51 protein-coding genes and 3 pseudogenes (1 of these 54 running past the window's edge) are annotated in these 57,671 nt (G+C 44.8%); 30 read left to right on the top strand and 24 right to left on the bottom strand.

The annotated features are described in order from the left end of the window. From BWI96_RS13455 to BWI96_RS13440, 4 genes are all read left to right on the top strand, one after another. On the top strand, positions 1–1,447 hold the 3' portion of the coding sequence (locus BWI96_RS13455) for an OmpA family protein (protein ID WP_198555256.1). 554 nt of this gene lie to the left of the window's left edge; 1,447 of the gene's 2,001 nt are visible here — the last part of the coding sequence; its start codon lies off the left edge, out of view; it ends in the stop codon at positions 1,445–1,447. Positions 1,448–1,566: 119 nt separating this feature from the next. Further along, positions 1,567–2,766 carry a helix-hairpin-helix domain-containing protein gene (locus BWI96_RS13450; RefSeq protein ID WP_106637138.1) on the top strand — a complete coding sequence of 400 codons (1,200 nt, stop codon included), beginning with the start codon at positions 1,567–1,569 and terminating at the stop codon, positions 2,764–2,766. A gap of 8 nt (positions 2,767–2,774) precedes the next feature. Continuing rightward, the gene (locus tag BWI96_RS13445) at positions 2,775–3,572 is read left to right on the top strand and encodes a hypothetical protein (RefSeq protein ID WP_106637137.1); all 798 of its coding nucleotides are present in this window, start codon (positions 2,775–2,777) and stop codon (positions 3,570–3,572) included. Positions 3,573–3,646: 74 nt separating this feature from the next. Beyond that, positions 3,647–4,438, top strand: a complete 792-nt coding sequence (locus tag BWI96_RS13440) for a PhzF family phenazine biosynthesis protein (protein ID WP_106637136.1) — start codon at positions 3,647–3,649, stop codon at positions 4,436–4,438. Positions 4,439–4,480: 42 nt separating this feature from the next. Here the strand turns inward: BWI96_RS13440 and BWI96_RS13435 are convergent, their stop codons facing one another. Both BWI96_RS13435 and murB read right to left on the bottom strand, forming a co-directional pair. Continuing rightward, a complete protein-coding gene (locus BWI96_RS13435) occupies positions 4,481–4,687 on the bottom strand; it encodes a hypothetical protein (protein WP_106637135.1) in 207 nt (68 codons plus the stop codon). A 149-nt stretch (positions 4,688–4,836) separates the two neighbouring features. Then, the gene (murB, locus tag BWI96_RS13430; RefSeq protein ID WP_106637250.1) at positions 4,837–5,853 is read right to left on the bottom strand and encodes a UDP-N-acetylmuramate dehydrogenase; all 1,017 of its coding nucleotides are present in this window, start codon (positions 5,851–5,853) and stop codon (positions 4,837–4,839) included. 149 nt (positions 5,854–6,002) lie between these two features. Here murB and BWI96_RS13425 point away from each other — a divergent pair, with 149 nt between their 5' ends. From BWI96_RS13425 to BWI96_RS13415, 3 genes and pseudogenes are all read left to right on the top strand, one after another. Further along, positions 6,003–6,587, top strand: a complete 585-nt coding sequence (locus tag BWI96_RS13425) for an SPOR domain-containing protein (protein WP_106637134.1) — start codon at positions 6,003–6,005, stop codon at positions 6,585–6,587. A gap of 198 nt (positions 6,588–6,785) precedes the next feature. Further along, a pseudogene (gene gmd, locus BWI96_RS13420) lies at positions 6,786–7,837 on the top strand (GDP-mannose 4,6-dehydratase). A 120-nt stretch (positions 7,838–7,957) separates the two neighbouring features. Continuing rightward, positions 7,958–8,551, top strand: coding sequence for a thymidine kinase (locus tag BWI96_RS13415; protein WP_106637133.1), 594 nt, complete (start codon positions 7,958–7,960; stop codon positions 8,549–8,551). A 73-nt stretch (positions 8,552–8,624) separates the two neighbouring features. On the opposite strand, the gene BWI96_RS22440 is transcribed toward BWI96_RS13415, so the two are convergent. From BWI96_RS22440 to BWI96_RS13400, 4 genes are all read right to left on the bottom strand, one after another. After that, the gene (locus BWI96_RS22440) at positions 8,625–9,164 is read right to left on the bottom strand and encodes a plastocyanin/azurin family copper-binding protein (RefSeq protein ID WP_232793727.1); all 540 of its coding nucleotides are present in this window, start codon (positions 9,162–9,164) and stop codon (positions 8,625–8,627) included. After that, on the bottom strand, positions 9,161–12,370 hold the full coding sequence (locus BWI96_RS13410) for a PVC-type heme-binding CxxCH protein (RefSeq protein ID WP_232793726.1): 3,210 nt from the start codon (positions 12,368–12,370) through the stop codon (positions 9,161–9,163). The genes BWI96_RS22440 and BWI96_RS13410 overlap by 4 nt, the downstream gene beginning before the upstream one ends. A gap of 66 nt (positions 12,371–12,436) precedes the next feature. Then, positions 12,437–13,561: a Gfo/Idh/MocA family protein gene (locus BWI96_RS13405; protein WP_106637132.1), complete on the bottom strand. Its 1,125-nt coding sequence runs from the start codon at positions 13,559–13,561 to the stop codon at positions 12,437–12,439. Between the two features lie 57 nt (positions 13,562–13,618). Next, entirely contained in the window at positions 13,619–14,467 is an 849-nt protein-coding gene (locus BWI96_RS13400; RefSeq protein ID WP_232793725.1) for a sugar phosphate isomerase/epimerase, read from the bottom strand. Positions 14,468–14,629: 162 nt separating this feature from the next. Between BWI96_RS13400 and BWI96_RS23340 the strand changes: the two genes are divergently transcribed. Then, on the top strand, positions 14,630–15,019 hold the full coding sequence (locus tag BWI96_RS23340) for a cupin domain-containing protein (RefSeq protein ID WP_369804168.1): 390 nt from the start codon (positions 14,630–14,632) through the stop codon (positions 15,017–15,019). Continuing rightward, positions 15,016–15,492 carry a helix-turn-helix domain-containing protein gene (locus tag BWI96_RS23335; protein ID WP_369804167.1) on the top strand — a complete coding sequence of 159 codons (477 nt, stop codon included), beginning with the start codon at positions 15,016–15,018 and terminating at the stop codon, positions 15,490–15,492. Before BWI96_RS23340 ends, BWI96_RS23335 begins: the two co-directional genes overlap by 4 nt. 67 nt (positions 15,493–15,559) lie before the next feature. On the opposite strand, the gene hemA is transcribed toward BWI96_RS23335, so the two are convergent. Next, positions 15,560–16,828: a glutamyl-tRNA reductase gene (hemA, locus tag BWI96_RS13390; protein ID WP_106637130.1), complete on the bottom strand. Its 1,269-nt coding sequence runs from the start codon at positions 16,826–16,828 to the stop codon at positions 15,560–15,562. A 303-nt stretch (positions 16,829–17,131) separates the two neighbouring features. On the opposite strand from hemA, the gene BWI96_RS13385 reads away from it, so the two are divergent. Next, positions 17,132–18,373 (top strand): PAS domain-containing sensor histidine kinase, encoded by a 1,242-nt coding sequence (locus BWI96_RS13385; RefSeq protein WP_232793724.1) that lies wholly within the window; start codon positions 17,132–17,134, stop codon positions 18,371–18,373. Positions 18,374–18,432: 59 nt separating this feature from the next. On the opposite strand, the gene BWI96_RS13380 is transcribed toward BWI96_RS13385, so the two are convergent. Then, positions 18,433–18,960 carry a hypothetical protein gene (locus BWI96_RS13380; protein WP_157830364.1) on the bottom strand — a complete coding sequence of 176 codons (528 nt, stop codon included), beginning with the start codon at positions 18,958–18,960 and terminating at the stop codon, positions 18,433–18,435. 124 nt (positions 18,961–19,084) lie between these two features. Between BWI96_RS13380 and BWI96_RS13375 the strand changes: the two genes are divergently transcribed. From BWI96_RS13375 to BWI96_RS13365, 3 genes are read left to right on the top strand one after another with little or no spacing between them, the layout of a single operon-like run. After that, positions 19,085–20,104: an acyl transferase gene (locus BWI96_RS13375; RefSeq protein WP_106637128.1), complete on the top strand. Its 1,020-nt coding sequence runs from the start codon at positions 19,085–19,087 to the stop codon at positions 20,102–20,104. Between the two features lie 15 nt (positions 20,105–20,119). Further along, on the top strand, positions 20,120–20,728 hold the full coding sequence (locus BWI96_RS13370) for a DUF4230 domain-containing protein (RefSeq protein WP_106637127.1): 609 nt from the start codon (positions 20,120–20,122) through the stop codon (positions 20,726–20,728). 50 nt (positions 20,729–20,778) lie between these two features. Next, entirely contained in the window at positions 20,779–21,531 is a 753-nt protein-coding gene (locus tag BWI96_RS13365; protein WP_106637126.1) for a glucose 1-dehydrogenase, read from the top strand. Positions 21,532–21,584: 53 nt separating this feature from the next. On the opposite strand, the gene BWI96_RS13360 is transcribed toward BWI96_RS13365, so the two are convergent. Both BWI96_RS13360 and recA read right to left on the bottom strand, forming a co-directional pair. Further along, complete coding sequence (locus tag BWI96_RS13360) at positions 21,585–22,022, bottom strand: hypothetical protein (protein ID WP_106637125.1); 438 nt, start codon at positions 22,020–22,022, stop codon at positions 21,585–21,587. A gap of 206 nt (positions 22,023–22,228) precedes the next feature. Continuing rightward, on the bottom strand, positions 22,229–23,299 hold the full coding sequence (gene recA / locus BWI96_RS13355; RefSeq protein WP_106637124.1) for a recombinase RecA: 1,071 nt from the start codon (positions 23,297–23,299) through the stop codon (positions 22,229–22,231). A gap of 232 nt (positions 23,300–23,531) precedes the next feature. On the opposite strand from recA, the gene BWI96_RS13350 reads away from it, so the two are divergent. Beyond that, a complete protein-coding gene (locus tag BWI96_RS13350) occupies positions 23,532–24,563 on the top strand; it encodes an aminopeptidase (RefSeq protein WP_232793723.1) in 1,032 nt (343 codons plus the stop codon). Positions 24,564–24,609: 46 nt separating this feature from the next. Next, entirely contained in the window at positions 24,610–25,422 is an 813-nt protein-coding gene (locus tag BWI96_RS13345; protein WP_106637123.1) for a DUF3108 domain-containing protein, read from the top strand. Here the strand turns inward: BWI96_RS13345 and BWI96_RS13340 are convergent, their stop codons facing one another. Beyond that, positions 25,423–26,379, bottom strand: coding sequence for a GNAT family N-acetyltransferase (locus BWI96_RS13340; protein ID WP_106637122.1), 957 nt, complete (start codon positions 26,377–26,379; stop codon positions 25,423–25,425). Positions 26,380–26,450: 71 nt separating this feature from the next. Beyond that, positions 26,451–27,893 carry a chromosomal replication initiator protein DnaA gene (gene dnaA / locus BWI96_RS13335; RefSeq protein ID WP_232793722.1) on the bottom strand — a complete coding sequence of 481 codons (1,443 nt, stop codon included), beginning with the start codon at positions 27,891–27,893 and terminating at the stop codon, positions 26,451–26,453. 207 nt (positions 27,894–28,100) lie between these two features. Between dnaA and BWI96_RS13330 the strand changes: the two genes are divergently transcribed. From BWI96_RS13330 to cdaA, 3 genes are all read left to right on the top strand, one after another. Continuing rightward, positions 28,101–29,036: a hypothetical protein gene (locus BWI96_RS13330; RefSeq protein ID WP_106637121.1), complete on the top strand. Its 936-nt coding sequence runs from the start codon at positions 28,101–28,103 to the stop codon at positions 29,034–29,036. A gap of 276 nt (positions 29,037–29,312) precedes the next feature. Continuing rightward, entirely contained in the window at positions 29,313–29,828 is a 516-nt protein-coding gene (locus BWI96_RS13325) for a hypothetical protein (protein WP_106637120.1), read from the top strand. Between the two features lie 184 nt (positions 29,829–30,012). Continuing rightward, positions 30,013–30,807: a diadenylate cyclase CdaA gene (gene cdaA, locus BWI96_RS13320; RefSeq protein WP_106637119.1), complete on the top strand. Its 795-nt coding sequence runs from the start codon at positions 30,013–30,015 to the stop codon at positions 30,805–30,807. 3 nt (positions 30,808–30,810) lie between these two features. Here cdaA and BWI96_RS13315 read toward each other — a convergent pair whose 3' ends face one another. Then, the gene (locus tag BWI96_RS13315; protein WP_106637118.1) at positions 30,811–32,118 is read right to left on the bottom strand and encodes a deoxyribodipyrimidine photo-lyase; all 1,308 of its coding nucleotides are present in this window, start codon (positions 32,116–32,118) and stop codon (positions 30,811–30,813) included. 296 nt (positions 32,119–32,414) lie between these two features. Between BWI96_RS13315 and BWI96_RS13310 the strand changes: the two genes are divergently transcribed. The 3 genes from BWI96_RS13310 (at position 32,415) to BWI96_RS13300 (ending at position 35,165) form a co-directional block, all read left to right on the top strand. Then, entirely contained in the window at positions 32,415–32,720 is a 306-nt protein-coding gene (locus tag BWI96_RS13310; RefSeq protein ID WP_106637117.1) for a DUF4286 family protein, read from the top strand. Positions 32,721–32,889: 169 nt separating this feature from the next. Beyond that, on the top strand, positions 32,890–34,512 hold the full coding sequence (locus tag BWI96_RS13305) for an NADP-dependent glyceraldehyde-3-phosphate dehydrogenase (protein ID WP_106637116.1): 1,623 nt from the start codon (positions 32,890–32,892) through the stop codon (positions 34,510–34,512). 74 nt (positions 34,513–34,586) lie between these two features. Then, entirely contained in the window at positions 34,587–35,165 is a 579-nt protein-coding gene (locus BWI96_RS13300; protein ID WP_106637115.1) for a hypothetical protein, read from the top strand. A gap of 30 nt (positions 35,166–35,195) precedes the next feature. Here the strand turns inward: BWI96_RS13300 and fabF are convergent, their stop codons facing one another. From fabF to BWI96_RS13280, 4 genes are all read right to left on the bottom strand, one after another. Then, positions 35,196–36,443, bottom strand: coding sequence for a beta-ketoacyl-ACP synthase II (gene fabF / locus BWI96_RS13295; protein WP_106637114.1), 1,248 nt, complete (start codon positions 36,441–36,443; stop codon positions 35,196–35,198). Beyond that, positions 36,440–36,991, bottom strand: a complete 552-nt coding sequence (locus BWI96_RS13290) for a TetR/AcrR family transcriptional regulator (protein WP_106637113.1) — start codon at positions 36,989–36,991, stop codon at positions 36,440–36,442. The genes fabF and BWI96_RS13290 overlap by 4 nt, the downstream gene beginning before the upstream one ends. 150 nt (positions 36,992–37,141) lie before the next feature. Beyond that, positions 37,142–38,197, bottom strand: a complete 1,056-nt coding sequence (locus BWI96_RS13285) for an isoaspartyl peptidase/L-asparaginase family protein (protein ID WP_106637112.1) — start codon at positions 38,195–38,197, stop codon at positions 37,142–37,144. Positions 38,198–38,259: 62 nt separating this feature from the next. Further along, positions 38,260–39,405 carry an acyltransferase family protein gene (locus tag BWI96_RS13280; protein WP_106637111.1) on the bottom strand — a complete coding sequence of 382 codons (1,146 nt, stop codon included), beginning with the start codon at positions 39,403–39,405 and terminating at the stop codon, positions 38,260–38,262. Between the two features lie 391 nt (positions 39,406–39,796). Between BWI96_RS13280 and BWI96_RS13275 the strand changes: the two genes are divergently transcribed. The 5 genes from BWI96_RS13275 (at position 39,797) to BWI96_RS22920 (ending at position 45,330) form a co-directional block, all read left to right on the top strand. Continuing rightward, positions 39,797–42,064, top strand: coding sequence for a TonB-dependent receptor domain-containing protein (locus tag BWI96_RS13275; RefSeq protein ID WP_232793721.1), 2,268 nt, complete (start codon positions 39,797–39,799; stop codon positions 42,062–42,064). A 27-nt stretch (positions 42,065–42,091) separates the two neighbouring features. Further along, positions 42,092–42,643, top strand: coding sequence for a hypothetical protein (locus BWI96_RS13270; protein ID WP_106637246.1), 552 nt, complete (start codon positions 42,092–42,094; stop codon positions 42,641–42,643). A 32-nt stretch (positions 42,644–42,675) separates the two neighbouring features. Continuing rightward, positions 42,676–43,377 (top strand): outer membrane beta-barrel protein, encoded by a 702-nt coding sequence (locus BWI96_RS13265; protein WP_106637109.1) that lies wholly within the window; start codon positions 42,676–42,678, stop codon positions 43,375–43,377. A gap of 334 nt (positions 43,378–43,711) precedes the next feature. Further along, entirely contained in the window at positions 43,712–44,800 is a 1,089-nt protein-coding gene (locus tag BWI96_RS22925) for a M28 family metallopeptidase (RefSeq protein ID WP_198555255.1), read from the top strand. Next, positions 44,797–45,330, top strand: a complete 534-nt coding sequence (locus BWI96_RS22920) for a M28 family peptidase (protein ID WP_198555254.1) — start codon at positions 44,797–44,799, stop codon at positions 45,328–45,330. The genes BWI96_RS22925 and BWI96_RS22920 overlap by 4 nt, the downstream gene beginning before the upstream one ends. Positions 45,331–45,713: 383 nt before the next feature. On the opposite strand, the gene BWI96_RS23330 is transcribed toward BWI96_RS22920, so the two are convergent. From BWI96_RS23330 to BWI96_RS13250, 3 genes are all read right to left on the bottom strand, one after another. Next, positions 45,714–46,256 (bottom strand): PLP-dependent aminotransferase family protein, encoded by a 543-nt coding sequence (locus tag BWI96_RS23330; RefSeq protein ID WP_369804166.1) that lies wholly within the window; start codon positions 46,254–46,256, stop codon positions 45,714–45,716. A 14-nt stretch (positions 46,257–46,270) separates the two neighbouring features. Then, entirely contained in the window at positions 46,271–46,867 is a 597-nt protein-coding gene (locus BWI96_RS23325) for a GntR family transcriptional regulator (RefSeq protein ID WP_369804165.1), read from the bottom strand. Between the two features lie 95 nt (positions 46,868–46,962). Further along, a complete protein-coding gene (locus BWI96_RS13250) occupies positions 46,963–48,351 on the bottom strand; it encodes a serine hydrolase (protein ID WP_106637108.1) in 1,389 nt (462 codons plus the stop codon). A 205-nt stretch (positions 48,352–48,556) separates the two neighbouring features. Between BWI96_RS13250 and BWI96_RS13245 the strand changes: the two genes are divergently transcribed. Continuing rightward, positions 48,557–49,180 (top strand): pyridoxamine 5'-phosphate oxidase family protein, encoded by a 624-nt coding sequence (locus tag BWI96_RS13245; RefSeq protein WP_106637107.1) that lies wholly within the window; start codon positions 48,557–48,559, stop codon positions 49,178–49,180. A gap of 421 nt (positions 49,181–49,601) precedes the next feature. Here BWI96_RS13245 and BWI96_RS13235 read toward each other — a convergent pair whose 3' ends face one another. Beyond that, positions 49,602–50,138, bottom strand: coding sequence for a DUF2911 domain-containing protein (locus BWI96_RS13235; protein WP_106637245.1), 537 nt, complete (start codon positions 50,136–50,138; stop codon positions 49,602–49,604). A 271-nt stretch (positions 50,139–50,409) separates the two neighbouring features. On the opposite strand from BWI96_RS13235, the gene BWI96_RS13230 reads away from it, so the two are divergent. After that, a complete protein-coding gene (locus tag BWI96_RS13230; RefSeq protein ID WP_106637105.1) occupies positions 50,410–51,921 on the top strand; it encodes a M20/M25/M40 family metallo-hydrolase in 1,512 nt (503 codons plus the stop codon). A gap of 224 nt (positions 51,922–52,145) precedes the next feature. Further along, entirely contained in the window at positions 52,146–53,255 is a 1,110-nt protein-coding gene (locus BWI96_RS13225; protein ID WP_198555253.1) for an ATP-binding protein, read from the top strand. Positions 53,256–53,326: 71 nt separating this feature from the next. Here BWI96_RS13225 and BWI96_RS13220 read toward each other — a convergent pair whose 3' ends face one another. From BWI96_RS13220 to BWI96_RS23320, 3 genes and pseudogenes are all read right to left on the bottom strand, one after another. Continuing rightward, positions 53,327–54,064 (bottom strand): DUF1080 domain-containing protein, encoded by a 738-nt coding sequence (locus BWI96_RS13220; protein ID WP_232793720.1) that lies wholly within the window; start codon positions 54,062–54,064, stop codon positions 53,327–53,329. A 799-nt stretch (positions 54,065–54,863) separates the two neighbouring features. Further along, positions 54,864–55,292: pseudogene (locus BWI96_RS13210) on the bottom strand (IS1 family transposase); the annotation flags it as partial. Between the two features lie 25 nt (positions 55,293–55,317). Beyond that, entirely contained in the window at positions 55,318–55,581 is a 264-nt protein-coding gene (locus BWI96_RS23320) for an IS1-like element transposase (protein ID WP_106637100.1), read from the bottom strand. Between the two features lie 387 nt (positions 55,582–55,968). On the opposite strand from BWI96_RS23320, the pseudogene BWI96_RS13200 reads away from it, so the two are divergent. Then, a pseudogene (locus BWI96_RS13200) lies at positions 55,969–57,671 on the top strand (hypothetical protein); the annotation flags it as partial.

The following is a 57,671-nucleotide window of genomic DNA, read 5'->3' as shown; positions in this document are numbered from 1 at the left end:
TAAAGCCAACGGTCAACCCATGCTGGGTCTTTACAAGGCTAAGTTAACCTCTCCTACCGAAGTGAGTACGCCAGAACTATTCAGTCAGAGCATTTTTGGCGAGAACATGAACGAAGGCACTCCCGTGTTTTCAGCCGATGGCAAAATGATGGTATTCGCCCGAGGTAATACGGGCCGTAGCAAAGGCGAGGGGAACACATCTGCCGACGTGGATCTTTACATCAGTCGTAATGCTGGCACGGGCTGGGCTGAACCCGAGCGGCTGGCCTTTAGTGATTCGGCTTCCTGGGATGGCTCGCCCTCGTTTTCAGCCGATGGCAAAACGCTTTACTTTAGCTCCAATCGGGCTGGTGGTTCGGGCGGACTGGATTTATGGCGAGTGAACATTGATAAATCGGGCCGTTTTGGTCGTCCGGCTAACATGGGACGTGAGCTCAACACCCCCGGTAATGAGATTTTCCCCTACGTTTCGCCCGATGCCAAATTATATTTTGCCTCTGATGGGCACCCAGGTTTTGGCGGACTTGATTTATTTGAAGCCACCCGTAACGAAGGGGTGATTCAGGTGCAGAACCTGGGACAGCCTTTTAACTCCAAAGCCGATGACTTTGGTCTGGTTTGGGCCGACTCCACCCGGGGTTACTTTGCTTCGAACCGTGACGGTGGTAAGGGCGACGATGATATTTATTACTTCGAGTCCAGTAATGAGCCCGTTCAGATTGCTCAGCAACCGCCTTTAACACCTAAAAACCCGGATAATAAACCGGGTAAATCCGTTCGTTACTTTATTGCCGGAACCATTATTGATGCCAAAACCCAGCAACCGCTGGACGGAGCGAAAGTAGCAGTAGTTGATGAAAATGAAACAACTATTGGTGAAGCGGTAACCAACGCCGATGGTAAATTTGGCGTTTATCCCATCCGCATTGGTCGAGATTATAACATCGTAGTTGAACGCTCGGAATACATCAAAAAGCAGGAGTTATTCGAAACGGAAGGGAAAGCAATTCCTGCGGATCGACTTACGAAGGCCATTACCGACACCACACTATATGCAACGGTAGATATGCTCAAGAAAGAAGTGGGAACGGAACTTTCCAAAGCCTTTAAAATTGAAACGATCTATTACGATTTTGATAAATTTAACATCCGGGCCGATGCTTCGATTGAGCTGGATAAAGTGGTTCGGATTTTGCAGGATAACCCTGATATTAAACTGGAGCTAGGTTCGCACACGGATTCGCGGGGTACTAACGCCTATAACCAGAAGCTTTCTCAGCAACGGGCCGAGTCTGCTGTTAATTACATCCTTTCCCGAGGTATTTCTCCCGATCGAATCACGGCGAAAGGTTATGGTGAAAGTCAGTTACTCATTCCTAATGCACAAACGGAAGAAGAACATCAGCTAAACCGTCGTACCGAATTCAAAATTATCAGCCTGGATTAAAAATGGCTCAGGTAATCAAATGCCGACGGATCTCGTCGGCATTTTTTGTTTCCATTCAATAACTATTTATCAATTTATTAAGTTAAATAACTCAAATTGGTCGATTATTTTTTCGACCCATGAAATGGCTATTTGTTTTTCTGTTATTACCCTGCATTAGCCGGGCTCAGGAACCTGTTCGGCCAGAGGTAGATCCTGGCATCCTCTTACAACAACTATTACCGAATCAATCCGAAAATGTATCCGAAGAGGTGCTGGATAATCTCTATCAGCTTTATCAACAGCCGCTCAATCTAAATGACGTCACGCTCGAAGAACTCACGGGATTATATATTCTCTCCGAACATCAGCTTACCCACTTCTTTCAGTACCGTCAACAGGCCGGGCCGTTTGTGTCACTTTACGAACTTCAGTCCATTCCTTATTTTGATTTAGTTACCATCCAACGCCTACTCCCTTTTGTTTACGTCGATGTTCAACGGCTTTCTGGTAACCCTAATCATACGTTAATCCTGCGGTATGATCGTTCCCTCGAACTTCGCAAAGGCTTTACCTCCGATGCCAAGGGTAACCCCCGATACCTCGGAAGCCCTTACCGGCTATTCATGCGGTACAAAGGGTACGCTGCCCGAAATTTTAGCCTTGGCGTTACCACCAAGCAGGACGCCGGAGAACCCTTTCGTTGGAACCCGGCAACACGGAGTTACGGAACGGATTATCTTTCTTTTCAGGCCCATCTACAAAACCGGGGCCGACTCAAGAGTCTCTCTGTGGGTGATTACCAGTTACAAGTCGGTCAGGGGTTAGTGCTGGCGGGAGGGTTTTATCTGGGTAAAGGCTCAGAAGCTGTGCTTACCGTTCGTCGTAGCCAACTGGGCATTCGACCCTATACTTCTTCAACAGAATACGGTTTCTTTCGTGGGCTGGCGGCAACGGTTCAGCTAAGTGCCCGGTTGGAGTTTACAGGTTTTTATTCCCGAATTTGCCGGGATGCAAACTTGGTTGACGAATACACCGTCAGCAGTTTACAAACGTCAGGTTTGCACCGGACAGCCGCAGAAATCAGTGATAAGGCCAGTCTGCAAACGCAGGATTATGGCGGTCATCTTCGCTGGCAAAACAGCAGGGTGAGTTTGGGGTTTACGTATCTCCAAACGACTTATGACAAAGCCCTGCAAAAAGCGAATCGGGCCTATAATCAGTACGAGTTTTCGGGAAAAACGAATACGCTTCTTTCACTGAATTATAGTTACCTCTGGCGAAATTTAAACGGTTTCGGAGAAATAGCCGCTCAGCTTCCGGCGGAATTGGACTGGTAAGCGGTGTGTTGAGCAGCCTCAGTAAACGCTGGGACGCCAGCCTAATTTTTCGGCACTATGATCGAAATTTTCACACGTTTTACGGTAATTCCTTCAGTGAAAATTCACGCCCCATCAACGAAACGGGTCTATACGCAGGACTGAAATACACGCCAAATAAACGCTGGCAGGTGGGTGGTTACCTGGACTATTTCCGCTTTCCTTCCCTAAAATATTTGGTTGATCAACCTTCGCGGGGATATGGGTACCTGCTTCGTGGCACGTATCGTCCCAGTAAAACCAGAGCCTGGACGCTACAGGCTTTTTTTGAGCGTAAAGAAAAGAATATTCCCTCGCGACTTTCCAAAACCTCTTTTGTTACCCCTACTGAAAGAAGCGGGGTCTGGGCTGGCTACAGCCGGGATGTTACGGCCCGTTGGTCGCTTCATAGTCGAATCTATTATGCCCGATTCAGTTACCGAAACTATGCTCCTTCGCAGGGTTTCGCGTTGATTCAGGATGCTCGCCTGAAGATGAAAAAGGTAACCCTCACAGGCCGTTTGGCCTATTTCCACACCAACGATTACGACAGCCGTATCTACGTCTACGAAGACGATGTACTGGCGGCGTTTTCCATTCCTGCCTACGCCGACGTAGGGATTCGTACGTATGCTTTGTTTCGGTATTCGTTTTCCAAACACCTCGATGCCTGGTGCCGGATTTCCCGAACGCAGTTATTCAATCAGCCCACGGTAGGTTCAGGCTTAGACGAGATCCCGCATCCGCACCGTACGGATGTGAAAGTTCAATTGCGTTACCAATGGTAATTTTATGTAAAAGCATTTTATAAACTCGTCAGGAAAGCTCAAATTAGTGGTTTACCACCTTATTAATCGAAGCCATGACTCTTCCCATTTATCAGGTAGATGCCTTTACCGCTCAACTTTTCAAAGGCAACCCCGCCGCTGTCGTTCCGCTGGAAAGCTGGCTGAGTAAAGAAGAAATGTTACACATCGCCGCTGAAAATAATCTGGCCGAAACGGCCTTTTTCGTAAAGTCTAGCGTGGATTATGAATTAAAGTGGTTTACGCCACTGGTAGAGATTGATCTTTGCGGACACGCCACAGTCGCTACGGCAAAAGTCCTTTACGATCATCTGGGATACAGCGAAAGCGAGATCCGCTTTCAGACGAATTCGGGTTTATTGACCGTTCGTAAAGACGGGAAAAAATACACGCTCAACTTCCCCGCTAACGTCCCTTACGCCGAATCGACGCCAGAAGGATTATTGGAATACTTGGGAGTTGGGAAAGCCCTAGAGGTACTAAAAGGCCGCACGAATGATTACCTGGTAGTGCTGAAAAGCGAAGCCGAAGTAGCTGCGTTAACACCCGATTTTAGAGCTCTGAAATCAGTGAATGCCCGTGGCATCATTGTAACGGCCAAAGGCGATGAAGCTGATTTCGTTAGCCGATTTTTTGGTCCTGCCGTTGGCGTAGATGAAGATCCCGTAACGGGTTCGGCACATACGGTATTAGTGCCTTACTGGGCTGAAAAACTCGGCAAATCCGAACTATTCGCCCGGCAAATTTCCAAGCGGGGTGGTGAGTTATGGGTGAAACTCCTAGGCAATCGAGTGGAGATGTCAGGCGAAGCCGTGATGTATTTAAAAGGAGAGATTTTCTTACCTTAATACGAACCAACCCCATGCCTTAAAACCACCGAAAGTTACTGCTCAGGTGGTTTTAATGACGTATATTAATAACAAGACAATGGTCAGGAAAAGCAAGGCTGTTAACAGTTGATTCAGTAAAGAGGAATGGTAATACTCGCCCTGATCAAGCTGTTTTTTGGTGCTTTGGTAGCGGTAATAGCCCAGTAAAAGAGTGAATGAGCCTAAGCCTACGAGTAAAATTCCAATTAGGGGAAAGTAGCTTGCCATCCAGAGCCAAGCAAAGGAACTTGTTGGTTATGCGAACGGACTTCGTTTCGGGAAGCCACCGCAGTTACTCGGCTAGAGCCAAGCGACTGCGGTAGCCAAATACCATAAATTGCTAGTGCTTTCCTTAAAGAACTATTATCAATCAGAAGCTAAATGAAATTCACCTCAGCCGAGAGCTGAATGCCGTATTTTTCCAGCACCGAAGCCTGTACCTTTTCGGATAAAGCTTTGATTTCAGGACCCGTTCCCTGACCGTAATTGACTAGTACCAGAGCCTGTTTGGCGTGTACCCCCACAGAGCCTTCCCGATACCCTTTCCAGCCCGCCTGTTCAATGAGCCAGCCCGCCGGCACCTTGATTTGTCCGGGCGTAGTTAGATAACCGGGTATATTGGGAAAACGGCTTTTGAGGGCTTCGTACTGCCCCGCAGGAATTTCCGGGTTCTTAAAGAAACTCCCCGCATTACCCAACTCCGCCGGATCAGGCAGTTTCGAGCGACGGATTTCAATCACTGCTTCGCTAATGGCCTTGCTACTTAGTTCGGTAACACCCCTGGCCTCTAGCGTTTTCTGAATATCTCCGTAACTAATCTGATAATGTGGTGTTTTTGAAAGCTTGAAGGTAACCGCAACGATAACAAACTGATTTTTGAGTTCATGCTTAAAGACGCTTTCCCGATATCCGAACTGACATTCTTGGTGACTAAAAATGCGAAGCTCACCGGTTTGACGGTCAATGGCTTCCAGCGAATGAAACACATCCTTGATTTCGACGCCATACGCTCCAATGTTTTGCATGGGCGAAGCCCCTACCGAACCGGGAATGAGAGATAGATTTTCCAGTCCTGACAGGCCTTTTTCCAGACTTTCCAGAACTAACTCGTGCCAAACCACTCCAGCTCCGGCTCTTACATACGTGTACAGTTCGTCTTCCGCCGAAACGCTGATACCAGTAATAGCCATGCGAATGACTAACCCGTCAAAATCTTTCGTTAATAACACGTTACTTCCACCACCCAGAATCAGTTTTTCGGTAGCAGCGAAAGCGGGCTCTGCCAATACTTGTCGTAAACTTTCCAATGAATTGACTTCCACGAAGTAACGGGCCGTAGCTTCAATTCCAAACGTGGTATAAGGCTTTAGAGAGATATATTCCTGAATATGCATAAGCTGATTATTAACTAAAGAGAAAGCAAACTTTGGTAAAGATGACGCACAAATGCGTTTGAATTCTGGGATTTTACCTGAAAATTTGTAGCCCTGTTCAAAAATGCGATGTATTTTTTCTTCCAACCATCGCAAATCCATGATTGCGTATGAAATCAAGCGTAAAGTACCTGTGTTTTTTGTTGGTGATTACTCTGTCAGGCTGTGCTTCTAAAGTATTGCCCAGCAGCTCTTCCAAGGCCTACACTCTGGATTTGAATACGTATCGCCCCACTTATAACCTGAGCGATGTCAAGGAAATAGAAAAGACGGCGGCCCAGGAAAAAAATACGCCTGTTACGCCAGCGACTCCAGTCAGTACGCAGCCCCTGAATATTAATAAAAAGCTTGATACGATCCTCGATACGATGGCTCAGCGGAATAAAGCAGCCAAGTACATCGCAGGTTACCGAATTCAACTCTACACCGGAACCAAACGCAACGAGCTCGAAGCAGCCAAACTCTTTATCTATCAGCGATTCGCTGATCTCAATACGTATATTGCCTACAATCATCCAACGTATCGCCTCCGCGTGGGTGATTTTGCTACCCGACTGGATGTAGAACGCTACTTCAATAAAATCAAGGATGATTACCCAACTGCTACCATTATTACAGATCGGGTAACACTTCGGGATGCTTTAAAGATCATGGACAATCGGGCAGCGGATAAAGACGAGCTGTATGAGCCTTAATCCTTTCTTATCATTGATCATTTTTGATTTCATATTGTGGTATCTTTGTAATAATTATTAGCAAAAGGCAACTTTCTATTCCCCCTAAAGGTATAGAAAGAGCGGCCAGGCCAATCATTATTCTTATACAACCACATGAAAAAAGCCCTTATCACCGGCATTACCGGTCAGGATGGTGCCTATTTGGCAGAATTATTACTGGAAAAAGGATACGAAGTTCACGGCGTAAAAAGACGCAGCTCGCTGATTAATACTGAACGTATCGACCACCTGTATCAGGACCCACATGAGCAGGATGTTCGCTTTCACTTACATTACGGTGATTTAACGGATTCTACTAACGTCATTCGCCTGATTCAGGAAGTTCAACCCGACGAAATTTACAACCTGGGAGCTCAGTCCCACGTTCGGGTGAGTTTTGATGAACCTGAGTATACCGCACAAGTAGACGGTTTAGGTACCCTTCGCATTCTGGAAGCCGTACGTTTGTTAGGGTTGACGAAAAAACCAAGATTTATCAAGCTTCTACTTCAGAGTTATACGGCTTGGTTCAGGCCGTTCCCCAATCGGAAACGACGCCTTTCTACCCCCGCTCTCCTTATGCTGTGGCTAAGTTATATGGGTACTGGATTACGGTTAACTACCGTGAAGCTTACGATATGTTTGCCGTTAACGGTATTCTCTTTAATCACGAATCTCCTCTTCGTGGAGAAACCTTCGTAACTCGTAAAATTACCCGTGGCGTCTCGCGTATTGCCTTAGGTCTGCTCGATAAAATTCACATGGGTAATCTGGATTCCCTGCGGGATTGGGGTCATGCCAAGGATTATGTAGAGGCCATGTGGCTAATCCTTCAGCAGGATAAAGCCGAAGATTTTGTTATTGCTACGGGCGTAACTACCAAAGTGCGTGACTTTATCCGCATGTCCTTCAATGAGGTAGGCATTGAGCTGGAATTCAAAGGCGAAGGCGTGGATGAAAAAGGATATGTGAAGGCTTGTCACAATTCAGAGTATCAATTAGAAATAGGTAAAGAAGTGGTTGCCATTGATCCCCGTTATTTCCGTCCGACGGAAGTAGATTTACTGCACGGCGATCCTACTAAGGCAAAAACCGTTCTGGGCTGGAAGCCTAAGTACGACTTACCCGCTCTGGTAAACGATATGATGACTTCAGATTTAGCTCTCTTTAAAAAGGATCTTCACCTTAACCAGGGTGGTTTCCGGACACTCAATTATTTCGAGTCGTAAAAATTGGTACGAAAATCCGTACTCTTTTTTCAAAGCAGCGATGATCCCATCGCTGCTTTGTTATTTTGTAGGGTAATTGAGAAGAACGCCAAGGGTGATCCGAGGCAGAATCTAAGGCTTATGTTTATTGAACGTACGAGTGGTCTGCGGGCTGGTGATGAGAAACACGCGGGCTGGATGGAAGTGGTCTGCGGCTCTATGTTTTCAGGGAAAACGGAAGAACTTATCCGCCGAATCAACCGGGCTCTGATTGCCCGGCAAAAAGTGGAAATTTTCAAACCCGCGATTGATACCCGTTATCACATTGAAGACGTAGTTTCTCATAATTCGGCTTCCGTTCGCTCCCGCCCTGTTACCTATGCCCGCGATATTTTAGAGCTAGTGGGTAAGTGCGACATCGTAGCTATCGACGAAGCTCAGTTTTTTGATGTGGAAATTGTTGAAGTGTGCAATGAACTAGCCAACAGAGGCAAGCGGGTTATTATTGCGGGCCTGGATATGGACTCGGACGGTAACCCCTTTGGACCCATGCCCGCTTTAATGGCCGTAGCAGAATATGTAACCAAAGTGCAGGCCATTTGCGTGGTTTGTGGAGAACTGGCCAATTACTCATTTCGTAAAGTAGCTACTCCAGGACAAGTATTACTCGGGGAAACGGATAGCTACGAAGCCCGATGCCGGAAGCATTTTCTGGAGGGAAAAAAGTTACAGTAGAACTTTACGTTCTTTTACAAGAAAGCCTCGGTAAGCAGAAAACTTACCGAGGCTTTTTGCAAAAGAATTTACCTTATTTGGAAGTATTTGATGCGGACTCTTTCACTACCCGCATAACACCATTCATGATTCGCCAGTGGCCGGGAAAGGTACATACAAATGGATAATCACCAGCTTCTTTGGGAGCGACAAACTTCAGATGGACGTTTTCGTCGGGATTGATGAGCTTAGTCGCAATGATTACCTGCGGAATTTCAGGCACGTAACTCTTATACACGGCATCAGGGCGAGTAATCATGGCATCGGCGGCTTTGCCGATGATTTCCAATGACTTAGGTTTACCAATCACGAAGTTATGCTGCATCTGATCGGGGTTATCAATGATGATCTCTACGGGCTGACCAGCTTTCACGCTAAACTCTTTCAAATTGAATTGCAGTTTTTCAGTCACCGTTTTCAACTTGATTACCTGAAGATTCGGATCATCCGATACCTCATCTGATTTTTTCAAACCTGCCGCTTCTGCCCAAAGGATTAAGCTTTTCTTATTATCGGTCGAAAATTCCTTTTCAAGACTGGCCAGTAATTGCTGTGAAGAAGCCTCCGGACTCATTTTTCGCTTGGGATCCAGCCGCGTCTCAGACCTGCTAGTACTGCTCTCGTATCTGCGTCATCAACTTCTTTCAACTCGCTTACCAGAGATAGAATTTCCTCATCTGTCGCCGTGGCAGCATAGGCCCGGCTGGCATTTTCAACCACAAATCCAGTCAGATTACTCAGAGGCTGGTATTTGAGCACATGGCGATAAGCATTGTTATTTTCGTTATTCTCTGGAATTTTATTATCTGGATCCACGGTAACGGCAATGGTGAAATTGCCAGGAACGTCCGAGTTCATGCTCATATTCCCTACCCAGGGGCCGTTATTTACTTCTGAAATCAGGGCTTTTTCGCCAGCGGCAAGACCTTTCACGAACGTATAACTTACCCAGTCCCGGGTCATGTTAGGCCCGGCAACGTTAATTTTCAAGGTAATAGGTGTTCCTTCGGGAATGGCTTTAGAGCCACGGTTTTCAACTTCTACGGATAATGTCACCCCTTCCCGTATGGTAGGAATGGCCGTCGAAGACTTTACCTGGGTCACCACCAAATCCGCCTTAGGTCCAGTTGATTCCGTCTTTTTAGCTTCGCCGTGGTTCATTCCGTGATGATCATGATTCATCCCAGTTGAAGCATTCGCAGTAGAAGTCGTTGACGACTTACGGGGGGCTTTGGCCAGATACGTTTTCAGTAACTCTGAACCACGGGCATTAAATACGGTGGTAAAGGCGTCCGGCATCCAGCGATCCGAAACAAAATTAGGATTAGACAAAGCCGCTAATACCGCCTTTTCAACAGCCGGGCTGAGCGGAATCTGCGTAAACGCTAATAACGTGTGCAAAGCCACTAGTGGCTCGGAGTCGTTGAGTGAATTAGCAGCCAGTAGAGCTTCGGCTGTTTGAGCAGAAGCTGGTAATACCTGAACAGCCGTCTTACGAACACTTGCCGCCGGATGTTTCAGGGCAGCCTGTGCTACTTTTAAAGCTTCCGCATTCGACCCATCCAAAACACCCAGCCCGTGCAAAGTCCAGAGGGCATGAATCGCTCCAGGGTTTGATCCGATTTCATCCAGCGATGGATTCTGAATTAATCCTATTAGCTTACTTACGACGTCTTTATTACCCCGTTCAACTAGTAATCGCTGAGCGGTTTGTCGCCAGAACATATTGTTATTACTTAAGGCTGCTACTAGCTCATCAGGCCGATCTTTCGATAAAGCTAGGGGCTGATACGCAGGAGCCTTTTTGTAAGCGACGCGGTAGATTCTTCCGTGTGAGTTATCGCGAAGATCCGTTACGTAGGCATTACCTTCGCCAGTTTCGAAACCTCTGGGCGTTGGATTATGCTGAATAATGAAGCTATACCAGTCGGCAAACCAAACCGCTCCATCGGGACCCACTTCGGAAAAAACGGGCGAAAACCATTCATCTGCTCCAGCTACTAAATTAAAGTCATTAATATCATGGAAGTCAGTACCTTCTTTTTCTAGGGTATTCTGGTGGATGATGTGCCCCGTAGGTTCGTTTACAAAAGCAACGCGATTCCAGTATGATTTTGGAAAGCTGCGGGCCGTATAGAAGTTATGACCCGCCGCAGATGTATATCCGCCAAACACGTCTACCTGACGAATGCGGGTAAGTACTTTCATATCCTTGTGTGTATCCGTGCTACGACCGCCGCGAATGCGAAGTTTATCCCAGCCCAGTATATAGCGGTTAGGAATAGCCATGTACCAGCCGTGATCGTTATTAGCCGTCGATCCAAACAGGTTACCCGTTTCATCAAAAGCCAATCCCCAGGTGTTATTCGACGTATTGGTTAGGTATTCCATCTCGGAACCATCCGGCTTAAATCGGAAAAAGCCCTGACCAAATTGATGCTTCTTGCCACCCACGGTACCGTTAAAGCCCGCATAACCAATGGCACCGTAAATCCAGTTATCAAAGCCGTAGTGCAGGTTACTAGGCCCGGCATGGGTATCCGTCGTACCAAATCCTTTGATCAATACCTTACGAACATCCGCTTTTCCATCACCATCGGTATCTTTCAAAAAGAGCATATCCGGTGCCTGAGACACAATAAATCCGCCATCGTATGCCACTAAACTAGTGGGAATGCTCAGATCTTCAGCAAACTTGGTAAACTTGTCGGCCTTGCCATCTTTGTCGGTATCTTCCAGCATAAGGATGTAGTCCCGACCGCCGGTTTCCTTACGTTCGTTGGGATAATCCAGCGTTACGATCACAAACATGCGGCCTTTTTCATCCCAGCTCAGAGCAATGGGGTGCTGCACGTTGGGTTCGTGGGCGAATAATCCCAGCGTAAAATCAGGATTAACCTGTAAAAATTTCATCGACTCTTCCGGCGAAAGCGGATCAGGCTTCAACTGAGGCCCCGGACGTCCTTCGTAATTAGGCAACTTGGCTTCCTTATATACCAGCGTGGGAACATTAAGTTTTTTAAGCTCCTCAACGACTTTATCCCCCACAGCCCATTTGATGCCCTTTTCCATTAAAGTATGAAAATCGGGCTGTTTCCAGGTAATTTCATCATGACCATAAGCAGTATAGAATACACGGCCTTTACCGAAATTCCGCACCCACGTATAAGGTTCGGTTTTCTGTCCGGGCTTGTCTTGGGCCTGTTTTTCATCGATCAACCGCTCGGTTAAGACCACATTGTCAGCCGCCAGTCTTTTATGCAAGTAGGTTTCATCAACCGTCTTGAACTTTTTGGCACCAAAAATGGCCGGATGATCGGGCTTCGTCCATACGGGTTGAATGGTGTCCCAGCCATGTTTCCAGAACTGTCCACCCACCATTTCATTGACGAAAACATTCGAATTGCGAAAACACCAGGAAGCACAATGCACGGCGATGAGTCCCTTGCCATTCTTAACAAAGTCAATCATGGCTTTTTCGGGGGCAGCCGGAATGCTGTCCCAGTTGGCAAATACCAGTAACCCATCGTACTTGCTTAGGTTCTCTGGATTAAGGTCTTCCAGTTTATCGGTATAGCTCAGGTTAATTCCCTTATCTCCCAACCCAGCCATTAACAACGGAGCCATCTGAATCGGGCGGTGATGTCCCTTGTCGCCCAGGAAAAGAATTTCGATGCGTCGGCCTTTGGATTCAACTTTCTTGGTCTGGGGTTGCCGCGTACAGTAGGTAAGCGTCAACAGACTCAAAGCGACTAGTCCGGCCAGAATTTTTTTCATCATTTAAGTGGATTTAGCATGCTCAGGCTTAACTGGTAGCCGCAGAGTACGGCTACCAGCATTAAATCGTTATGCATTCTCAAAATCGGGTAAGTACATCAACTTCCCGCCCTGTAGAGCTGATTCATGGGCCAAAATGCCTACACTCGTCCATTCGGCTGACTGTACAGCATTTGGGAAAGGCTGGCGATTTTCCACGAGTGCCGAAAGAAATTCATGCACTAAATGTGGGTGAGATCCTCCGTGACCGCTGCCTTGTGTAAAGCTCAGGTGCGTGTTATCAGCTACGTCGTAAACGCCTTGGGTGGTGAACGCCTGAATTTCCTCGGGTAAGTAATGAGCAAAATCGGGAACAGTAACCCGCTCAGGAATTTCGTGTTCTTCTTTTTTAGCGGTATGGATGACGGCCTCTTCGCCTTCAATCAACGGCCACTCAAAAGATTTTTTCGAACCGTATACTTCAAAACTTTCCCGGTACTGACGGGCAGTATCAAAGAGTGAACGGTAGACATAAGCAGCTAAATCGCTGTCTTTGAATTTAATGTGTGCTGATTCAATGGCAAAAGGCGAATTGTGAATTTTCGCCAGATCTTCGCTGATCGTGCCCGAACCAAAGCAGGAAACGTACTCAGGACTAGACTTCAGTAAACCAGCCACCGGACCTACGCAGTGGGTTGCATAATGCATGGGGGGAAGTCCGGGCCAGTAATCTGGCCAGCCTTCCATGTCCTGCTGATGGCTAGCTTTTAAAAACTGTACTTTACCCAGTTCACCTTTTTCGTATAAGTCTTTGACAAAGAGGAATTCGCGGCTATAGACCACTGTTTCCATCATCATGTACTTCTTGCCCGTTTCTTTCGAAACCCTTACGATTTCCAGGCAATCTTCTACACTCGTAGCCATCGGAACAGTACAGGCTACATGCTTGCCCGCCCGAAGAGCCTTCAGGCTCTGCTCGGCATGATTGGGAATGGGTGAATTGATGTGAACGGCATCTACCTTAGGATCTTTAAGTAACTCGTCAAAATCCGTGTAACGAACCTCGATTCCGAAGGCATCTCCCACGGCGTTGAGTTTCTCAGGTGTACGCTGGCAAATGGCGTACATATTAGCTAAAGGGTGACGCTGATAAATGGGAATGAATTCGGCTCCGAATCCCAGGCCAACAATGGCAATATTGAGGGGTGAAGACATGTAATTAGAGGTTAAGCCTGATTGAAAATAGTAAGGTTAATAAATTAAGACAAATCGTTAAAACTGACCGTTACTGACTACTTGGGGAACCGACTCCCACTGACTTTTAATGAAAGACAGACCATCCCGCATGAGTTGTTCTTCTGAATCGAACATCTGCCGCCAGATATTCGCTACACTGAGTTTGGGACTGAAAGCTTCGATGCTCAACCAGCCCTGGTAATCAATGTCGCGAAGGCCAGCAAATACTCCTTTCCAATCCACATTACCCTTACCAGGAGTAGAACGATCGTTCTCTGAAAGCTGTATGAAGGTGATGCGGTCTCCTAACTGCCGAATGGTTTCGCCAATGTTCTTTTCTTCAATATTGGCATGAAATGTATCGAACATGATCTGACAATTGGGATGGTTCACCTCATCGACAAAGCGGGCTAGCTCGGATCCACAACTCGTCAGATACATTTCAAAACGATTGAGGTATTCCAATCCTAGAGTAATCCCCTGGCTTTGGGCATATTCGGCCAGAATTTGAATGCCCTCCACGCCCCATTTCCATTCATCTGCAGTAGCAGGTTGCCCCGTAAAAACGCCCAAAGCAGAATGATAAGGACCCATGAGTTTTTCAGCTCCCAGTTCTACAGCACAATCTACGCTGCGAAGCAAATGCTCCAGCGTAGCTTTACGCATCCCCGCATCCGCACTGATCAGGTTGGCTTCGGGTCCGCAGATTACGTCGGCCTGCCGCTGAAGGCCCAGCTCATCCAGTTTTCGAGCCCAGGGCTTCCAGTACTGACGATCGCTCGTAGACAAGGGCACTTCGACCCCACCGAAACCAATAGACTGGATTAATTCGAGCGTTGGAAAAAAAGATTCATCGAGATTACCACCCCACAGGAGCAGATTCATGCTGTAAATCATTATGCAATTTTATAATGGAAAAATGATAAATACTGTCTCCACATTGACTATGTCCTACTGTATTTTGACCTATATTGCAGAATCAACTTAATTAAGCATCAAAATACAGAATATTGTCGATTTTTAATATATCGTCGAATCTTTTCCACTATGAAATTAGCTCTGCGTAAATCCATTGAAAACCAAGTGGCTTCCTTTACCATGCAGGAACTCACGGCTCCTCATTTTGATCCCAACTGGCACTTTCATCCGCATTACCAACTTTTTACGGTTGAAGAAGGCACTGGAACTCGTTTCATTGGCGATAACATTCAGCCTTTTGAACCAGGAGACACCGTTTTTTTGGGGCCGAATATTCCACACCTCTGGCGAAGTGATCCGGCCTACTTTCAGACCCCCTCCGGGCTTTCCACCAAGGGAATTGTGGTGTACTTTACCGAAGATTTTCTGGGTAATGACTTTTTCAAACGGCCCGAAATGCACGGCTTACAAAGTTTTTTTACGGAGCTACGCGGGGCTATGAAATTACCGGAGTGTTGAAGAGTCAGATTCGGGAGCGAATGCACAAGCTTTTGCAGGCGAGTGGGTTTCAGGCCATTTTGCAATTACTAGCCATCTTAGACGAATTAGCTCACGCCGAAGAATGCCAGCCTATTGCCAGTCTGGGTTACGTCAATACGCACAAAGTATCAGAAACCGAACGGATGCAAAAAGTACACGATTACGTACTCGATCATTTTCGACAGGAAATCAGACTTGATGAAATGGCATCACTAGCAGGAATGAGCCCTTCGGCCTTTTGCCGGTATTTTAAAACAAGAACCAACCGGACTTTTTCTGAATTTGTCAGTGAAGTTCGCATCGGTTATGCCTGCAAATTATTAATAGAAGGGAAATTCACCATAACCCAGATTTGTTACGAAAGCGGCTTTAATACCATTTCTAACTTTAATCGGCAGTTCAAGGAAATTACTACATTAACGCCCGCCCAATACCAAAAGGCGTATCAATAGAAACAAAAAAGAGCAAGGCCTAAGCCTTGCTCTACATCGTTTCAATACACTCGTTGTTGTATAGTCTTTATTTGTGTTCGGGCTGACGCTCTAAATCAAAGAGCTCCACCAGAACATCCGCCAGTTGGTCGGCATCTCCGCGACGGCAGGCGTTTTTAAGATTCACAGCGGGTGAACGCAGAATGCGGTTCACAATATTTGCCGTGAGCTTATCAAATTTATCGGCTTCGGCAGGCGTCAGGTGTTTAAGCTGACGGGCCAGTTCTTCTTTACGAATCTGATCCAGAGCCTGCTTGAATTTCTGAATCGTAGGTGATACCACCATTTCTTTCGACCAGTCCTGGAATCCGGCCATGGCTTCATCCAGAATCCGGTGTACGGCTGGTACAGACTCCAGTCTTCGCTGCAATGCGGCGTTGGCTTTCGCCTGAATATCGTCGATGGAGTACACTAGAGCTCCCGGAACTTCTTCTACCTGAGCTTCAATGCTGCGAGGCACTGATAAATCAATGAAGTACTTAAAGGTCAGAATGTCCAGACTCTCTACAAAAGCTTTGGTAAACAGCGGCGTTGTTACCCGCAGAGAGGAAACAATTACATCCGCCTGACGCACTTCAGCTTCCAGGTTTTCCCAGTCAGCCACCCGGAAATTGGTTCCTTCCGCCAGGCTAACCGACTTAGCATACGTACGGTTAACGAGCGTAATCTGAGCAAATTCCTTATCGGCCAGGTTCTTTACCACATCCGTTCCAATTTCACCCAAACCCACTACCAGCACGCGAGGCTGAGCATGGTTTTGCGTTAAATCAGCGATTAGATCTACCGTTGCATACGAAACCGAAGCAGCTCCATCCCGGAAACTGGTTTCCTGGTTAACCCGCTTGCTGGAAAAGAAAATCGTATGCATCAATCGATGCAGAAAAGGACTTGCTGCATCTACATCCACTGACCACTGGTACGAATGCTTGACCTGGTTAGGAATCTGAAGATCACCTACTACCTGCGAATGAAGACCCGTAGCTACCTCAAACAAATGACGAATGGCTTGAAGCTGATCGTCCAGTACTACAAAGTAATTGGGCAGGTCTGAGGGCTTTTCCAGACCTTTTTCAATGGCTAATAACTTAATAATTGACTCGGCGTAGTTTGCTGACGCCGTATAATATATTTCCGTACGATTACACGTGGAAACCACCAGAATGTCCTGAAATCCAAAATGCTCTTTCAGTTTCAGGGAAAAGGTCTTGGCCTCGCTTTCATCCAGTGCCACCTGCTCTCTTATGGCCAAGGGAGCAGTTTTGTACGATAAACTGATTGCTCGAAACGTAGTAGTCATTTCCTTCACTAAAAACACAAAAATACGTCAGGATAACCTTCCGACGGATGTAATAAATCCCATTCTGTTCTATTTAGAATGAATCAAAACTACATCGGTCTTTTTCCTGACTCCTGAGCAAGATTAAGGCAACTTTTCAACTTAATCTATGACATTTGTCATTTCCTAATCCGCTCATCCAGAGCATTAGACTCAGGCTTGCCCCAATCGTCAAGCCATTGCTAAATGATGGGATCACTTAGGCTGGAATTATTTTATTGGCTGTATATAAATCCAAAAGCCTTTGGCGTTGGTTGAAAAGAAATGAAACAAAGCGTTGCTAATCCTCCATTGAAACCATCAGCCGACAACCGCCGGGGTAACTTAGCCGCCCGGATGCGGTCGGGTGATTTATACCAGCAGAAAAACCAGGTTAAAATCGGTATTCTCCTGACTTTGATGGCCTTTTCCATCGGATGGTTTTACTATACAAATTCCCTAATTTCCCGACTAGAAGCTCATGAGCTTGAAGAAGTACGCCTCTACGCCAAAAGTCTGGAATATGCCTATACCAGTTCTGCCGAGACCGATCTTAACTTCTTCTTTGATAACATTGTAAAGGTTAATACTGAAATTCCGGTTATCGTTGAGTATCAAAATACGTACACGCCCCGAAATATTATCTTACCCGAAAATCCAGATGAAGTTCATGATTTCTTAAAACAAAAAGCCGCTGAATTCCAAACAGATAATGCTCCAATAGAATACGACGGAGGTTTTGGCAAGGGATACATCTACTTCAGCCACTCCTTTCTTTTTACACAGCTTCAGTATTACCCCCTGGTGATGTTTCTAGGGCTTTTAGTGTTTGGTTACCTGGCATACCTGGCCTTTAGTTCTTCCCGCCGCTCCGAGCAAAACCGGGTCTGGGTGGGCTTGGCTAAGGAAACGGCTCACCAGTTAGGTACGCCCCTGTCAGGTTTGAAAGGCTGGGTGGAATACTTCAAGACTGATCCCGATCGCTACGAAACGGAATATGTATTAGAGCTGGAAAAAGACGTTGAGCGGCTGGAAACCATCACGGCCCGGTTCTCCAGCATTGGCTCCATGCCTACCCTTTCGCCAGAACCACTGGATACTCACATTGAAAAGTTTGTGGACTATCTTAAACGCCGGGTTTCGTCCAAAATCAAGTGGCAGATTACCAATCAAATTCCGGCGGGCAAGCTTATACCCATCAACCGCTATCTTTTTGAATGGGTGATTGAAAACCTCTGCAAGAATGCCGTGGATGCCATGGAAGGCGTAGGCGAGTTGCGAATTCAAATGACAGAAAAGCCCGGTCAGATTGTGATTGACATCAGTGATACGGGCAAAGGCATTCCTAAATCCAACTGGAAACAAGTGTTTAACCCCGGTTTTAGTACCAAAAAACGTGGCTGGGGTTTAGGCCTGACGCTGGCTAAACGCATCATCGAAAACTATCACAAAGGCAAGTTATTCGTCAAGAATTCCGAGCCGGGGAAAGGCACTACCTTCCGAATTACCTTACCCGTAAAGACCTAACAAAAAAGAGAATGACTGTGAAGCCATTCTCTTTTTTATGATTGAATAAATTGTATGGCTTACTGCTGCACCCGAAGAATAACGGAAGGCGTTTCTACTTCATTACTTACATTGAGGGCCCGATCCTTGATTCTGATTCTAAATTTCAGGGTGTCGTTTCGGGAAACGGCTAAATGCGGAATCATAATAGACCGCGAAAGCGTACCTTCAATGGGTCCCACTTTGTTATCCTGACGAAGTCGGGGGAAGTTACCTGAGTTGGAAACGCCAAAGCTTTGCGTTACGTCCTGAAACTGGCCCCGAATGCGACGGAGGGTTTTTACTTCATAATTATACCCTTCTTTTATTAACACTGAATCAGGATACATATTACTGGATAAGCCCAAATCCCCATCTCCATCCTGAAATTTGACGCCAATCACCAGCGAATCCTGAGCATTACCTAGGCGGTCGGTGTTGGTTGTTTTACTAATGGTAGTGCTTCCGTCGAGCAAGTTAGGCACATTCGAAAAGTCAGGCTCGGTCGTACAACTCGCTAGATATAGCCCCGCACCAAGGATTAAAAACGTAAATAATACCCGCATCATAGGAACCTAATTCTTATAGTCACTGTCATAAACGACCAATTCACTCTTAAAGTTACATTAGCCCCTGCTAAATTAAGTAAGTTTGTAAAAATTCACCCTATAGGGTTATTTAAGTCACAGACAAATGCCTATTACTGAAGAACTTAAAGATAAAATAGTATCGCTAAATCCCCACCATTTTGAGGATCTGAGCCTGGAAGTCTTCCGGCTTCAGGCCCGGCAGAATGCCATTTATCAGCAATACCTTTCTCATTTAGCTATCAAGCCTGAACAGGTTCATTCGCTTGAGCAGATTCCTTACTTACCCATTGAGTTTTTTAAATCGCACCGCATATTAAGCACTTCTGCAACGGTAAAAACAACCTTTGCCAGCAGTGGCACCACGGGCCAGATCACTAGTCAGCATCTGGTAACGGACCCTGATTTTTATGATGCGGTGAGTGAACGTATTTTCGAAGCCTTTTACGGCCCACTTCAGGATTTTCATATCCTGGCTCTGCTGCCCTCGTACCTGGAACGGTCGAATTCATCGCTGGTCCACATGGTTCGGCATTTCATTGCTAAAACTCAATCCGACTATTCGGGCTTTTACCTGCATAATACCGACGAATTGCTGGAACGACTCTCTGTTTTGAGGCAGAAACCCGAGAAAAAAGTCCTGCTCATCGGAGTTACTTTCGCCCTTTTAGATCTGGCCGAAACTGCTGATTTATCTTTTTTAGAGGGAATGAATCAGTTGATTGTCATGGAAACGGGCGGCATGAAAGGCCGCAGAGAAGAGTTACTTCGCGAGCAGTTACACGAAATTCTCACCCAGGCTTTTCATGTTCCTGTGATTCATTCAGAATACGGAATGACGGAGTTACTCTCCCAGGGCTATTCTTTCGGCGAAGGTTTGTTTCACTTACCCGCCAGTATGAAAATTACCCTTCGGGATGTGAATGATCCGTTTCATCTGTATCAGCCCGGTCAGCAAACCCGCAGCACGGGCGGCATTAATATTATTGATTTGGCCAACATTGATTCCTGTAGTTTTCTAGAAACGAAAGACTTAGGAAGTTACGGCAGGGAGCCTCAAACTTTTCGGGTGTTGGGACGTTTTGATAACTCAGACCTTCGGGGCTGTAATCTCATGGTTCTATAAATCCACCCCTGACTTATGCGTTTGCTTCTTCGTTTGCTCTTCCTAGTTTTACTCGTGGCCGGTATCATTTACGGCTGGGAACAAATCAAAGCCCGCAAGTTTTTTGATCCCTCGGGCCGCTCCGAAGTTGTTACCAATCACAACGTCGTTCTTCAGCAAATCACCTCGCTGGGAAAACTGGAGTTAGTCAAGTATAACTTTCGAGATGTCGTCGATCAAAAAATTACCCGTCAGTTTCTGCCCGACGGCAAAGCTCTGCTCATCATTCAGGGCGAAGCCATTGGCTGTCTGGATTTAACTAAAATGACCGTTGCCGATATTGGTGAAATGCGGGATACACTCATCGTGCGTTTGCCCGAACCCGAAATTTGCGTTGCCAAAATTGATCATTCCAAATCCAAGGTGTATAACACCGAATATGCCTTTACCGATGAAGCCCTGCTGATTGATGAGGCCTTTAAGAAAGCCGAAGAGCAGGTCAGCCAATCGGCTATTAATCAGGGGATCTTAGAACAAACCCGCGAGAATGCTAGTAAAATTTTACGCCCTATGCTTGAAAAAGTGTCCGGTAAAAAAGTATTACTTCGTTACCGCATGAAGGGCCAGATTGACGATCCCCGTTAGGACTTTGTATGCTTTTTTAAGCGATCTTTTCCAGATCATTTAAGAAAATCATGCAGGGAAAAGTAGCCATTATTACCGGCGGTGCTCAGGGAATTGGGCGGGTCATTAGCCAGCGATTACTCGAAAAAGGTTGCTCAGTAGCCATTTGGGAACAGGACGAAAAAGCCTTACGTGAAATCCAGAAGGAATTCGAGAAACTCGGTCACGTACTGGCTTTACCCTGTGATATTGCTCAACCCAAAGCCATTGAAAAAGCTCTGGAGCAAACCGTTGAAGCTTTCGGCCGCATTGACATACTCGTAAATAATGCAGCCATTTTTGAAAATAAGCCGCTGGAAGACTGGAGTTTTGAAGACTGGGCTCAGGGCATAAATGTCAACCTTTCGGGTCCGTTTTGGAGTAGCAGGGTTTGTGCTCCTTACCTGAAAGCAAGTAAAGGAGTCATTATTAACCTCTGCTCCACCCGGGCTTTTCAGTCGGACCCCGACACCTTTGCTTATTCAGCCTCGAAGGGAGGAATTTTTGCTCTGACGCATGCTCTGGCTATCAGTCTGGGTCCTGACATTCGGGTAAATTGCATTTCTCCCGGATGGATTGACGTTACGGCCTATCAAAAATCTTCGGATCAAAAACCCGCAAAACTCAGTAAAGCCGACCACGAACAGCACCCAGCGGGTCGTGTAGGTAACCCCGACGATATTGCCAATCTGGTTATCTTCTTAAGTGATCCCGCTAATTCGTTTATTACAGGTCAAAACTTTACCGTTGATGGGGGCATGAGCCGAAAGATGATTTATGTATAAAGGCAAAAGCAGCAGGGAGATCCATTCCTGCTGCTTTTGTGATAGCCTTATTTCTATCGATTAGCGATAATAACCAGAGCGGCAACATTAATACCGAAAGCCAAACCCCAGCTAGTCCAGATTTTCTTTTGTTTGATTTGTTTGGCTCTTTGCCTATAACCCGAAGCATAATCGGGCGACTTCATTAGATCAGCATTCGGAAAACCCAGATTTTCTAGTTTAGGGCCTTTGTCTGAACTTATCACGGCAGGAATAATTCCAATGAAAGGAACCAGCACACTGCTTAGAAAAGTAGCATTGCGAGCCGCTTTGTACTTTTTATAATGCAGCTGAGCATCTTGTCTTCCTTTGGCAAATAAATCCTTGGAGGTGTCTTTTGAGACCAGAGTAGAAGACTTGGCCGAAGCCAGTAAAAGACTATCGGGTTGCTGAGCCCGAAGAAGGGCTGGAAAGCCTGTCAGTAGTAACAGGGTAATCAGGATATTTTTCATGAGTTGGCGGGGATAATTCCATTGTCTTTGGAAAGATACTAAGATTTACTGGTAATAATTAAAGTCAGTCCGCTATTAATTTATTCTAATGACTGCTGAATCTGCCTTAAAACGTATACTGATTATTGAATGTTTATAAACTATAAAAGAAAACCCTACCGACTATAATAGTCAGTAGGGTTCTTCGAAAACGATAATACAAATACTTATTCTTCTTTACCGTCGTCAACAATGTTAGGCTCGAGTGTGTCCACTAAAGCTTCATCATCACCTTTTACTTTTTCCTTGATTTTAGCTTCCAGTTCGTCCAGCAGTTCGGGGTTATCCTTGAGGATCTCTTTTACTGCGTCGCGACCTTGGCCCAAACGGTTGGTACCGTAGCTAAACCAGGAACCTGATTTTTTCACGATTTCGAGTTCAACAGCTAAATCCAGCACTTCGCCCACTTTCGAGATTCCTTCGCCATACATGATGTCGAATTCAACCACTTTAAATGGAGGAGCTAATTTGTTTTTAACCACTTTCACCCGCGTACGGTTACCCGTAATGCTGTCCGCTCCTTCTTTGATCTGACCCGCCCGACGAATATCCAGACGAACCGATGCGTAGAATTTCAGAGCATTACCCCCCGTAGTGGTTTCGGGGTTACCGAACATCACACCAATTTTTTCCCGTAACTGGTTAATGAAAATACAGCAGCAGGAAGTTTTGTTAATGATACCAGTCATCTTACGTAAAGCCTGCGACATCAAACGAGCCTGCAAACCTACTTTCGAATCCCCCATATCGCCTTCAATCTCAGCTTTAGGAACCAAAGCGGCGACGGAGTCAATCACAATAATATCAATAGCACCGGAGGAAATCAGATGCTCGGCAATTTCAAGAGCCTGCTCACCGTTATCAGGCTGAGCAATGAGAAGATTACCTGTATCGATGCCTAATTTTTCTGCGTAACTACGATCAAAGGCGTGCTCTGCATCAATAAATGCAGCTAAGCCTCCTTTTTTCTGAGCCTCAGCGATGCAATGCATGGCAATAGTCGTCTTACCTGAAGATTCAGGTCCGTAAATCTCTACCACCCGTCCACGCGGAACCCCGCCAATGCCCAAGGCCAGATCCAGTCCTAAAGAACCCGTTGAAATAACAGGAATATCCAGAACTTTCGCATCTGAAAGACGCATGACCGTACCTTTACCGTAGGCTTTGTCTAATTTTTCAATGGTGGTTTGCAAAGCTTTTAACTTTTGCCCTGCGTCCGTACCTTTTGCTTCTGCCATGTTTAAAAAAACGAGCTATTGAGTGAAGAATTTGACCTAAAATTACACATTAGGGGCCAAATATCCTAATCACCCCTAAATATTTGTTCTATTTTTTTAATCAATTTGAACACCGAAACGTTCCGTCCCGGATTGATTTTAAAACATATTTACGAGGAAAATGGATATATCTGGTTGCCGTTTACAAAAAAAGCGTTTTTATTGAAGTCCAGGTTATTGTTTAAAGTCACCCATGAAACATATCATAAAAAAAATTGCCCTGTCCATCGGTTTGCTAGTGCTGGTAGTAGGCATCTGGCAGTGGGACTGGGTAAGTTACAGCTACGGGCAACTCAGCGGCGGGGCCAGAGTACTGCTGGAAGCTAAACCCGTTAGTGAAGTACTTCAGGATTCTTCCGTGCCCGATTCCATTAAAAGCAAACTTCGCTTTATTGAAGAGATCCGGCAGTTTGCCATTGATTCACTGGGTCTCAACGATACCCCCTTATATCAGTCTTATTACGATCAGCACAATAAACCCATTTGTTACGTTCTGACCGTAGCAGAGCCCTACCAGGTCAAAGCCATTGAATTTTCTTTTCCCATCATCGGTTCTTTTACCTATAAAGGTTTTTTTGATTTGCAACGAGCCAAAAAAGAAGAGAAGCTCTGGTCAGGTTACGATACCGAAATCAGCCCGGTTTCGGCCTATAGTACCTTGGGTTACTTCAACGATCCTATTCTGTCAGGCATGCTTTCACTGCCTGAAGGACGATTGGCCAGTCTGATCATGCATGAAATGACTCACGCCACTGTCTTTATTAAAAATCAACATGAGTTCAATGAGAATCTGGCTAACTTCATCGGCGATTATGGAGCCGTCCGATTTTTGGCACAGCGTTTTGGAACTAGCTCCCCGGTTTATCAAACCTATTTGCAGGGTAAAGTATTCAGAGATCGCTATGTACAGCACTTCAATCGGGGTAAACTATCACTGGATAGTCTATACGCAACTTTTTTGCCCCAGTGGTCGAATCAACGAAAAGATCAGTTGAAACACCAGCAGATTCGTTATATTATTCAACAGGCTGATACGTTATATAAAGGCCTTACTCAGGTGCGGCGGCGAAGCTGGAAAGCTGATGAATTACCAAATAATGCTTTCTTTGTAGGGTTTGCCACGTATAATTCTCGGCGAAATGAGTTTGAAATTGAATTTAAGGAAAAGTTTCGGGGTGATTTCAAACGATACTTATCCTATTTAAAAACTAAATACGACTCTTAATATCCTTTATAACCGGATTCATTACGATCATTTACTCCCCTTTTACATGCGAATGTCCCGCTTCTCTTTACTAGTGTTTTTCCTAAGTGGTTTTTTTGGATTAGGATTTATTTCACTTCAGGAGCTAACTCCAAGGACCACTTTTCAGGCAACGCCCGGCGAACATCTGGAGTACCGCGTTCACTATGGTTTTATTAATGCTGCCGAAGCCACCGTGGATGTCAGCGATAAATTTCACCGTGTGAAGGGAAAAGCCTGTTACCGCGTGACGGCCACGGGTAGAACCACGGGAGCATTTGATTTGGTAACGAAAGTTCGGGACTCCTGGCAGTCCTACATTGATCCGCAAACGCTGTTACCTATGGAATTTTCCATGCGGCAGCAGGAAGGACGTTATCAGAAAGAGCAAAAGGTTAGCTTCGATCAGGAAAGCGACAAGATCGTTTCGGTAAGTAAGGGCAAGGATTCAAAGGAAGAAGTGAAGGAATTTAAAGCTCCTGGCTCGATCTATGATGTCATTAGTGGCTATTTTTTTCTGAGAACGGTGGATTTTAACCGCATGAAAGAAGGCCAGATTACGACGGTCAAAACCTTTTATGATAACGATTTTATTAACCTCCAGATTCGCTACGCTGGTAAAGAAGTGGTGAAAACCAAATTTGGTAAGCTCAACACGCACCGCATCATTCCCATCATGCCTCAAAATAAACTTTTTGACGGCAAGGAAGCCATCCGTATCTGGGTTTCAGATGATGCGAATAAAGTACCGGTCAAGGTAGAATTTGATCTGATGGTAGGTGCTGTAGCGATGGATCTTAAAAATTACAGAGGCATGCGGGAAGAATTCCAGTGGCAATAGTTACCGCATGCGATTACGCAGTTTCCAGAGGGCATTTACCCATCCGGGTAACTGATTGGCTCGGAGTTCGTAAAAGGACATTACCCTGCTTCCGAAACTAGCATAGAAGTTAGCAATATCGGTAACCTGAGCACTTTCAAAGTCAAATAAGCCGGAAGTTCCGGCTTTTTCGTTTAAGTAACGATCAATAAGATAAGTGCGGGCATTACCCCGGCGGCCTTCCTCATTGGCTGCATTGAACAAATACAGCGTACGTTTTTTCCAGGTAACAAACCAGGCTCCAGCTTGGATTTCCCCTGCCTTCTCCGCATACCATAACTCGGAAAAGCCCCTTTTCTGACTTGCTTCAAACAAGGAGTTCAGTAATTCATACGTCCTGGGATGAGTTCCGCCCTGAATCTGATGCTCGTGGTAGTACCGGAATAAGTCGGCTAATGACGTGATTTGATTCCCTACGGAAATCGTCCATTGAGCTTTTTCAGCCCGCTTTACGTTCATTTTCCGATCCCGTTTATACGCTTCACGAATCGACTCATAGGATTGATCGAGTGAAAGCACATGGGTTTGAAAAGTAGTAATGCGGGCGAAAGAATAGGTATTTAATAAAGACAGAGCAGGAAAGCTAAGGGAGAAACTGGCGATGAAGCGGTATTGGCGGAATAAAGCATCCAGAAATAGCTTTTGATCATCAAGACTAAGACTTTCACCAGCGTATAAAGCCAGAAACTGACAGAAGAGCGGTTGATGCACGAAACGGAAACCATAACGCTGCTGCACGGGAACGGGGAGAACGGCCCGGTATTGATCCTTCGTACTTTTCCAGACCAGACATTCCCATTGCGGAGAAACCAGATCTAACCACCAGGAAAGGCCGTAAATCGTACCACACTCACTGGCTTCTACGCAGGCATCATAGGCGACAGTATTAAGCTGAGAGCGACGAAGGCAAGTAATCATACGGTTGGACTGAAGTAGTGTGTGAGCTGAAATAAGAATTTCCCCTCCATAACTCCAAACCCAACGTATTTCTAATTTCGCTTCCCAAAGTTTTTCTGAAGTTCGAGCAGTTGAGCTTTCACGTCTTTGTTATGCTCCTTTAACTCGGAAATGGTTTGAATGGCGTGGATCACCGTCGAGTGATCGCGGCCTCCAAAGTGGTAACCAATGGACTTAAGCGATAAATCCGTGTATTCCTTGGCAAAGTACATCGCTACTTGACGAGGGAAAACGAGTTCTTTCTTGCGACTCTTTCCCTTCATATCCTGAAGCGTAGTTTTATAATGCTGGCAAATGGTTTCCATAATGGTTTCAATGGTAACCTCCCGCTCTGAGTCCTGAACGATATTTCGAAGCACCTGCCGGGCCAGATTCATATCAATCTCCCGACGTAACAGGGTAGCCTGAGCAATCAGAGAAACCACGACACCTTCAAGCTCCCGCACGTTGGTATCAATGGAGTGAGCCAGGTATTCAATGACTTCGTAATCAATATCCACCCCATCGCCGTGTAGTTTCTTCATGATGATGGCAATTCGCGATTCCAGATCGGGCATCTGTAAATCGGCTGAAAGCCCCCATTTGAAACGCGAAAGCAGACGATCCTGAAGCCCCTGTAAATCTTTGGGGGGACGATCGGACGTCATAATAATCTGCTTACCAGTTTGATGAAGGTGATTAAAAATATGGAAAAATGTCTCCTGAGTTCGTTCCTTACCTGCCAGGAACTGTACGTCATCCAGGATGAGTACGTCAATTTGCAGATAGAAATTAGTGAAGTTCTGAATGGAGTTATTCCGCACCGCCATCACGAATTGATTCATGAATTTTTCGGTGGAAACAAATAACACAAATTTCCCCGCGTCAGACGCTTTGATCTGATTACCAATGGCTTGAGCGAGGTGAGTTTTCCCCAAACCTACCCCGCCGTAAATCAGCAGTGGATTAAAGGAGGTAACTCCGGGTTTGGTAGCAACGGCATGTCCCGCCGAGCGGGCCAGCCGGTTAAAGTCCCCTTCAACGTAATTCTCGAAGGTATAAATGGGATTCAGATAGGACGTTAATTCCAGCCCATCCAAATCGGGTAATTCAAAAGGATTTCGAAGTTGCTCGGGTTCCGCATTTGCCTTCTTCTGCGGAGCGGGTGCATTTTGAGGAGCGGGTCGCTGGTTCGGAACGGTATAACCCATCGGCGGCTTCTTATCATCGCCTTTATCCACAATCACTGCGTATTCCAACATGCCCTGACGGCCAATGGCATGGTCAATGGCCCTTCGCAGCACGTGCACGTAATTTTCCTCCAGCCATTCATAGAAGAATTCGCTTGGTACCTGAATGGTCAAGGTGTTTCCAGACAGACGTGCGGGCACGATCGGCTCGAACCAGGTCTTAAAGCTCTGGTCGGGCACGTACTCACGTATGATCTTTAAACACTCTTGCCAAACGGATTTGGCATCTCTGATGGCAGTCTGCAAGGCTCTTTTCAGGCTGGATTTTTCACAAGGGGTGCAAAGATAAATAAACAGAATGGCCCCGTAAAAAGTATTTAAGCAAATTCCTCAAATTTTTTTGAGTACGCTCTTTTTAGAGAAAAGCATTCCCAAATTATGCATTTTCAGTTAAGAAACCGTTACCCCCTAGCTGCCTTTTTGTAAATACGTCACTTTCAAACGACCCCAACCATGACTTTAACCGACAACTTTACTACTCCTTTAGCTGAATTTTATTACCCTAATCATACGCAGTTTATTCCGCAAGGACTACGAGAAGCGGCTCTGGCTTTGTTGAAGGAATGGAACCTGGAGCTAGAAGATTTTGCATCTTCCTTTCCCGGCCACTCCATCTCTGAAAGCCAGCGATTACAGTCTGAGCTTTTAGCCCGATCTGTGGTTTTTATTACCGATCCATCCCTACCAACCTCTCTACCCCAGAGCAAGGCTACTGAATTAGTAATTGAAAGCCCAGAATTGGATTACGATTTATTAGCCACTCGCCTCAACCCCACTGATCAGAAAATCTACTTCTCAGGATCAGTGGATTACTTGGCTTTGGCCGATACCCTGCAGCGTCATTTTTCCACAGCCCTTGAAGGGGGCTTTGGTAGTAAACTCAATCCTGACCTACCTGGTTTTGAAGAAGGGCTTCTTCGTAAAACTTCTTTTTCGACCTCCTTCAAACCTTTCCGCCTTATTTCTCCTATTTCTCCAGTAGAAGAGAACATCGTCAGACGATTAAGCCATGTACTGCATACGCTGCAACGCTGGCTGAGGTCATTAACTGACCAGGGTCATTCGGCAGAAACCCTGCTTACAAAAGTGGAGGTTTGCCTAGAGCTGACGGGCCAGAATTTACTAGATGCTGTCATGATCCGAACACTACGTTTTTTGCTTCATCATTTCCAGCTTGTGCAGTCTATTCAGCCCCCAGTGTCGGTCTTTATTTATGCGTATAGTCATCAGAGTACGGCTCACTGGGTACTTTCCGCTTTTGATTCGTATGCTTTTACAAAAAAAAATGCGGAGGTATTAACTGCGGATGTCCCTTCTACCGACTTACTGGATTTGGTTAGCTGGAGTCTGGCTCAGCAGGTCTGGAATTTATTCGTTTCTGAACAGTAAAAGGCTGTCTAAGATGGCTTTTTCGTATAAAGAAAGGAGAATCTTAAGCTGGCTTCTCCCTTCTTTCATAGAGGCCTCTTAAGTAAAGCTGGCAGCTACTCTAATCTGTCATCCAGAGCGAAGCGAAGGAACTTACTATTTCTGGGATATACGGGTTGTGGCAGGCCTGAGTAAGGTTTCTAACAAATTATAAGTACATTAAAAAAGGCAGTTTCTTCACTTTTTCAGGTAAGACTAAAGCTAATTTCATATAATTGGTATTTTTCTACCAAACCTATGATCAAGTCCACTGCTTTTTTCCTTATTTTCACCTTTCTAACTAGTTGCGTTTCCGTTCGTTCCAACTCGAAAACGCATCAGGAGGCTTCTTTTCGTAAGATTTTAGTACTCCTGCTGGATTCTTCCCATGATGTTAGAGACTCCCAGCGTTTCTTGAAAGCCTGCCCGGAAGGTTATTCGCTGTGTACGGTTTCTCGTTCGCAGGAGCTAGCTTTTGACTCCGTGGATAGCTTCATTACCAAAGAAAATAAAGTCTGTCAAGCCGATGTAGTGATGATTGTCAAACGTACGGGCGATATCATTCAGCAAAACAGTTACGGAGCCACTCGTGTCACGGGTAACGAATACAGCGTCGAATTACAAACCTTACCTGATCAACAGGCTTTCTGGAAAGCCTCCATTCGTTCGGAAGGAACAAATCTGGTGCCAGCTCGAACCATTTTCAAACGCCTGATTCAGGATGGCTGGATCCACACTAATCAGCTACACCTCGAAGCAGGCCCAAAGCATTAATTTGGCTGTTTTGGGTAAAAACCCGTCAATACTACTCAATTTTAATATTTTAATTATATTTTAAATTTGATTAATACAAAATACATGAAAATAATACGCGGATATTAGCTTCAAAATTTTTATTTTTGGTTTTTCGCTCGTCAAACGACTAGCCCTTTCAATCCTATTTGTTAATCATTGGCGAATGTTGCTCTATAGTCTTGGCTTTTTAGACGTTGCCTTTTCTGACCTTATCGACGTGATATTGGTCGCTTTTCTGATGTATCAGATTTATTTTCTGATCAAAGGCAGCATTGCAAGCCGGGTTTTTCTGGGTTACCTTCTTGTATACGGTTTTTACCTGATTGTCAAAGCCTTAAACATGGAGTTACTCTCCACGATTTTAGGTCAGTTCATGGAAATTGGCGTACTGGCTCTGGTGATTATCTTTCAACCCGAAATCAGGCGATTTCTCATCTTTGTAGGCCGTTCAACCAACCTTCAGCAATACCCCATTTTAAACCGTATTTTTCAACAGAAGTCCGAAAACCATAACACTTGGGAATTAGCCCCCGTAATAGACGCCGTTAAAAAACTAGCCGCCAGCCGGACCGGAGCCCTGATTGCCATTAAAAAAGAAGATTCGCTTAAACGATACATTGAATCTGGCGATAGTATTGATGCGGAACTTTCCAAGGCTATTCTGCTGGCAATTTTTCAGAAAAACGGCCCCCTGCACGACGGAGCCGTTATTATCTCTGATGGCCGTATTAAAGCAGCCCGATGTATGTTACCCGTTTCTGAAAGTCCTCATATTTCACCCATCCTGGGTTTTCGTCACCGGGCCGCTATTGGATTATCCGAGCATTCGGACGCCGCTATTATCGTTGTTTCAGAAGAGCGGGGCGAAATCACGCTCGTCACAGAAGGCGGTCGAATTCAACGCCACATTCTCGTACAGGAACTTCAGAACCACCTCACTGAATACCTTTCTCAGTAAGAATCATTTTTTCTTTACCGCTTTTCGATAGGTGGTAATGGCCCGTTCCCGAGCCGTTTCGTGTTCTACAATCGGGTCGGGGTAATGAGCTTCACTTACCTCGGGTACCCAATGCCGAACGTATTCCTGTTTGGCATCGAATTTCTTAGCCTGCAAAGCTGGATTAAACACCCGGAAATAAGGAGAGGCATCACAGCCACTACCTGCTGCCCACTGCCAGCCACCGTTATTAGCCGAAAAATCGTAATCCAGAAGTTTTTTGGCAAAATAAGCTTCGCCCCACCGCCAGTCGATTAACAGATGCTTAGCCAGAAAACTTGCCGTAATCATCCGAACCCGATTATGCATAAAGCCTGTTGCATTCATCTGCCGCATGCCCGCATCCACGATGGGGTAACCCGTTTGTCCTTCACACCAGGCTTCAAAATCTTTCTCATCATTACGCCACTGAATTCGGTCGTATTCAGGCCGAAACGCGTGGCCTGAGTTAATATGCGGGAAGTGATAAAGTACCTGAAAATAAAAGTCCCGCCACATGAGCTCATTGAGATACGTAGCATTGAGTTTTTGAGCCACCCGAACCAGTTCCCGAATGGAAACAGTACCAAACCGCAAGTGAATCGACATACGGCTTGTGCCTTCCAGATTTGGGAAATCACGGGTTTTGTCGTAGTCTTTAATGAGTTCTTCGTTAATTTCTGACGAAGGGAAGGGCTCGCCTACGGCCTCAAAATTCATATCCTGCAAACTGGGAATAGCGGGAAGTTTGGCCTCAAAAAAGTTTTTAAAGTACTTCTCGGTTGGATACGACTTTACGTAAAAGTCATTGACTTTAGTTTTCCAGGCTTTACTATAGGGCGTGAAAACAGAGTAAGGTTTTCCGGCCTTACTCAACACTTCGTCTTTTTCGAAAATAACCTGATCTTTAAAACTATGCAGGGGAATTTGTTTAGTGGCCAGCAAGTCAGCTACGGCTTTATCTCGTTCTAAAGCATACTGTTCGTAATCATTATTCGTGTAGACTTCGGCAATGTCATATTCCTTCAAAACCTCTTTCCAGACGGGTAAGGCCGAACCGTATTTCACCAGTAGCCCCGACTTATGCTTTTGAAGCTTTTTATCAAGGGAAAGAATTTGCTCATAAATAAACTCTACCCGACGATCCCGGCGATCTTCCAGGTCATCAAGAATTTCACGATCAAAAATAAAAAAGACCAATACGGGATATGCTCCGCGTAAGGCGTGATATAAAGCAGCCTGGTCGTGCAGACGAAGATCCCGCCGCAACCAGCAAATTGAAATTTTTTCCATCCGTATTCGTATAGCAGGTCTCTTTGGGGCTTACCTGTTTTATCTCCCGCTTCTTCACTAGCAAAAAGTATTGCCAGCAATAACCCGACCGCATGCTACTTGTTTTACAGAAGAGGGCGGAATGGCACCATGTTTTTTAATCAAAGACAAGGATAAAATCTGGAAAAGAAATAAATTTCTTACCTCAAGGTATTGCCATCCTTAATTCTTGGTTTAGGTTTGTTACCAGGCAACAAATCAGTAAAAACCATTTTAGAAAGGGAAATCACGCATTCCCGAACCCTTATCATAACACTATGCTGCTTTATAACGTCACGTATAATATTGAACACGCCGCCCATGATGAATGGATTGAATGGATGAAAAACACCCACGTTCCGGCTGTACTGGCAACTAATCTTCCCATTGGTAATCGCATTTTTAAACTACTCACGGAAATTGATCAGGGTGGAGTAACCTATACGTTCCAGTTCTTTTTTGCCGATATGGACGATTATAATACCTACGTTAATGATTATTCGGCCCGTTTAGAATCTGAAATTGATCGTCGTTACGGTTTGCAATTCGTTCATTTCAGAACACTTCTTCAAGAAATCATCTAGGATTTTTCTAGCTTTTTCTTTTTCCGCTTCCTTTTCATGGTGAAGGAAGCGGATGAAAAATCTACTACGTTTATCGGGTCTGGCAGAATCTTCTCCGTCTTTTCCATAAGGCTTTACAACGCTTCATTCAACTCTGATTTATAGAAGATTACATAAATTTCTTTTCATCATGAGTACGCTACGACTTGAGTCTCTCTTTCCCCTAGCGGAAGAAATTCCCGCCGAACACGCCCTTTCAGCCCCCCTAGAGCAGCGGGAATATCTGATTGGAGGAACCATGAAACCCTGGCAAGGTAAAACCCAGGATGTGTATTCGCCCATTCATCAACGCACCGCCGACGGTTGGGAACCCGTTCGCATTGGTAGTTACCCCGTAGTGGATGCTGCTGACGGCATGGAAGTATTATATGCCGCTTTGAAAGCGTACGATAACGGTCGCGGTGAATGGCCGACTATGTCTGTTGCGGGCCGAATTGCCTGCATGGAAACCTTCACCCAGAAAATGCTGCAAAAGAAAGCCGAGGTGGTGAAGCTGCTCATGTGGGAAATTGGTAAATCGCTGGCCGACTCGGAAAAGGAATTTGACCGCACCGTGCAGTACATTCATGACACCCTCGATGAGCTCAAACGCATTGACCGCGAGAATTCCAAATTCATCATCGAGGAAGGTATTATTGGGCAGGTTCGCCGCTCGCCACTGGGCGTAGTGCTTTGCATGGGACCGTTCAATTATCCTTTGAATGAAACCTATACGATGCTCATTCCTGCAATTCTGATGGGTAACGTAGTGTTATTCAAACCTCCCAAACACGGAACTCTGCTGCATTACCCACTGCTGGAAGCCTTTAAAGAAAGTTTCCCTCCCGGCGTGGTTAATACACTGTACGGACGCGGTAATACCGTCATTCCGGGATTAATGCAATCGGGTAAAATTGATGTATTAGGGCTCATTGGCTCCAGCCGTGTCGCGTCGGATCTTAAGAAAATGCACCCGAAAACCAACCGTTTGCGGGCCATTTTAGGACTGGATGCCAAGAATGCAGGTATTATTCTTGAAAATGCGGATCTGGATTTAGCCGTAAAAGAATCGGTATTGGGTGCGTTATCTTTTAATGGACAACGGTGTACGGCCCTGAAAATTCTCTGGGTTCATAAAAACCGGGCTGAAGAGTTTCTTTCTAGACTCAGCGAAGCCGTAGCCAAACTGCAACTGGGTATGCCCTGGCAAAAAGGCGTGAATCTAACGCCTCTGCCCGAGCCTAATAAACCCGCTTATTTGATTGAATGCATTGAAGACGCCAAACTCAAAGGTGCTCGTGTAATCAATCCACACGGCGGTGAAAACTTCAAATCTTTTGTGTATCCAGCCATTCTTTATCCCGTGGCTGAAGGCATGAAGGTGTATCGGGAAGAGCAGTTCGGCCCCATTATCCCAGTGGCTACCTTTACAAGTGAAGAAGAACCCATCCAATATTTAATTGATTCTCAGCACGGACAGCAGGTTAGTATTTTTGGTAACGATCCCGTGGAAATTGCTAATCTGGTGGATCAGTTAGTAAATCAGGTTTCGCGGGTTAACATTAACGCCCAATGCCAACGTGGACCGGATATGTTCCCTTTTACGGGTCGTAAAGATTCCGCCGAAGGTACCTTATCTGTAAATGATGCCCTTCGCTCTTTCTCCATTCGAACGATTGTCGCCACGAAAGAAACCAGCGAAAACAAAGCGATTGTAAATGAGATTCTACAAAAGAACGAATCGAATTTTCTTTCGACGCGGTATATTTTGTAGATACTGATTTTATACAAAAAAGGCAGAAGTTCTGCCTTTTTTGTATAATGCCTGTTCTAAACCCCTTCCACGCTATGAATCACGTTTTCCTAAAAACACAGGTATTAACTCTTCTACTGTTTTTCTTTTCTGGTATATCTGCATTACAGGCTCAGCAAAAGAAATGGATTCCTGCGTTTAAACTTAATTTTCGTGATTACTTAAAACTCAATACGAGTCGGGACGATGTATCGTATTTTCTTCAGTGGAACGGAATAAGTCCTAATGAAGGCTCGCCCCAGTGTGAAACCAGATACGGAGAATTTAAATTTAGAGTTAATTATGAGGGTTTGGTAGATAGTATTCAGGTAATGGGTAATCTTCCTGATTATTACAATCAACGAATTGTCACCAGAATCAGAGAAACCGCCGGTCGATGGACAATTCCTGCTAATTCTTCGCCTCAAAACGAGTGCTGGTTTACTTATCCGTTCTATATGTTCATCAGAGAAAATTATTCGGGTTGTCCAAACCGAGGTCATGCTTCTCAGCAAAATCATTTTGCTAACTACAAGCTTTTACTAAGCCTTCCGTATAGTGACCAGGGTATATTATCTACTACCACCAGTGTTCTGATCAGGCCCGGTCACTCGGAGCCTTCAGCGATCAAATGAGCCCACAATGCTTGATTAACCGCCTTAATCTTACCCTTCAAACTTCTTAAACACCACAGTTCCGTTATGCCCACCAAAGCCAAAGGCATTACTCATGGCTACTTTCACGGGGTATTCCTTGGTCTGACCCAAGACGATGTTTAACTGAGAAGAAATTCGGGGGTCCAGTTCCTGTGTATTAATTGTCGGCGGAATTAAGCCGTCGCGAATCGATAGAATGGAAATGATGGCTTCTGCCGCTCCCGCTGCTCCCAACAAATGACCCGTCATGGATTTGGTAGCACTAATTTGTAAGTGATCGGGGTGAGAGCCAAAAAGTTTGGTAATAGCCGCGATTTCACTTACGTCTCCTACGGGTGTAGAAGTCGCATGCATATTCAGATAATCCAGGTCAGCTTCATTCAATTCGCCATCCTGCAAAGCCAGTTTCATGGCCTGATAAGCTCCGAGCCCCTCAGGATGCGTGGCCGTCATGTGATAAGCATCAGCCGTCATGGCTGCTCCGGCCAATTCGGCGTAGATGTACGCTCCCCTGGCTTTTGCGTGCTCGTATTCTTCCAAAATCAAAGCTCCCGCTCCTTCCGCCATAACAAAACCATCGCGGTTGACATCAAAAGGCCGCGAAGCCGTGAGCGGATCATCGTTGCGGGTAGACATGGCTTTCAGAGCACTAAATCCCCCTACCGATGCGGGGGTAATCGGTGCTTCACATCCGCCCGTAACTATTACTTTCGCTTTGCCCCAACGGATGTAGTTAAAAGCATCCATAATAGCCGTGTTAGAAGTGGCACAGGCGGATACCGTGGTATAATTGATGCCCATTAATCCGTGGCGAATAGAAATCATTCCCGAAGCCATATTGACGATGAGTTTGGGAATAAAGAAAGGACTAAACCGCGGCGTGTTGTCAGCAAGTGTATATTCCCGAACCTGCTCTTCAAAGGTTTCCATTCCACCCTGACCCGAACCCCAGATCACTCCCGCATCGAAGGGGTTCATCTGGTTAAAATCCAAACCTGAATCAGCAATGGCCTGGTCGGCCGCAATAAGGGCATAGTGCGTGAAAGGATCATTGCGACGAATGTCACTTTTATCCAGGTAATCGGAAGCCTGATAATTCTTTAATTCGCAGGCAATCTGGGTTTTAAATTTTTCGGGATTGAACCGGGTAATCCGGCCTGCTCCACTTTTGCCCTGGGTGACGTTATTCCAGAAAGTGGTTACGTTATTCCCCAGCGGAGTCAAAGCTCCCAAACCCGTAATGACTACTCGTTTCATGCTAGTATATCAGACAATAATTGTTGACGTATGCGGCTGTAGAGATCTGTTTGCTGCACACGGGAAAGTGATAAGGAAGAAATCAGACTAGAAATCAGCACTAAAGCCCGGTCGGAGGCTTCCCCTTTGAACTGAAATACCTGTTTGGTTCGCCCCTGTTCCAGGCAAGCAGTTAACCAGTCAAGAATGACCCGGCTCATCCGTTGAATTTGGGCCTGCATGGCGGGAGAAAGCGTTTCAAAATCGGGGGCTAGTGATCCCATCAGACATACCATTCCCTTTTCGTAAGAGTTTCGGTAAATGTCCATGAACCATTCAATCTGCTCCTTTTCCGATTGATCACTCCAGCTACTGCTTAATTGCTGAAAGCCCAATACCATTTCTTCAATCACGCTCGCTCCCAGTACTTCTTTACTGGGAAAATGATAATGAATGGCCGCGTTCTTTATTTTTAGTGGAGCCGACAAATCCGCGTAACTAAAGGCATTATAGCCTTTGGTACGAATCAACTCCTCCGCCAGATTTCTGATTTTATCTTTTGTCTCCATAGAAATTCTGGCAAACTTACTTACTAGTAAGTAAATATACAAATAAGAATTTCGATTGTCTATTACCCCTAAAACAAAAGCGGTTCGATGGAATTCGAACCGCTTCCCAAACACTTCCTATCCATAACTTACCCTGGGGCAAGAAAAACATTAATCCTTATAGATTTCAACCGTCTTCTTCCCATCCGCTGTGATAAAGCCGCGATACATGCCTTCCGAATTAAATGGCATGGAAAAATTACCCTTGGCGTCCAAGGCAATCACGCCGCCTTCTCCGCCTCGTTCCACTAATTTTTTATTCACCACTTCCTTCGCTGCCTCTTCTACGGAAAGCCCTTTGTACCGCATTAAAGCAGCAATGTCATAGGCAACTACGGAACGAATGAAGTATTCGCCGTGACCTGTGGCGGATACCGCACAGGTTTCGTTATCGGCATAGGTTCCGGCTCCAATAATGGGAGCATCACCTACCCGTCCATATCGTTTATTCGTCATTCCACCCGTAGAAGTACCCGCGGCCAGATTACCGTATTGGTCCAAAGCCACGCAGCCGACGGTACCAAATTTTTTGCCTTCCGAAAAGATGAGCTCTTCTGCCCGGCTACTGGCATTTTTGGGAGCTTTGGTCGGTTTAGCTGGTTTTTCTTCCGAATGATCCAGCTTTACCTTTTCTTCTTTCAGGGCTTTCTGAAGTCCCTGCCAACGGTTTTCAGTGTAGAAGTAACTCGGATCTACGATAGTGAGGCCTTTCTCTTTAGCAAAAGTTTCGGCTCCCTTGCCAATCATCATCACGTGCTCGGATTTTTCCATGACCGCCCGAGCCGCTGAAATCGGGTTGCGAACAGTAGTTACTCCGGCGACGGCTCCCGCTTTGAGCGTTTTTCCATCCATTACCGCTGCGTCTAGCTCATTTTTTCCTTCGTGAGTAAAGACAGCTCCCTTGCCAGCATTAAACAAAGGCGAATCTTCCATGACGTGAATGGTAGCTTCCACCGCATCCAGACTCGTACCTCCTTTTTTTAATACATCATAGCCTGTTTGTAAAGCCCGATTCAGGGCTTCGCGGTAAGCTTTTTCTTTTTCGGGAGTCATGTTTTGCCGGGTAATCGTACCCGCTCCTCCGTGTAATACCAGTGTAATTTTTGAAGGATCCGGGTTTTGAGCAAACGCCGAAGTGCTTAATAAAAGAAAGAGTAACTTTTTCATAATAAATGGGATTCTTAAAACGCGAAAAACCATCCGTAACTGCCGCTACGGTAAAGCAGGACTTATACCCGCAAAAAGACTTTTTTAGTATAGAGAAAATACAGGAAAAGCCATTTCATGAAAAGCATGCCCAGCACCGTCAATACGGCTTTCAGGGGTACCGAATCCAGATGCTTGATTAAACCGCCGAAGAAGAATTCACTGGCGTGTTCAAAGCTGACGACTAATCCACTCATGTAAATTAAAATGGAATTCATACCAATGACGGTAAAAAGTATAGTCCATTTTTTATAGCCTTTGACATCGATAATCCAGTAAAAGATGGAGAGTAGTAACAGACTACAACCACCCGTCACGCAGACGAAGGAGCTGGTCCAGAGGTTTTTATTAATGGGAAAAACCACATCCCACAGCAGGGAGAGGCCAATGAACGCCAAACCTAATCCAACTAAATGAATGATTTTTCTTGAAGCGGTTTTGCTCTGGTTTTTCAGTACCGTGCCTGCATAAATCCCTAACAAGGCATTACAAATCGCGGGAATTGTGGAGAGTAAGCCTTCGGGATCGTGTACGGTTAGGTAGAGTTTCCCCGGCATTAGTAACCGATCTAAATAACCCGCCAGACTGCATTCCATTGTTAATACTCCCGCTCCACAACCCGGCACCGGAATGAGCATCATAGCAGCCCAATACCCTAGTAAAATCACGAAAAACCAGACATAACTCGCCCGTTTTCCCGCGTAAAGGTAGATGAGTTGAGCAAACATACCCGCTAGCCCGATTCGACCTAATACGCTACCAAAACGCATTTCGGCCAGGGGTTTTTGGAAAATTCCGTTGTTAAGGATGATTCCTAAAATAACCAGCGTAATCCCACGACTCACAATTTTCCGGGCCAGTTTACTTTTATCTTCTCCCCGGGCAATTCGGCCATCCAGTGAAAAAGGCGTGGATACGCCCGCCATGAAAAGAAAAAGTGGAAAAATTAGATCGTAAAAGCGGAAACCGTTCCAGGCGGGATGCGTCAACTGATCGGCCATGAATAAGGCCCAGCTCCAGCTTGTGGTTTTGGCCAGAGCGTAGAAAATTTCATCTCCACCCATAATCCAGAACATATCGAAGCCCCGGAGTGTATCCAGCGATAAAAGCCTTTTGATGGGTACAGGCTGAGCCACTTCGGGCTCAGGGACAGTAGAAGTTAAAGACATTGCGAGTAAGCGGTATAGAGTCTGAAAACGTATTTGTTAAAATGAATTGTTAAATATGCTCAAAAAGCTTTTAATACCGATCTTAATAATCCCATGAATCGTACTGAGACTGCTGCTTTCGTAGGCTAGTCTACGGCAACTTGTCAAGTTTTTACTAATCTACCACACCATAGGTACTTACACTGGCTATCGCTACGGGAAAAAACCGTCTGCTAAACTTTAACAGGTGTTTAATTCATATTAATGCAACATTGTTGCACATACAACTACTTTTGCTCCTTCTAGCGAAAGTCAGATGCGGAATTGTATAATAATACCTCTTTTAGGCTGTAGCATGTGGTGGTATTCCTTCATTTCTACTGCACAAACTCAGCCCGTTTGTCGATACCACTTGCAAGGCCTCGTACAGCGTACTGATGGATTACCTATACCCGAAGCAAGTATCTGGATTGAGGAAATTCATCGGAACATTCAAACCGACAGCACAGGTCATTTTACATGTACGGACTTATGTCAAGGGATCTATACCCTCCGTTGCCAGTTCATGGGATATCAGCCCGTAATTAGAAAGGTTATTATCCCTTTTTCTTCCCTGCTGAGCATTCAGATGGTCTCCCAGGCAACGGATTTAAAGGCCGTCACAATTATCCAGCACCGATATGAAGGACAGCAGCTTTTGCAAGTGCAGGCCGAACTATCCGGTCAGGGCATGGATGAATCTCGGGGCCAGTCTCTAGGTGAAAGCCTGAAAGCTCTGACGGGTATGTACTCCATTCAAACGGGTCCGTCCATTTCCAAGCCTGTCATCCACGGGTTACATAGCAATCGTATTTTAATTCTTACCAACGGCGTACGGCAGGAAGGACAGCAATGGGGCAGTGAACATGCTCCAGAAATTGATGCCTTCCTGGCTTCCCAGATAACCGTTATCAAAGGAGCGGCCAGCATTCGCTATGGCTCGGATGCCATTGGCGGCGTAATTCTGCTGGAACCTAAAAACATGCCCACCCAACCAGGCATTGGCGGCGAGGCTTATGTAGCGGGAGCCAGCAATGGACGAATGGGCGTTGTATCGGGCATGCTGGAAGGGGTACCCTCCCGCTGGATACAGGGACTAAGCTGGCGTATCCAGGGTACGCTGAAAAAATCGGGGTACATTCAAACGCCACGATACTATCTGGAAAACACAAGTTATCAGGAACGCAACTTTTCTGGTGACGTCCATTATGACCGAAAGAATGCGGGATTAGAGGTTTTCTATAGTCGTTTTGCCACCAAAATAGGCCTGTTCACCGAGGCCCAGATTGGTAGTCTGTCTGATTTATACGCGGCTATCCATCGTTCTGAACCGCTGGTACAACCCAGATTTTCGTATGAATTGAACCGTCCTTACCAGGACATTCAGCACGACTTGGTGAAACTTCGAACGTATGTGCGGTCAGAGCGACTGGGAACGTTCACAGCCACTTTGGCCCGCCAGCAAAATCTGCGACAGGAATACGATTACGTATCCTTTAGTGGTTCCCTCAATCCTGAACTTTACTTAAAACTTATTACTCATACTGCAGATCTAATCTGGGAAAAATCAAAAAACGCTACTTCCGGGCAGTGGTCCAGTACGGCAGGCTTTACGGGCTTCACCCAGGGAAACGTCCGAAAGTATTTATTCCTCATTCCTAATTTTCGTACTTACACGGGTGGAGTTTTTGCACTGGAACGCTTCAGTCGCAAACAATGGTCGGCAGAAATGGGGCTGCGATACGATTACCGCTGGCTCAGGGCTTACTTTCTCGATGAGCCAACCAATACTATCTATTATAAAACGCACAACTGGTCCAATACGAACGCCTCGCTGGGCATTTCATACCAGCTTCGGCCGAATCTAGACTTAACTACGAATGTAAGTACAGCTTGGCGAGCTCCAAACGTCGCCGAACTCTACTCCAATGGGTTACACCAAAGTGCCGTAGCCTATGAGCATGGCAATGCCAATCTGAGACCGGAACAGGCCTACAATGCCTCGATTGCTCTTCATTACTCCCACCAATCGTTTACGGCAGAATTGGGGCTTTATTCTAACCTGATTTCAAACTATATCTACTTAAACCCAGACTCATTGCCTCTGGTACGGCAACGTGGCGTTTTCCCCTCCTACAGTTACAATCAGGTACGAGCAACCTTCAAAGGCGTTGACCTGACTTTTAGCTATGCTTTTACGACCCACCTGAGTTTTACCTCCAAAACATCCCTGCTGTACGCCTACGATCATACGAATCAGGATTACCTGGTGTTTATTACGCCTAACCGAACCGACAACAGTATAACCTATACGTTGAAAGACTGGAAAAAAATGACCCGTACCTACCTGAAAATTTCGGGTTTGTACGTGGCTCGACAAACCCGAGCCCCCACTGTTACCAGTCGACTGGAAAATGGGCATTTTGTCTATACGGGAGATTTTGCCTCACCACCGCCGGGATATTTTCTTTTCGGTGCTGAAATGGCTACCACCCTTGCCCTTGCCAAACAATCAATCGGGATTATTCTCAGCGGTACTAATCTGACGAATGTAGTCTATCGGGATTACCTAAACCGCTTCCGCTACTTCGCTGCTGAACCCGGTCGAAGCATCAACCTTAAGATTAAAATCCCTTTCTAATTTTTCTATATTAAACAATCAATGACCATGAAACGAATCCTTTCAGTGTTAGGCTTCTTATCCGTCTTTTTTCTGGTAAGCTGTAACAAAGAAGAGCAATCCGTTGCTCCTACGATTGATAACGAAGCCCTGACAACAGCTACGCTTCAGCTCACCAATAAAGCGAACCCTACAGAGGTAGTGACTGCTACCGTGGATGGCCTTAACGGAACTGTCGATTTTAGCAAAGACACGCTTCGACTCAAGGCTAATGCTTCCTACAGCGGAGTCATACTGCTTTTGGACAAAACCAGCTCCCCCGTCGCGGATGTTAGTGCGGAAATCAAGGAACGTCAGAATATTCACCTCTTTGTTTATACCCCCGCCAGTGGTTTGAATATGGCTGTCACCATTACGGATAAAGATACGAATCCCGCTCCAGGTCCCTACCCGGTTGGTCTGACGTACGATGTACGCACGGGAGCCGCTAGCACGGGCAAACTGCATGTGGTCTTACGTCACCAGCCTAATACTAAAGACGGTACTGCTACTCCGGGTTCTTCGGATCTCGATACCAATTTCGACGTTGTGATTCAATAAGTATAGTCTTTCATCTATTTACATCCAGCATTATGAAACGTATTCTGCCATTTCTGTTTAGTTTGATCCTATTCGTACCTACCCTTACATTTGCCCAGACCAACCCCCGTTCGTTTGTGGAAGTCTTTGGAGGCTGGTCGGGGATTTCCGGCAATTTTTCCCAAAGCAATTACGCTAATCCTCGCTCCGGTTTTGCCCGCTCCGGTTCCGTCGGAGGTATTCAGGGAGCCTGGTTTTGGGGTAAACATTTCGGACTGGGCCTCAGTATTAGCCAGGCTGACTACGGCGTTCGAACCCAACCGTTAGCGGAAGGTTACCGGGAAGATTTTGACGTTGATCAGGCCATCGTTACCAGCAAACATTACAGGCTCCATTCGTTTCTGGCGGGGCCGTACTATTCATTTGCTTTTAACAAATTCACTCTGGATCTAAGGGGACTTGCGGGTTTTTCTACCGCCACATTACCCCTCTTGCGTGTAGCCCTGGAAGACGAATCCGTGTTTACCCAGAATAAATCAACCGCTACCAGTTTTGCTTATCAACTGGGGGCTGGTGTTCGCTGGGCTTTCCTTCCTCATTTTGGCTTATCCTTACGAGCTGATTACGCTAGTACAAAGCCAGATTTTTCCGTTTCTTATACCAACATCAACAATACGTCTGGTCGTATGATTTCGTCGTACCACGAGAAAATAAGTGGCGTTAACGGCACCCTAGGTCTTTCGTATCAATTCTAATATCTGTTCATTCCGAATGTACGGGGAAAGCATAACCCGAAAGCTTTCCCCATACGTCCGGATTGCGGGCAACATGCCGTTACCAGGAATACAGACAGATGTCCATCGAACGTCGTACGGAGAAGGGTTCTAGTTCATGAATGCTTAGGTAAGCCACAACTCTTCGAATGATTGATTTTCAATAATTTATAATTACAACAAAAGAGCCTTTGAATTATTCCTGCGGATGAGTTGGTTCCTTTTTAGTTAGATAACCGCATTTAAAATTCCTTTCTGTTTCCATTTGAGTACAGAGAAATCCTATCTTCGGTTATTAGTCCATCCGAATTATACCATGTTCACGCGAGTTACTCTCCTTTTTTTACTAAGTACGCTAAGTGTATGGGCCCAGAAACCCACTTCTATTGACAGTCTCATTACGGCTCGGCCCTTTACCGAATATGTCAAACACCTGTCTTCTGATGCCTTTGAAGGACGTAAGCCCTTTAGCCACGGAGAAGAAGTAACGGTTAAGTATCTGGAGACTGAATTCAAGAAAATGGGTCTTAAGCCTGGTAATAATCAGAGCTACTTTCAGGACGTGCCTTTAGTTGATATTTTATCCAAGCCTTCGGTTCCTTTAAAACTGGCGACTAACAATAAAGAGCTTAAACTTAATTACCTGACTGATTTTGTGGCAGCCAGCCGCTGGACGGATGCCAAAGTCAGTCTGGAGAATTCGGAGATGGTTTTCGTAGGGTACGGCATTGTCGCTCCCGAATTTGGCTGGAACGATTACCAGGGCCTTAATGTCAAGGGCAAAACGGTTCTGGTATTAGTGAACGATCCGGGTCTGGCTGATTCGACACTTTTTAAAGGTAAGACCATGACTTATTATGGTCGCTGGACCTATAAATTTGAAGAAGCGGCCCGGCAGGGAGCCGCCGGTGTTTTGCTTATTCACGATACCAAAGCGGCCAGTTACCCCTGGGACGTTGTGAGAAGCGGCTGGTCGAAATCCAAGCTCTACCTGCAAAGTCCAGATAATAACCATAGCCGAGCCAAAGTAGAAGGCTGGCTTTCGAAGGAAACGACGGAAAAGTTACTAGCAATGGCCGGAAAAAGCACGGATTTGTATCAGCAGGCGGCTAAACGCGGTTTTAAGCCCGTTCCTCTGGGCGTGAAGGCTTCGATTGCTTTGGATAATCAGGTCAAAACTTCCGTTTCAAAAAACGTACTAGCCTACCTTCCCGGAACAGATCGGGCGGAAGAAGTGGTCATTTATACTGCTCACTGGGATCACTTTGGCAAAGGAGAGCCCATCAACGGCGATTCGATTTACAACGGAGCGGCGGATAATGGTACGGGCGTTGCCGCCATTATGGAACTGGCCAAAGCCTTTACCCAACTTAAAAAAAACCATCCCGCTCGCTTTTGTTCATGAGCGTGACGGGCGAAGAGCAGGGTCTTTTGGGCTCGGAGTATTACGCTACGCATCCCGTGTATCCGCTTTCCAAAACCATTGCTAACATCAATCTGGATATTTTGCAGCCCTTTGGTCGGATGAAGGATGTGATTATTGTAGGGAAAGGGCAGTCGGATTTAGATGATATAGTGGAAGGAGCCGCCCGCCGGCAGGGTCGCTTTACCCGCCCCGAATTCAACCCCGCTGGCGGCTGGTACTTCCGATCAGATCACTTCAATTTTGCCAAAGTCGGCGTGCCTTCCATGTATTTAGAAAACGGCGTGGTTTCCATCGAACATGGGGAGCCTGGGGCCGGAAGAAAAAGGAAGATTATAATACCAATCATTACCACAAACCCTCCGACGAGTACGATCCTAACTGGGATTTATCAGGTATCATTGAAGACATGCGACTTCTGTTTAACATCGGCTATAAGCTCACAACCGAACCCGTTTACCCCGGCTGGAAAAAGGATTCAGAGTTTAAAAATATTACCCGTAAATAAGTAGTGGATCGTTTTTAGCGGCTGCGGTTATCCGTTTACAAATTGATACTCAATGGCTCATAACCCAAAAAGGGTTTCAGATCTGATAGTCTGAAACCCTTTTTTTATAGACAGGACTTAAGAATTTTAACGCAGTGGCTCAATTCCTCTTCATTGGAAGAAGCAAAGCCTAACCGGGTAGAGGGAAAAGTTAAAGGCCCATGCTGAATGCCATTCGAGAAATAGAGTCCCTTTTTTAAAGCCTTGCTGGCCACTTCTACCAGATTAGTCCCTTCTTTGAACTGAGTCCAGAAAGCAAGGCCGCCTCGGGTGTTTGAAAGTGAATGCTATCGGCTAATTCGTGGGATAAAGCCTGAGTAAAATAATCCCGCCGCTTTTTGTAGATTCTCAAGCTTTTCGTAAATGCCGCTGAATCAGGCCTTCTTCGAGTAATTGAGCCAGTGCGTTTTCCAGCATCATATCACCCTGTCGGTCAATGATTCTTCTCAGCCGGGATAAATGGCGAATGGCATCTTCAGGCCCCACTAAATATCCTACGCGGAAGGCTGGAGCAATGGTCTTCGTAAACGAGCCGCAGTACATAACCATTCCGCTCGTATCCACGCTGGCCAGGGGAAAAAGGGGCTTTTGCTCGTAATGAAAATCAAAGTCATAATCATCTTCGAAGATGAGAAAACCATACTGCCGCGACAGACTCATCAGCTTCATCCGACGCTCGGCTTTTAAAGCTACGGTCGTCGGATAATGATGGTGCGAGGTGAGGTAAAGCATGCGAATCGGGTACTGCTGGCAAAGCTCAGCTAAAACCTCAACCTGAAGGCCATGCTCATCTACGGGCACACTTAGCAGCCGGGCTCCGGCCTGCTCCAGATTAAGCGTCGAACCCGACCAGCTCATCGAGTCCAGGGCTACGTAATCGCCGGGTTTCACAAAAGCGGTACTGGTTAAGAAAAACCCATCATCGTTCCCCGAACAATGAGCACATTAGCAGCTGTGGTATGCAGCCCTCTGGTTTCATTCAGATACAGGGATAACTGCTCGCGAAGCCAGCCCGAGCCCATAGGGTCATTATAACCCAAACGGCTATACGCATTTGAGCGAAGCAGTTGATTGCGATACGCCCGGGAAAGATCCAGCAAAGGGGCTAACCGAACGTCGGGAAATCCATCATCCAAATGGTAAGGTCCCTGGGCCAGCAAAGGGGGACGCTCTAAAAAAGGCTTGGACTCAAAGGAAAAGCCTGCCGTTTTTAAAGGATCAAAACTTGTTTGAAGCGAGGGTTTACTTTCTGGAAAATGCGTGGTGACGAAAGTGCCACTCCCCTGCCGACTTTCCAGCCAGCCCTGAGCCAGTAATTCATCATACGCCTGCACAATAGTTTTCCGATGAACCTGTAGTCGTTCCGCAAGCTTTCTACTGCTCGGTAACTGTTGACCCCAAAGCAATTGACCGCTTCGAATGTGATCCATCAGCTGAGTAGAAAGCTGAAGATATAAGGGCTGAGAACTGGTCCGATCCAGGGTAAGGGTGAACGTCCACATCGTAAGAAAAAATGTACTGCTTTGATTACCGCACCGTAGGTGATAAGAACAGTAAAAAAAGCAAATGACTTTCGACTAACCTTACCACTCGGGCATTAATCTTTCGTAAAGAGCAGTTTTTTAGCCCCCTGTGTATAGTCCATGGTATGGCTTTCTGGATTAAATATCATTTTTATATTGGCGTCTTCGCAAAGGAACACCTGATTTTCAAAGGCATCTAGTTTGAATGGCCTTTGCTTTTTGGCCTGAGCGTGACCGTATAAAAAGCCGTCTTTGATGTATATTTTAATTTTAAAAGGTAGGTCAGCAGACGTATATACGCCTTCATACTTTTCCAGGCTCTGGCTCGTCACCTGAATGGGTTTATAGCTTTCAATTTCAACCTTTTCCCCGTAAAGAATTTTTCTTACTTCAGCCGATGGGATCTTGGTCCTCCGCATGTAGTTGTTCTGTAAGGCGATGAAGGTTTTTTGATGATCCAAATGCCTTTCAATGAAGGTGACGTAACCCGCCCAGCTACCCGAATGATTTACGATCTTACCGTACTTGTCAGAATTTTTGATCATCCATCCAAAGCCATAGGTCGTTTTCTTGCCATCCAGGGTAGTAGTTCCATTGAAAATTTGCTCTTTGTCCGTCTGGTTAACCAGCTTGTCGGTGTAAAGGGCCTGATCCCATCGGAGCAAATCTTCCAGGCTCGAATTGACCATTCCATCCCCTACGATTCCGTCGAGAAAATAGGAGTAATACGCTTTGCCGTAGCTATCGGGTAATACTTTTTTACCCGTACTATCCTGCTCATAGCCTAAGGCATAGTTTTCTATTTTGTGAGGTTGAAAACGACTTCGATATACCAGCGTATGGTTCATTTGCAAGGGTTTGAAAATGAACTTATCCAGATATACGCCATACGTTTTTTTAGAGACTCGTTCAATGATACTGCCCAGTAGCATATAACCCGTATTGCTGTATTCGTACTTTTCATTAGGGGCAAATACTACTTTAGGCTGAAGCCGGGCAAAAGTCTTAATGACATCATCGTTGGTAGCGATTTTCGTTTTGTCCCAATGCTCATCCATGACATCCATGTAATCGGGTAATCCTGCCGTATGATGTAGCAAGTGGCGGATCGTAACGGGGCCATAAAAATGAAGTTCTGGAATATACTTGGAAAGTAAATCGTCGTACTTGAGTTTTCCCTGCTTTTGCAAAAGGACAATTCCCATGGCTGTAAACTGCTTGGAAACCGACGCCAGCTCAAAAACCGATTCAGTGGTTAATAATCGCCCTGATTGTTCTTCGGCCTTGCCGTAACTTTTTTCAAAGATGGGTTTTCCCTCTTCTGCCACGAGTACATTTCCATTGAACTTCCCATAATTATATAAATTAGTGAAGAGGCTGTCGAGAAGTTCAACTTTAGTTTGAGCGGTGGTGGAATAGCAAAAGGTAACTAGCAGTAAAAAGGTAAGGTTGAGCTGTTTCATACCAGAACGATAAGGTGGCTGTCTATAAATTATAAGTAATGACGTCTATTTATCTAGAGTCGCTGCATGAGCAGCATTTAAAATCATCTGGAAGCTAATTCTGAAGGGTTATAATAAGATAGTAAAAGAGAATTGGACTACTCAAAATATAAAAAATGGACGATTATACCCATCCAATAAAACTAGAGTTTTGTGAAAAAAAGCAATGAAACCACAGCCTTTACTTCCCAGCCGAGCCCCTAAAAAAGCCAGTTTAGAAAAAGAGGTAATCTACCCTATTTTGGACGAAGCTTTATTCTGCACCATTAGTTACGTGCAGGACGGTCTGCCTTTTTCCATTCCTACGTCTTTCGTGCGTTACGAAGACAAACTATACATCCACGGCTCGGTAGGTAGTCATTTTATTCGAAGTCTTGAAACGGGAATTCCCGTTTGCATTACCATTATGCTGGTAGATGCGTTGGTAGTAGCCCGATCAGCTTTTAGCCATTCGGTAAACTATAAATCCGTCATTGTTTTTGCCGAGGCGGAAAAAATTGAATCGCCTCAACTCAAGTGGGATTCTTTGCAATGGTTAACAGAGAAGATCGTTCCAGGCAGTTGGAATTACCTGCGGCCCATGACTGAAAGCGAAGTGCGTAAAACTACCGTTTTAGCCTTTTCTCTCGATCAGGCTTCGGCCAAATCCCGGACGGGCATGCCCAATAATGAAGAAGAAGATCTACCGCTTGACATCTGGTCGGGGATTATCCCCCTGCAACACAAACGCCTGACTCCCATTGCCGATGATCTTTCGCAGCATATTCCGCTACCTGAACATTTGCGATAAGAAGTGAGTCAATGCTCGGTGTTGGTTTGTCATCCGACTAACTACAAGCTGAATAATAAACGTTTCATTATTCAGCTTGTCATCTTGAACGAAGAGAGACCTCCCGTAAAAATGGGCCGAAGTTTACGAAAAGCTAATGAACTCCCACCCAAGAAGTGGTACCCAATCTTAAGTAAGGTCCTTCGCTTTGCTCCAAATGACAGCAAAGGTGACAAACGCATATACTTCAGCCTAGCCGATGCCAGCCAAAAGCTGGCATCATTCTTCTAACCTCCAATGATTGACATCTAATCCCTTATAAATATAAAGCTTCTTCTATCTCCTCTGAATGACGGCTACCACTATTTTCAAAGCCTTAAAAACCAAAAGAGCCGTTTCTCTGCATTAGAGAAACGGCTCTTCACGTAATAAATCTAAAGTGTTATTTCACTTTGAAATCCACCCGCGTTTTGTCCCAAGCCATAGAAATGGTTCCTGAGTTCGCAACGTTGATCATGAATTTTTCGGTCATTTTACCTGATTTAGCGGGCACTTTCACACGAAGCACGTCATCCGCTTCCTGATACTTATAAGCTCCCCACTGTTCAGCCGTCTTGTTGAAAATAATCGTCCATTCTTTTTCACCAGGAATGGTAAATAAAGCGTATTTACCAGCGGGCAGGTCTTTACCTTCTACTTTCAGATCGCCTGACGTTTCAAAGGTGGTTGCTTCGTTGGCACCCGTACGCCATACTTTTCCGTAAGGAGCAATTTTATCGTTCGCATCCCATACGTTACGGCCTTTTACTGAAGGCTGAGAGTAGTTAATCGTAATAGTTTTACCATTTACTTTTCCCATAGCCACGGCTGGAGGACTAGGGCGTTTAGATTTGTCTTCAGGAGCTTTCGTATTCTGAGCAAAAACAGCAGTCGTGAAAGCCAGGAAGGTTACAAAGAAGGTAAGCAATGCTTTTTTCATGTGATGCATAAAGTTAAGACATACAAAAAACGGTCTTTCTGCTTAATTGTTCTTAAAGAAGCCATTAAAAATTTGACGCAGAATTATCCCATTTTACTACGGCCTTTAATCCGTTCACTTCAGGTATGAGCCGTTAACGGCTAAATCTATTTTAAAAAGGCAACAAAACTGTATCTTGCGTTCATCGTATCATTTATTTCGTTTCAGTTTGAGAAGTGATTAACCCTGTTTAAGCTTTTCAAACGTTACACGTACCTTGTTTTCCACATTCATGAAATCATTTTTTCAATCGGCTCTTTTGATGGGCTGCGTTCTGGGCACGACACTGGCTCAGGCTCAAAAACCAAAAAAGACGGTGGTTCCCGCTTCTCTGCCCGAGTTTCAGATGAAGCTCGAGCAACCCGCCGCTCACGTTCGCTTTTTAGCAGCCGATGAAATGCTAGGACGTCGCACTGGTGAAATCACCAACAATGTGGCGGCCCGTTATATCGCCGAGCAGTATCGTCTGCTGGGACTTAAACCCGTTTCGGGCCAGACGGATTATCTGCAACCCGTATCACTGGAAAGTGTCAAGCCGGGCAAGGATGGGTTCCTTTTCTTTGGAACCGATACGCTGAAGGTGAAACAAAATTTTATTGTCCTTTCTGGCGAGCCGACTACATTTACCAATACGCCCGTCGTTTTTGCAGCCTATGGTAATGAAAATGATTACCAGGGACTGGATGTAAAAGGCAAAATCGTCGTTGCCCAATTTGGTTCAGCCGATGCTAAATCGCCTATGGAAGGCTTTGAGTCCATTGAAAGAAAAACAAAACTTGCCGTTGAGCACGGAGCCTTGGCCCTAATCGAAGTATTGCCTCCGCAACTTCCCTGGGTAACGGTGGCTAATTACTTTGGTAAAGAAAGCGTTCGGGTGAAATCCAGCAACGCTGAGCAAAACAAACTACCCCACATCTGGCTGGGTGGCCCTTCGGCCAAAGGTTTTAACCGCGATCAGGTTAAACAAATCACCGGAAAAACGGCATCCATGACCGTTAAACCCCTCCGGGCCTATAACGTAGCCGCCGTGTTAGAAGGCTCTGATCCAACACTGAAAAGCGAATACGTCATCCTTTCCGCTCACTTTGATCACGTGGGTACGGGTAAGCAGGGCGGCGGTCCATACACGGAAGCCGACAGCATCTTTAACGGAACCCGCGATAATGCCATGGGAACAGCGGCAGTGTTGGAAGCGGCTCAAACGCTTTCGAAAGTAAAGCCCAAACGCTCGATTCTGTTTTTGAATTTCACGGGGGAAGAACTGGGCCTGCTAGGCAGTAAGTATTATGCCGAGCATCCATTAATTCCATTGAAAGATTGTGTATACAACCTGAATAATGACGGAGCGGGTTATAATGATACAACGCTGGTAACGGTGATTGGTCTGGAACGTACCGGAACGCAGACGCAAATTGAAACTGCTGCTAAAGCCTTCGGCCTGAAGGTCAATGCAGATCCCGCTCCTGAGCAGGGACTTTTTGACCGCTCGGACAACGTGAGCTTTGCTGCCAAAGGTATTCCTGCTCCTACATTTACACCCGGTTTTACTAAATTTGACGCGTCTCTCTTCAAGTTCTACCATCAGGTAGCCGATAACCCTGAGACGATTAGTTACACCTATTTACTTAAATTCTGTCAAACCTACGCCTACGCCGCTCGACTGATCGCTAACATGCCTCAGCGGCCCCAGTGGATAAAAGGGGATAAATACGAAGCGGCTAGTAACCAGTTGTATTCGAAGTAACAAAAGAGAGGCATCGGAAAATTTCGATGCCTCTCTTACTTACTAAAGCATATGCCTAATGATTACAAATAAGAATTCTGCTATATGCTAATGGCTGTTAACGATTAGTCATTTCTCTGGTACGACAATAGGTTATAAACGATTGAAATATTTATGTAAATTTACAATTCGATTGTAAATTTACATAAATGATTGAAAGAACGCTATCTCTAAAGGCCCAATCCTTGTTACAACAGTACCCTATAGTATCCATTTCGGGCCCCCGTCAGTCTGGAAAAACTACGTTTTCCAAGCTGTTTGCTTCTCAATATAGCTATGTAAACCTAGAATTACCCGATATCCGCAGATTTGCCTCTTCAGACCCCAGAAGTTTTCTTGATAGTTATTCCAATCGGGTTATACTAGATGAAGTACAGAATGTACCGGAGTTATTTTCGTATTTACAAGTACATACCGATGAAAGAAATCAACCCGGTCAATACATTCTTACTGGCTCTCAAAATTTTCTGCTTATGGAAAAAATCACCCAATCCTTAGCAGGTAGAGTAGCCTTATTAACCTTATTGCCCCTTTCCTATTTTGAATTACCGAAGAAGCCCTCTGTTGAAAATTTTATATACTCGGGCGGCTATCCACGTCTGATTAATACAGGAATTGCTCCAGAAGATTTTTTCCCAACTTATATTCAGACCTATGTAGAACGGGACGTACGTCAGTTACTTCAGATTCAGAACTTAACTTTGTTTCAAAACTTTCTGTATCTACTCGCTGGCCGAGCAGGTCAGGTTTTCAATGCTTCTAGCCTAGGTAATGAACTTGGTGTTTCTGGCCAGACCGTTGAATCCTGGATGTCCGTCCTGGAAGCTTCCTACATTGTTTTTCGCTTACAACCTTATTTCAAAAATTTCAATAAGCGTATTACCAAATCACCCAAGCTTTACTTCTATGATACGGGTTTAATTAGTCATCTATTAGGTATACGATCCGAAACTGACTTACAACTACATTTTGCCCGCGGAGCCATCTACGAAAACTTTGTTATTCTTGAGATCATGAAGGAACTACTTAACCAAGGGAAGCGTCCGCAACTTTATTACTGGAGAGACAGTAATCAAAATGAAGTAGACTTACTGATTCAGCAAGGTTTACAACTGAAAGCAATAGAAATTAAGGCAGGGAAAACGATTAATAGTGAATTTTTTAAGGGACTAAACTACTTCCACAAACTAGTTCCTGACGCTGACTTGAATTTAGTTTACAATGGTAATGAATTCCAGCAAAGAAGCGACTGTACAATTTATCCGATGCATCAAATCAATTCCATTATTTCCTAACGATTGTGTATAAACCATCGTTAGGCATAAATAATCATTTCCTATCCTAATAACTAACCATAATCTGGAGGTTACAACTCCCGAATCTTCATATTTCGAAACCAGACGGCATCCGTATGGTCCTGTAGAGCGATTTTCCCGCTAATGGCTTTCGCAAAATCGGGGAAGTTCCTAAGATTACTTTTCTGCACTTTGGTCTTCCAATCGGGAGCGGTGATTGTAGCATCAGCGGTTTTCAGACCATTCAGAAAGAAGATTACTCTTCCATCGCGGTGTACAATTCTGGAGTGATTCCATTCGCCAAAGGGCTTAGGTTTTGAGTTTTCGGCTTTTCCGCTAATGTCATACAAACAACCCGCCCAGTGTGTGGGGTTGATCTTGTGCCGCTCCTCTCCATTCTCATTATCGAGGAGTTGCATTTCCAGCCCCGTCATGTAAGCCGTAGGATTCTTCGGACTTTCCTGCACGTTGATAAATACGCCGCCATTACCCCCTTTGGCAATTTTCCAGTCGTAGGTCATCTCAAAATTCTGATAAGTGCTGTCACTTACCAAATCACCGAAATCACCCGCCTGGGACTTCGGATTACACCAGAGCTCCCCGTTTTCTACCGACCATTTCGAGGTCGTATCGCCGTGATTATAGACGTGCCAACCTTTGGTGGTTTTTCCATCGAAAAGAAGCTTCCAGCCGTCTTTTATTTCCGCCTCACTTAAGGTATTGTGGGCCGTCTTATGAACAGAATCTTCTTTAGAAGTTGACTCACAGGCAGAAAGCACTCCTACAGATAGGGCTAATAAACAGACCAAGGTTCTAAAACTGCACTTCCACTGATTAATCATTATATCAATTCAATTAATAAATTCATTTTTTCAAATACCATCAAACCAACTATTCATCTCCGTTGCCGCTAGTTCACTTTTCCAGGATTATTGGAGCAATTTACAACATTCCCTTCAATCCAGATAGCTCCTTTCGTTTTATCAAAGCAAAACTGCGACCCCCTGACTTTGCATTTGCTGATCAGCTTAACCGCAAAATCTTCGAATAGAACTAGAAACCTTTTCTTAATTGAAGCTGCAGCCACCAGATTAATTTGAGTTTTATTCGTGAAAAAATAGACCTGCAACAGTATATCAAATTTTTAACTATGAAAAGAGTGTATTTAATCCAAACGCACTCTTCTTTTTATAGTAACTTAATTCAGATCGGCAGCGACTCTACAGACCAATCTAAAATTCACGGTCATGACTGACCTAAAACACTGAATCCGCTTGACATAGACAATTTCGATTTAAATTCAATTTTTTTGTTAATCCGAATCATAAGTCCGATCTAGCGAAGAGCTCCTGCTATTATATTGTCACTTTACTAGCCTCAAATCTCCGGTGATTTCCTAAAATACCAAAAAATATCCCAAAATTTAACTTACCTAGTAGCATTTGTTATGGTTACGTTACCCAATTTTCTATTTCGCTTACTTTTAATACACTATTATTACATAAAGCATCGTATTTTTAGGAAACATGTACCTGGTATTAATTAAATCACTTAATTCATATACTAATATGCATTTTGTTCTTTATAAATAAATAATTAGGTTATGTGCTAAAGGTGTAAATCAAAGAAGAATCGATTAATAAATAACCCAATAACTGTATCATGCATAATCTGAGATTTAGAGAAATCAATGGTTTTACGGGCTAGTCTTTTTATTCGAGATCTTAAAGTGAGATGCTTTCGTTCAAGGGATTGCATAAGAGATTTATCTTGAATCCGTTTAGATTGATCCAAACAATCTAGGTAAGCCCACCAAGCATCGGTAACCCATTGATGGGTTCTTATTTTGGCTTGCTCTAGTAGAGCTAATAATCGTCTAAAGGTAGCATTTGTACGACGCCCGAATACGAACGCAACAATTTTACCTGTAATAGCATCTTCCACCCACCAAAGCCAACGTGGATTTTTCTTTTTTTCAACATAACTCCACATCTCATCAACCTTAAGAATGAGGGATTTACGATAGGTGTCTTTATATTCTGGATTTACGGAAACTAAGTCATTACGTTTTTTTCAAATACTTAATAACTGTGGAAGTACTAATTTTTAACACACGAGCCGTCTCTCTGATTCCGTTGCCATTGAGAGCCATTTCAATGATTTGTTTCCTAATAGCAGGTTCATATCCTCGATTGACATATTGGTGAACAAATGTTTTACCGCAACTATAACATCGAAGTCTAGGTTTCCCTAATGGTGTTATACCATGACGCTTTACTGATGCTGGCGAACCACAATGTTTACATTTGACTGCTTCATATACCATGTGCAAATTTAATAATTTACACCTTTACAACATAACCAAAAATTACTATATAAATACACAAAATTATAATTATGAACCATTGTAAGCATATACTTCATTAACCTACACTAAATATTACCAAGGTATAAAAGATACAAATCTTAATCATTCATAATAAATCTTTAGTATTACAAAATTAAAGCACTAACAATCAAATGATTAATATATATAAACCTAAATAATAAGTTAATTACAATAAATATCTTAAAATATTATTATCAATTACCTATATTAAAAATATATCACTTCATATCTCATAAAAATTCATATTTACAAAATATATCATTAATATATATGAATTATAATAAAACGTTATATATCTTTATGCCTCAATCAAACCTTTAAATTATGAGGCATTTTTTATTTATTATTTTCTTATTTTTTACTCAATATCTCTACGGACAGAGTACAGTAAAGCATAACTTGGGTGTTATTTTTCATGATTCAAATTGGGGGCAAAATACCATTTTATGGAGCGATGGTAGCTATCACAATAACTATTGGACAAATGCTCCTTCTTCGCCTCCACCTGGCCCTTCTCTAACTGTTCAGGATTGGCCTAGACTTAGAGCAATTATTGATGGGTGGTCGTCTAAAGGAGGCCATGCTATTAGTGTCCCTGTATTTTGGGATCGTTCTCAATACGGAGAAAATTCTTTCGAATTCCGAGAATACATTTGGCTTTTACAGAGAGCTCAAACTAAAAATCTTAAAGTAGCTTTCTTCTTATTACCTTTTAGACGTAATGCCAAGGATGCCAATGGAATTGTTTATCCTGAAAACACCACAACTACGTCTTGGAGTTTTCAAGAGGAAGACATTGAGTACGATTCCAATGGCATTAAATTTGGGGAGCCTTTTTACCATAGCTTAGCACTTGGTAGCCCTAAATGGGCTAATGTCTATAAGTGGATTGGCAAGTTTGTCGAAGCGATTGCACCTTACCAAAATGTTATTGATTACATCACCATTGGTACTAATGCCACGTACGAAACTTCACTTAAAATGGAGGCTGAGGATGCCGCGAATCCTATGACAGTAAATGCATGGAATACTTGGCATATATCCAAATATGGAAATGTTCCAGGAGCCATGGCGAAAAGAAGCCAAGTAAGCGTGGATGAAAACAAAATCAGAACGGCAAAATTCCATAGTGATATTTATAAGAACATCAATGAAAATGCAGCTCATAAGATAAAAAGCATTTTACCTAATGTTAAATACCTTTGGCATGGGGGATCCATGGATGACGTAACCTTTTTACGGGGAGCTTTTACTAATATGGCTACCTTAAATACTTCTCTAATTGATGGTGTTAAACATAATCCAGATGGATCTTGGGATCCGAGTTTTGAAACTAAAGCCATTGCCTCTCAAGGTCGAATAAATATCATCGAAGCTACTAAAAGCTCTGTATTGGAAAACTCACCTGAGTTACTTACCGACTATGTAAAAAAAGCAATAGACAATGGAGCTACTGAGATTTCATACTCATTCTTTGATTCTTTTTACGAGAGCCCTAGTTTAGATACATATTTAAATCAGGTTGTAAATGATCTTAAGGCCACTGGATACTGGAATAAATCCATCCAAAACGTTCAAAACCCTAATAACCCCGATGTCTTAACTTTTAAAACGAGCGTAGCAGCCACTAATCGATGGCTAGATTACCGAGAACCTTACACCTCAGCTTTTAATAATAGTAAAAATGCTCACGGGGGCGTTTCTCCTACAATTGTTTGGATTGATGATCTTGAAAACACTGTTTGTAATTTTACCTTTAACACTACAGGCGGCGGCAGCAAAAGCTGCAGCAGCCCGGTGAGTTTATCGACTAATTGCTCGGGCAATGATTGTTCGGGGGTGAGCTACAGCTGGAGTGGACCTAATGGCTTCACGGGTTCAGGCAGTTCGGTGAGTCTGACGGCCCCTGGCACAGCGGGTAGCTACATCTACACGGTAACGGCGAGTAAGAGTGGATGTACTTCCCAGCAGAAGCAGGTGACCTTGACGGTGAGTTGTGGAGGAACGTGTAACTACACGAACAATCA

The organism is Siphonobacter sp. SORGH_AS_0500 (genome assembly GCF_002838835.1).
In the GTDB taxonomy this organism is placed as follows: domain Bacteria; phylum Bacteroidota; class Bacteroidia; order Cytophagales; family Spirosomataceae; genus Siphonobacter.
This window is presented reverse-complemented; position numbering and strand designations above follow the sequence as displayed.

Bases quoted from the DNA above. Each gene is read 5' to 3' on its own strand.
- BWI96_RS13450 (WP_106637138.1), top strand. From the start codon at position 1,567: ATGAAATGGCTATTTGTTTTTCTGTTATTACCCTGCATTAGCCGGGCT.
- BWI96_RS13440 (WP_106637136.1), top strand. From the start codon at position 3,647: ATGACTCTTCCCATTTATCAGGTAGATGCCTTTACCGCTCAACTTTTC.
- BWI96_RS13435 (WP_106637135.1), bottom strand. From the start codon at position 4,687: ATGGCAAGCTACTTTCCCCTAATTGGAATTTTACTCGTAGGCTTAGGC.
- murB (WP_106637250.1), bottom strand. From the start codon at position 5,853: ATGCATATTCAGGAATATATCTCTCTAAAGCCTTATACCACGTTTGGA.
- BWI96_RS13425 (WP_106637134.1), top strand. From the start codon at position 6,003: ATGAAATCAAGCGTAAAGTACCTGTGTTTTTTGTTGGTGATTACTCTG.
- BWI96_RS13415 (WP_106637133.1), top strand. From the start codon at position 7,958: ATGTTTATTGAACGTACGAGTGGTCTGCGGGCTGGTGATGAGAAACAC.
- BWI96_RS22440 (WP_232793727.1), bottom strand. From the start codon at position 9,164: ATGAGTCCGGAGGCTTCTTCACAGCAATTACTGGCCAGTCTTGAAAAG.
- BWI96_RS13410 (WP_232793726.1), bottom strand. From the start codon at position 12,370: ATGATGAAAAAAATTCTGGCCGGACTAGTCGCTTTGAGTCTGTTGACG.
- BWI96_RS13405 (WP_106637132.1), bottom strand. From the start codon at position 13,561: ATGTCTTCACCCCTCAATATTGCCATTGTTGGCCTGGGATTCGGAGCC.
- BWI96_RS13400 (WP_232793725.1), bottom strand. From the start codon at position 14,467: ATGAATCTGCTCCTGTGGGGTGGTAATCTCGATGAATCTTTTTTTCCA.
- BWI96_RS23340 (WP_369804168.1), top strand. From the start codon at position 14,630: ATGAAATTAGCTCTGCGTAAATCCATTGAAAACCAAGTGGCTTCCTTT.
- hemA (WP_106637130.1), bottom strand. From the start codon at position 16,828: ATGACTACTACGTTTCGAGCAATCAGTTTATCGTACAAAACTGCTCCC.
- BWI96_RS13385 (WP_232793724.1), top strand. From the start codon at position 17,132: ATGAAACAAAGCGTTGCTAATCCTCCATTGAAACCATCAGCCGACAAC.
- BWI96_RS13380 (WP_157830364.1), bottom strand. From the start codon at position 18,960: ATGATGCGGGTATTATTTACGTTTTTAATCCTTGGTGCGGGGCTATAT.
- BWI96_RS13375 (WP_106637128.1), top strand. From the start codon at position 19,085: ATGCCTATTACTGAAGAACTTAAAGATAAAATAGTATCGCTAAATCCC.
- BWI96_RS13370 (WP_106637127.1), top strand. From the start codon at position 20,120: ATGCGTTTGCTTCTTCGTTTGCTCTTCCTAGTTTTACTCGTGGCCGGT.
- BWI96_RS13365 (WP_106637126.1), top strand. From the start codon at position 20,779: ATGCAGGGAAAAGTAGCCATTATTACCGGCGGTGCTCAGGGAATTGGG.
- BWI96_RS13360 (WP_106637125.1), bottom strand. From the start codon at position 22,022: ATGAAAAATATCCTGATTACCCTGTTACTACTGACAGGCTTTCCAGCC.
- recA (WP_106637124.1), bottom strand. From the start codon at position 23,299: ATGGCAGAAGCAAAAGGTACGGACGCAGGGCAAAAGTTAAAAGCTTTG.
- BWI96_RS13350 (WP_232793723.1), top strand. From the start codon at position 23,532: ATGAAACATATCATAAAAAAAATTGCCCTGTCCATCGGTTTGCTAGTG.
- BWI96_RS13345 (WP_106637123.1), top strand. From the start codon at position 24,610: ATGCGAATGTCCCGCTTCTCTTTACTAGTGTTTTTCCTAAGTGGTTTT.
- BWI96_RS13340 (WP_106637122.1), bottom strand. From the start codon at position 26,379: ATGATTACTTGCCTTCGTCGCTCTCAGCTTAATACTGTCGCCTATGAT.
- BWI96_RS13330 (WP_106637121.1), top strand. From the start codon at position 28,101: ATGACTTTAACCGACAACTTTACTACTCCTTTAGCTGAATTTTATTAC.
- BWI96_RS13325 (WP_106637120.1), top strand. From the start codon at position 29,313: ATGATCAAGTCCACTGCTTTTTTCCTTATTTTCACCTTTCTAACTAGT.
- cdaA (WP_106637119.1), top strand. From the start codon at position 30,013: ATGTTGCTCTATAGTCTTGGCTTTTTAGACGTTGCCTTTTCTGACCTT.
- BWI96_RS13315 (WP_106637118.1), bottom strand. From the start codon at position 32,118: ATGGAAAAAATTTCAATTTGCTGGTTGCGGCGGGATCTTCGTCTGCAC.
- BWI96_RS13310 (WP_106637117.1), top strand. From the start codon at position 32,415: ATGCTGCTTTATAACGTCACGTATAATATTGAACACGCCGCCCATGAT.
- BWI96_RS13305 (WP_106637116.1), top strand. From the start codon at position 32,890: ATGAGTACGCTACGACTTGAGTCTCTCTTTCCCCTAGCGGAAGAAATT.
- BWI96_RS13300 (WP_106637115.1), top strand. From the start codon at position 34,587: ATGAATCACGTTTTCCTAAAAACACAGGTATTAACTCTTCTACTGTTT.
- fabF (WP_106637114.1), bottom strand. From the start codon at position 36,443: ATGAAACGAGTAGTCATTACGGGTTTGGGAGCTTTGACTCCGCTGGGG.
- BWI96_RS13290 (WP_106637113.1), bottom strand. From the start codon at position 36,991: ATGGAGACAAAAGATAAAATCAGAAATCTGGCGGAGGAGTTGATTCGT.
- BWI96_RS13285 (WP_106637112.1), bottom strand. From the start codon at position 38,197: ATGAAAAAGTTACTCTTTCTTTTATTAAGCACTTCGGCGTTTGCTCAA.
- BWI96_RS13280 (WP_106637111.1), bottom strand. From the start codon at position 39,405: ATGTCTTTAACTTCTACTGTCCCTGAGCCCGAAGTGGCTCAGCCTGTA.
- BWI96_RS13270 (WP_106637246.1), top strand. From the start codon at position 42,092: ATGAAACGAATCCTTTCAGTGTTAGGCTTCTTATCCGTCTTTTTTCTG.
- BWI96_RS13265 (WP_106637109.1), top strand. From the start codon at position 42,676: ATGAAACGTATTCTGCCATTTCTGTTTAGTTTGATCCTATTCGTACCT.
- BWI96_RS22925 (WP_198555255.1), top strand. From the start codon at position 43,712: ATGTTCACGCGAGTTACTCTCCTTTTTTTACTAAGTACGCTAAGTGTA.
- BWI96_RS22920 (WP_198555254.1), top strand. From the start codon at position 44,797: ATGAGCGTGACGGGCGAAGAGCAGGGTCTTTTGGGCTCGGAGTATTAC.
- BWI96_RS23325 (WP_369804165.1), bottom strand. From the start codon at position 46,867: ATGTGGACGTTCACCCTTACCCTGGATCGGACCAGTTCTCAGCCCTTA.
- BWI96_RS13250 (WP_106637108.1), bottom strand. From the start codon at position 48,351: ATGAAACAGCTCAACCTTACCTTTTTACTGCTAGTTACCTTTTGCTAT.
- BWI96_RS13245 (WP_106637107.1), top strand. From the start codon at position 48,557: ATGAAACCACAGCCTTTACTTCCCAGCCGAGCCCCTAAAAAAGCCAGT.
- BWI96_RS13235 (WP_106637245.1), bottom strand. From the start codon at position 50,138: ATGAAAAAAGCATTGCTTACCTTCTTTGTAACCTTCCTGGCTTTCACG.
- BWI96_RS13230 (WP_106637105.1), top strand. From the start codon at position 50,410: ATGAAATCATTTTTTCAATCGGCTCTTTTGATGGGCTGCGTTCTGGGC.
- BWI96_RS23320 (WP_106637100.1), bottom strand. From the start codon at position 55,581: ATGGTATATGAAGCAGTCAAATGTAAACATTGTGGTTCGCCAGCATCA.